The organism is Geitlerinema calcuttense NRMC-F 0142 (assembly GCF_030285425.1).
In genome coordinates, this window is sequence record NZ_JASVEJ010000018.1 from 1 (window position 1) to 57671 (window position 57671).

Consider the following 57671-nt stretch of genomic DNA (forward strand, 5'->3'; position numbering starts at 1 on the left):
GCCCCCCAAAGCGAGGAAAGACGCCCCCCCTAGCGCCACGCGATCCTCGCCAGCGCCCCCAAACGCAATCCCCAAAATGCCCATCCGCCGCGCGCCCCCACTCAACCGGGCAATGGAGCGGCTCGCGATCCCCGACAAAGAGCGGGAATGCGTCCGCTCTCGCCCCCCGGAACGCAAGCCTTTGTCCCCTTTTATGTATGGGACGCGGTTATTGATTTTGGGCGTGGGGATTGGGGCGATCGCCGGAACTTGGCTTTCGGTCTTAGATCCCGCCGGTCGGGATTTGGCGTTGCAGCGTTCTGCCGCTAACTCCGCCCCGGTGGTGCAAACTCAAGCCGCCGAGACGAGTCACAGTTTGGCTCAAAATTCGTGGACCTTAGCGCAATTTGGCGGTACAAACTTGAGCGGCTTCGCGCTGAAATCTGAGTTGAAACCGCTGAAAAATTCCCTAGGCGCGATCGCCCGACAATATGCAAATTTGTCTCCCGGTATTTTCCTGATCGATCTCGATACGGGTGCCTACGTCGATCTCAACGGCACGCAGACTTATGCAGCAGCGAGTACCATTAAACTCCCGATCCTGGTTGCCTTTTTCCAAGATGTGGATGCTGGCAAAATCCGCCTAGAGGAAATGCTGGTCATGAAACCCGAACATATTGCCACGGGTGCTGGCGATTTGCAGTATCAACCGGCGGGAACCCAATACAGCGCCTTAGATGTTGCCACTAAGATGATGACGATCAGCGATAACACGGCGACTAATATGCTGATCGAGCGTTTGGGTGGTGCCGAAGCCCTCAACCAACGCTTCCGCAGTTGGGGATTAAAAATCACCACCTTGAACAATCCGCTCCCGGATATTGAGGGGACAAACCTCACCAGTCCTCAAGAGCTAGCACAAATTATGGCAATTGTCAATCGAGGAGATTGGGTACAAGGGCGATCGCGCGATCGCATTCTCGACATCATGGGACGCACCGAAACCGCTCCGTTACTCAAAAGCGGTCTAGGGCCAGGGGCCAGACTTGCCAATAAAACGGGCACCCTCGGCGTGTTGCTGGCCGATATGGGTTTAGTCGATACCCCGACTGGAAAACATTATGCGATCGCCGTTATGGTTAAACGAGAATTTGGCGACCCCACCGCAGAAGAACTCATTTACCAGGTTTCTCGCGCCGCTTATCAGCACTTTAGCGTTCCCTCTGCCACTCCTCCTACTCCCATCCTCGAACAAGCGCCCCTTCCCTCCCCCAACCGTCCGGAAGGTTTACCCGTAGAACCCGCAGAAGCCACCGCCAATCGACGTTAAACCCATGTTCCGCAAACTTTGGCAATGGATTAAGCAGTGGTGGGGACGACTATTGGGTCGTTCCCCGCAACCTTCCCCTTCAGAGGATGCCTCCACCTCCAGAACCCCCCGCATCTGCACCGACTCGGAATGCGAATCCTTATTTCTGCAACTCCTAGAAGGTGTCAGCCAAGGCTGGGGTCGCGGTAGAATTCAAGGCTACTTCATCGCTAAAAATCTAGAAGAGTCTCAATTTGTCGAATGGTTGCAGCGCTTTGGCGCGCCTCTGCTAGAGAATCCCACCCACCATGTAGAGTTAGCTCAACGCCTGGTGCGCTTTAGCGAAGAAACCACCACAGTCTCCACTATGCAAGCTCTTTCTGCCCTTGCAGGAGACATCGGTCGCCGTATCTTGACCCAAGTTCCTCCCCCTGCACCCCCCTCCCCCGATGACCCCACCTTTTGGGATGAGGTTATTGATGCCCAATTTCATCAATAGCGTGGAGTTGAGGAGGTCAAATAGCGATCGCCAAAGCAGTTAGAACCGCTATGAGTACCCGTGAATAACGTTAATAAAGAGATAGATTCAAGCTAAATCCCTGCAATACATTTTCACCTGATAATTCTGTAGGAAGATTTCGCACTTCCACCTCTTCGCCTGGGCGATAAATTTCTACTTGTTGTTGTTGGGGGTTAATCAACCATCCCAATCGCACCCCGGCATCCATATATTCTCGCATTTTGGAACGCAACGTTTGCAAATCATCTGTTGCTGACCTTAATTCGATGACAAAATCGGGTGCAATCGGAGGGAATTTGCGTCTTTGTTCGGGGGTGAGTGCTGAGTAGCGTTCCCTTTGAATCCAAGCCGCATCGGGGGAACGATCGGCACCATTGGGTAACTTAAATACAGTGGAGGAACTAAAGGTATAACCGAGGTTAGTTTGTCGATTCCAGATGACTAAATCGGCAATCAGGTCAGCTTCTCGACTTCCACTATCGCCTCCTACGGGTGGCATAACAATTAATTCTCCTCTAGTTGTACGTTCAAAGCTTAAATCGCGGTTATTTTGACATAACTGATAAAACTGTTCGTCTGTCAGGTGAACGGTATCTAAATTTAATATCAAAGGACTTGTAACCATACAGCTAGCCTGAATCGTGGTGGGCTACTCTTTTACTTGCCAATATAATTATAATGTGCTAATGAAATGGCAGGAGAGTGAAAAAGAGGAGCGAATTTCTGGATAGGCGATCGCAATTTCAACGCTTGGATAAGTGAAGAAAGCCCTAGTAGAAACCTACCAGGGCTGTTATCGAGAAGGATGAATTCAACGCTCATCCTAAACTTGAGACACTATTGGAGATTTTCCACCTTGGCGATATCCAACAACGTCTTAATCACTGAATCCGGGTTCAAACTAATTGAATCAATCCCCAACTCAACTAAGAACCGGGCAAATTCAGGATAATCGCTGGGTGCTTGGCCGCAAATGCCAATCTTGCGATTCCGGCGTTTGGCTGTTTCAATCACCATCCGCACCATTTGCTTAACCGCTTCATTGCGTTCGTCAAAGATATGGGCCACCAGAGACGAATCGCGGTCTAACCCTAACGTTAGCTGCGTTAAGTCATTAGAACCAATCGAGAAACCATCAAACACATCGCTAAATTGATCCGCCAGAATTACGTTACTGGGAATTTCGCACATAACGTAAACTTCCAGACCATTTTCGCCGCGTTTGAGGCCATTTTGTTCCATCACCTCCAACACCTTGCGGCCTTCTTCTGGCGTGCGACAGAAGGGAATCATCGGAATAACGTTCGTTAATCCCATCTCATCGCGGACCCGTTTCAGCGCCTTGCATTCCAACCCATAGGCGGCCGCATACTTCGGATCGTAATAGCGCGAGGCACCCCGCCAGCCAATCATCGGGTTTTCTTCTTTCGGTTCAAACTGACGACCGCCGAGGAGGTTGGCATATTCATTGCTCTTGAAGTCCGACATCCGCACCACCACCGGGTTTGGATAGAACGCTGCCGCAATCATCCCAATCCCATGCGCCAGTTTATCCACGAAGAAATCAGGTTTGTGGGGATACAAAGCCGTCAGTTCGGCAATTTCTTTCTGAACCGATTTGTCTTCAAGTTGGTCAAAGTGAATCAACGCTAACGGGTGCGCTTTAATGTGGTTGGCAATAATGAACTCAAACCGGGCCAAACCTACACCATCGCACGGCATGGAAGCTAGACCAAAAGCTTCTTCTGGGTTGCCCACGTTCATTAAAATCTTCGTGCGCGTCTGTGGCAAGTTATCGAGTTGGGTTTCTTGCACTTCAAAGGGAACCAAACCTTGATAAACTTTGCCTTCTTCCCCTTCCGAACAGCAAACAGTTACTTCTTGTCCGGTGACGATATCGGTGGTGGCGCTACCGCAACCGACAATAGCAGGAATTCCCATTTCGCGAGCAATAATAGCGGCGTGACAAGTGCGTCCTCCTTGGTTGGTGACAATAGCGCTTGCTTTTTTCATGATGGGTTCCCAGTCGGGGTCTGTCTTGTTGGTGACAAGCACTTCACCCGCTTTGAAGTCATCAATGCGGTGAACGTCGAGGATGACTCGCGCTTTCCCTTGACCAATCATTTCACCGACGGCGCGACCCCGTGCAACGACATCGCCTGTTCCTTGGAGTTTGTAGCTTCTGAGGACGTTAGCAGATTTTTGCGACTGGACGGTTTCAGGACGTGCTTGAACGATGAATAATTCGCCGGTTAGACCATCTTTGGCCCATTCAATGTCCATCGGAGTATATTGGCCGCGAACATTGCTGTAGTGGTCTTCAATGATGCAGGCCCATTTCGCCAGTTGCAGGACTTCATCATCGGTGACGGCAAATTTACCGCGTTCGCTTTCAGTAACGGAGACGTTCTTTGTTAGTTTGGTACCACCCAGGTCATAGACCATTTTAATTTCTTTGCTACCCAGGCGTTTTTCTAAAATCGGGCGGTAGCCTTCTTTGAGGGTGGGTTTAAATACGAAGAATTCGTCGGGGTTGACGGCCCCTTGAACGACGTTTTCTCCAAGGCCGTAAGCGGCGGTAATTAAGGCGGCGTTTTTGAACCCAGTTTCAGTATCGATGGAGAACATGACGCCGGAGGAGGCGAGGTCGGAACGCACCATTTTTTGGACGCCGACGGAGAGTGCAACTTCAAAGTGATCGAATCCTTTGATGGTGCGATAGGAGATGGCGCGGTCTGTAAATAGGGAGGCGAAGCATCGGTGACAGGATTCGAGAACGCCTTTGACGCCGTGAACGTTGAGGTAGGTTTCTTGTTGTCCGGCGAAGCTGGCGTCGGGGAGGTCTTCGGCGGTGGCGCTAGAACGAACGGCTACGTCTGTGTCTTGGCTGTAGTCTTCGCATTGTTGTTGATAGTCGGGGCCAAAGCGGCTGCAAAATTGCGGGTCGTAGCCGTAGCGTTCGCAGAGTTTCTTGTACGCAGAGGCGATCGCACTTTGCAATTCTTCGGGAAATGGCGTGTTGAGAACTAAGGCCCTGGCTTGTTTGCCTCGTTCTCTTAAGTTCAGGACATCTTCTACGTCTAAATCAGAGAATAATTGACGTAGTTTTTCTTCTAAGCCTGCTTTTTTCACAAAGTAGCGATAGGCGTAAGCTGTCGTTGCAAAACCCGTAGGAACACTGACGCCTTGGGGGGTTAGTTGTTGGATCATTTCGCCGAGGGAGGCATTTTTTCCGCCAACTAAAGGAATATCTGCAATTCCAACTTCTTCAAACCAAAGGACAAACGCTTGTTCTTTTGAACCGGATGATTGTTTTTCTTGAGCTGCTTGAATCATGGTTTTTTATCCCTCTCGATCCATCCCTATATTATCAGCCTTATTTGCAGGTTATTCTCTCCTTAAAAATCTGTATTGATCGAGCGATTTTTTCTACTTAAGCGTTGTTTTAATTTAAGTTTATTCAATGGAAAATTGTCACTAAAAAACCTGAATTCAAGCTTTTGTGGTAAAATAAACCCCGAATATTGCTACCTTGTTGGCAAGTGCCTTTTAGATGAAAAAATAGTAAAAAATGCTTTGTTTATCTTTGGGGAGCAGATTATTGAGGTATAATTGACAAATTATGCTTCGTCTTTTTTGAGGTTACAAAAGTTAAGCCAGCTTTCATCAAAATTGGCTAAAACTTTAATATATTAAGAAGCAAAAACTTTTATATTGAAATGTATTAAAGGCTTGTCCTTGTCTAGGAAAGGTGGTAAAAGTGAGCGAACTTTTAGACAACTTGATTTGTCGCCACGCCTTTAATACTCAAGAGCTTGTAGAAACCTATCCGCCAAACCTGTATGACTCTAATAAGCAAGTTGTTTACGATATTGCTTGTCCTCCGGGTTCGGTTCATCGGGGAACGTTATGCTTTTCCCGGTGGCGAGGGATGAAGTTACCCGAAGGTCTTCCGGCTTCTGGTGAAACCGTTTTAGAGGAATATTCCGGCTATTTTGAATACGAACCTTCCCATAACAGTCAAGAGATGGAATGGTATCTCAATTTTGCCGATCTCGATCTATTCTATGCCTATGGCAGTCCCTTATTTGCTCAGGATGAAATGCAAGTGGCCGAACATCCGGCGCTGGCTTCCTTGCGGGAGGCGCTGCTGGCGAATGAGATTAACCTGTTCACGGCAGAAAAAGGGGGGCCTACGCCTGTTTTGGTGCGGGGGGTAGAACGACGATGCGCGATCGCAACTAACCCCGATGCCTCGCAACAGCGACCTTTTGGCTTATATGGGAATCACTTTGCACGCGCAACAACAGAGGCGATCGCGCTAGCCACAAAACCCCTAAATCCGCCTACTGTAACTAATATCCTAGCCATATCAGCGCCTTCATGCCGTTCGGGTTCCTACACGCAAAAGCAAATTGAGCATATTCTTACCACCGCCTTTACTGGCTTCACGGCGGCTCGGTTAGACTCAGAGGATCTTAATATCGCCATCCACACGGGTTTCTGGGGATGCGGCGCTTTTGGCGGAAATCGCGTTTTAATGGCACTCTTGCAGCTACTAGCGGCACATCTGGCGCAAATCAACCGCCTCATCTTCCATACGAGCGATCGCAGTGGCTCCGAAGCCTTTGCAACCGCGCAAAACCTTTTCTACAATGCGATCGCACCTAACTCTACAGTTTCAGAGTTGATAACCCAAATTCACGCAATGGATTTTCAATGGGGAGCGAGCGATGGGAATTAGAGATTGTAGAAACTGGGGATAGTATGGGAATGCGATCGCACTGATGTACTTCCTTTATTACCCTTATCCCTCACTTACCGAGAAGTGACAGTCGAAGCTTCAGGACTACTTGATACGGGTGCAAGCGTCAATGTATTACCTTACAATCTTGGCATTCAATTGGCTGCGGTGTGGGAAGAACAGACAACTGCTGTAACGCTCGCAGGTAACTTAGCAACGGTGGAAGCGCGAGGATTATTAGTTTCTGCGGTAATTGATAACTTTAACCCTGTTCGGTTAGTATTTGCCTGGAGTGCATCCAATGATGCGCCTCTGTTGTTAGGACGAATGAACTTTTTTCTAGAATTTGAGGTTTGTTTCTACCGTTCGCAACTGGCTTTTGAGGTTCGTCCTAAACTGTGAAGTCTAATGGGTATTAGTTTTTAAAAACGGCTAGCCACCCAAAGAGAGGATGGGCTAGCCGTCAAACTGGACTTAGATATCTAAATCGGTAAGATTGAGTTTGGGGCCGTAGGTTTCGATAAACTCGCGACGGGGGGCAACGCGATCGCCCATTAAGATCGTAAAGATACGATCGGCTTCGGCTGCGTCCTCAATTTCCACTTGTTTGAGGGCCCGCGTTTCTGGGTTCATCGTCGTTTCCCAGAGTTGAGTTGGCATCATTTCCCCTAACCCCTTAAACCGCTGGATGGTGTAATTGGCATTATCGGGAAACTCGCGGATGCGTTCTTGCAATTCGCGATCGCTATAACAATAGTAATGACTGCGACCGCGTTCTAACTTGTACAATGGCGGACAAGCAATATAGATAAAGCCTTGATCCACCAAAGACCGCTGATAGCGATAGAAGAACGTTAGCAACAGCGTCCGAATATGCGCCCCATCCACGTCCGCATCAGTCATAATCACAATGCGGTGATAGCGCAGTTGAGAGGAATCAAACTCTTCGCCTTTAATCCCTAACCCCAATGCTGTGATTAAGGCTTGGATTTCATTATTTTTGTAGATTTTGGCATCGTCAGTCTTCTCGATGTTGAGAATCTTACCGCGTAACGGCAGAATTGCTTGAAAACGTCGATCTCTGCCTTGCTTCGCCGAACCGCCAGCCGAGTCCCCTTCTACAATAAAAATCTCTGATTCTGAAGGATCTCGCGAACTACAATCAGCTAGCTTACCCGGTAGCGTTGACGATTCTAACACCGATTTGCGGCGTACCAATTCCCTAGCGCGTCTAGCGGCTTCTGCGGCGTTAAAGGCTTGGATGGCTTTCTCTAGAACCGCATCCGCCACCGCCGGACGAAATTCCAGATACTCAGTCAGCACTTCACCCACCAGGGAATCTACAATACCGCGTACTTCCGTATTCCCTAACTTGGTTTTCGTTTGACCTTCAAATTCTGGATCGGGTACCTTAACAGAAATCACCGCCGTCAAGCCTTCGCGGATATTTTCACCCGCCAGGTTAGGATCGCCATCTTTAAGTTTATTCCGCTTGCGCGCGATCGCATTCATCGTCCGCGTCAAAACAGCCTTCAACCCTTCTAAGTGCGTTCCGCCGTCAATGGTGCGAATATTATTGGCAAACCCCAACACATTATCGTTATAAGCATCGGAACACCATTGCAAGGCCACCTCCACCTGCACGTTATTGCGTTCCCCCTGGATAAAGATAATCTCCTCGTGTAACGCGTCTTTATCCCGGTTCATATAAGAAACGTATTCGCGAATTCCCCCTTCATAGAAATAGATTTCCTCGCGGGGTTCGCTTTGGCGATGATCCGTAAAGGTAATCCTAACGCCAGCATTCAAAAACGCTAACTCGCGCAGGCGACCCGCCACGGTCGCATAATCAAACTCAATCCCAGTCGTGAAAATCTGGATATCTGGCTTAAACTGAATCTGCGTCCCAGTATTGCCTTCTTTGTGGGGTTTATTGGCAATATCGCCAACGGGTTTTCCTTGTTCGTAGCGTTGGGTAAAGACTTTCTTCTCCCGCCAAATGGTCGCTTTCACCCATTCTGATAAAGCATTGACGACAGAAACCCCAACGCCGTGTAAGCCGCCGGAGACTTTATAACCGCCACCGCCAAACTTACCGCCTGCACCCAAAACCGTCATCACCGTTTCTAAGGCAGATTTCCCAGTACGGGGGTGAACGTCTGTGGGAATTCCCCGTCCGTTATCAGTAACAGTGACGGAACCGTCGGCATTGAGATCGATTTCCACATGAGTGCAGTAGCCGGCCAGAGCTTCATCGATCGAGTTATCCACAACCTCGTAAACTAGATGATGGAGTCCTCTTGGCCCGGTTGAGCCAATGTACATCCCTGGTCGCTTGCGAACGTGTTCAATACCTTCCAGAACTTGAATCTGATCGGCGCTGTAGCTACTGGTCATGTATGGGATTCTCCTATTAGGGGCGCTCTTGTGGCCCAAATCTGGTTTTGAGGGAAAAACACTCGAAAATTCTAACACAAATGGGTTGCAGGCGACATTAGGGCAGTTTTAGCTTAATTTTTTCTGGGGGATGCACCTAGGTTAGAATCGAGTTTGAAGAGGGGGGTGTTTGGCTGCCATGTCTCAACAGGGGCTAATTGTAATTTGTGGGGCGACAGCCACGGGGAAGTCTGGGTTAGCATTACAACTGGCACAGCGTCTTGGTAGCGTCATTTTAAGTGCAGATTCGCGCCAGGTGTACCGAGAGTTTAACATTGGGACGGCGAAACCAACAGAGGCGGAGTGCCAGTCCGTTCGCCATGAGTTGATTGATATCTGCGATCCGACGGAAACGCTGACGGTTGCAGATTACCAAGAACAGGCTCAACGGTTGATTGCCAAGTTTCACCAAGACTCCATTTTACCCTTGCTCGTTGGGGGAACAGGACTCTATATTAAGTCGGTTGTGCGGGGGATGAAGATTCCGCGAGTTGCACCCCAGACAGAATTGCGATCGCAACTTGCTTCCCTCGGTCAATCTCAATGTTATGCCATGTTGCAACAAGTAGACCCCCAAGCAACCCAAAAGATTCATGAAAATGACTCTGTAAGAACCTTACGGGCGCTAGAAGTTTTCTATGTCACGGGTTGCCCCATTTCTCAGCAACAAGGTGAAAATCCTCCTCTCTATTCTACCTTACAAATTGGCTTAGATACCGAAGATTTAACCGCCAGAATTGCTCGCCGAACTCAACAAATGATCGCCGACGGATTTGTTGCTGAAGTAGAATATCTTTGTCAGAAATATGGAGTCGATCTCCCTTTACTGAATACGCTAGGCTATCAAGAAATTAAACAATATCTCGCAGGCAAAATTAGCCTAGAGGAAGCCATAGAGTTAACCATTTTACATACGCGCCAATTTGCCAAACGCCAGCGCACTTGGTTTAGAGCCAATCCTCAGATAGAATGGTTTGATGCTGATTGTCCCGATTTAATTGAAAAAGTAGGGCAACGCATCCAAGAATTTCAAGATACCCAGTTGGGTTAAACTGTGGCGAGATGCGATCGCACTTATCCCGATGCGATTTGGTAGACTGACAGTAGCGATCGGGCTAAGTTGACCTATGATTGTTGCGAACAGCCAATCCTTACAACAGAAACCCCTCAGCTTTGACGAGTTTCTTACCCATTATGGAGATGATAACCGCTATGAACTGATTGATGGCGAGGTATTCGACTTGGAACCAACAGGTTTGCATGAAGAGATTGTAGCTTTCATGACTGCAAAAATCTGCGTCCAAATCGATAGAATTGGCTTATCTTGGTTTGTCCTTCAGCGAGGACTATTACGCCCTTCTAATACGGGTATGACCGCATTTAGACCTGATGTTGCAGTCATCGATCGAAATGAACCGATCCAAGAACCCCTATGGTCTGACCAATCAATCCTAACACTAGGCAGTTCGATTAAATTTGTAGCAGAAGTTGTGAGTAGCAACTGGCAAAATGATTATGCCCGTAAGGTCGAAGATTATGCGGTTTTAGAGATTCCTGAATATTGGATTGCAGACTACGCAGGATTGGGCGGTACTCGACACATTGGCAAGCCGAAACAACCCACCCTCTCTATCTGTACGCTTGCCAATGGAGAGTATGAAATTCAGCAGTTTCGGGGAAATCAAACTCTCGTCTCTTTAACCTTTCCAGACTTAAAACTGACGGCTGAACAGGTGTTGAGGGCAGGTCGATAAAATCATTAACTACCCTCAATAGAGGTTGACAGATAACTTTAGAGCGAATCAGGATTAATCCCTAATTCGCGTAACTTCTCGGCTAGCTTTTGGGCGCGTTGTTCAGCATTATTCGCCCGTTCATCGCCCGTCAGCAACAGCGTTCCATCCCGCTGACACCAGCGCAACCAGCTATCTTGTCTTCCTTCAAATTCACCTTGCCAGAGGGTTACACCTAAACCCACTTGTTCTAGCCATTCTGGGGAGATTTCTGCATACCTCATTCCCCGCAATTCGTAGGCTTGTAAAACTCGGTCGCCGATCTGTTGATTGGGGTCATAAACGATATAGTAACTCACTCTAACGCGTTCGTAGATGTTGAGCTTTTTATCCAGTTCGTTCCCTTCGCGGTTAGAGACAATTTCAATCGCGACATCGGGGGGTTTACCCAAGCGCCAAACCATATAGGCGCGATTTTTCTTTTCCCACCAGTTTTCGGGGACGGTGACGTTTAAACTTAACAAAACATCTGGGACAATTGCCGGGTTGTCATCAATATTAAATACGCCGACATTAGCAGCCGCTAAAAAGGTTTGTTCTCGCCAAGAACTGTAGAGGGCGCTAACAAGCAGGCGTTGTTGTTTTTCTGAGGCGAAATTATCCACAGGTGTATCGTCTTCAGTAATCAGATGATCGACTCTGGGCGGTTCAAAGAAATCTTGGCATTCAATTAAACTGGGTTGGTGTCCCATTGGCTTGACCCTCCAATAATGGGGTTCACAAACATTATGGCGCAGAAGTATCTCGCTCTTGGGTCGCGCGATCGCACTTAGCATAGAGATTGTGAAATTTAACTTTCCTCTGGGTGGTGTTGGGTCGCGCTAGGCTTGACCCAACCTACTCACTTTCCCCATGTATAGGGTGGCGATCGCACTTAGCATAGAGATTGTGAAATTTAACCTGCTGGGTGGTGTTGGGTCGCGCTAGGCTTGACCCAACCTCACTCGCTTTCCCCCATCCTCCCATCCCCCCATCCTCCTAGGTATAGAGGTGTGCTACATACTCCCCATAACCGTTATAGGGAAGCGTTGGAACCCGTTTCCAGGAGAGAGAATCTTCTGAACTAATGATTTTTTCCCTGGCTTGCGACCAACGGGGATGGGGTTTATCGGGGTTGACATTGGCTTCAAAGTCGTACTCGCTTTTGACCACCGTATTCCAGAAAGTGGCCGGTTGAGTGTCTACAAACTCAATTTTGACCACAGATTTCGCCCCTTTATAGCCATATTTCCAAGGAATCACTTCCCGGATGGGGGCCCCATGTTGTTTGGGGAGAGTGTGGCCGTAAATTCCGGTGGCGAAAAAGGCGAGATCGTTCGCCATCTCATCGATTCGCAGGCTTTCAGTATAAGGCCAAGGCAAGTGCGGTGGGGCGAGCCAACCCGGCCCAGAGGTGACATCTTTATCAAACCAGGAGGTAAAGCGGACGAATTTGGCTTGGGAGGTGGGTTCAACATCTGCCATCAATAGGCGCATGGGAAATCCAACCCAGGGAACTACCATAGACCAAGCTTCAACGCAACGGAAGCGATAGACGCGTTCTTCAATGGGAAATTTGCGGTTAATCTCATCGAGATCGTAGGTATGGGGATTTTTCACCAAACCGGAGACTTCTACCTTCCAATCTTCTAAGGGTAAGGCTTGGGCAACTCTCCAAATTTCTTTACCGCGACCAAATTCGTAGAAGTTATTATACTTAGCGGCGACATCCTCCGGGGTTAGGGGACGGTCTACTTGAGCAAAGCGGGGATTGCGAACCAAGTTAGAATATTCCTGAAGATAATCGTAGGAAATTTCGGAGTCTCGATCGGACTGACAGCCTGCTAGGGGGAGAATTGATGCACTTAACCCCGCCCCTAATAAGCCTTTCATAAAGCGACGACGGTTGAGAAAAACAGATTCTGGGGTAATTTCTCGGTCTAGAATTTCCCAAGACTTAGGTACGCGGATTAAAGTCATAGCAATTGTAATTGAAACAACGCGAGGGGGTTTATTGGTGCGAAATGCTAGGGCGGTTTTGGTATTGAGTCTGGCTCAATCCCCGATAATATTGTGCCAAAATCCTTGTAATTGACGATGGTGCGAGTTGATATGTTGGGAAAAACGTTACGGGGGCGCTACAACATCATCAAGCAGTTAGGATGCGGTGGGTTTGGTACGACCTTTATTGCAGAGGACTTGGATTTACCGGGAAATCCCTGGTGTGTGGTGAAGCAACTGCAAGCGCAAGGGGTCGATCCGATGCTGTTCCAAACGGCCCGACGTTTATTTGAAACCGAGGCGCAGGTTCTCTATCGTCTGGGGAAACACGATCGCATTCCTCAATTATTTGCTCATTTCGAGGAGCATCAAGAGTTTTACTTGGTGCAGGAGTATATTGAGGGCGAGGATTTGGCGCAACAGTTTGCTTCAGGGGTGTGGGATGAGGTGCAGGTGTTGCAGCTATTGGAGGATTTGTTAGAGATTCTCGCGTTCGTTCACCAACAAAATGTGGTTCACCGGGATATTAAACCCTCGAATATTATTCGCCGCCAAGCTGATGGGCGGTTTGTGTTGATTGATTTTGGGGCGGTGAAGCAGTTAAGCGCGTTAGGGGCGACGACGACGGGACAAACGCGCAGTACGCTATCGATTGGTTCGCCGGGATATATGCCGAACGAGCAACAGGGGGGCAAACCGCGTTACAGTAGCGATATTTATGCGTTGGGGATGACGGCGATTGAGGCGCTAACGGGGATTTGTCCCAATCAATTACCGGACGATCCTCATACGGGGGAGGTGAGTTGGCGATCGCGCGCTCAAGTCCGACCTCAGTTTGCTGCTATTCTCAATCAGATGGTGCGATCGCACTACAAAGATCGCTACACCACGGTTGAGGAGGTTTTGCAGGATTTACACCGCCTGCAACTGGTTCCGGCGACGAAGTTAACCCAACCGATGACGCCTCCCCCTTCCCCGCCGAGTGCTGCCAGCCGTTGGGGACAGGTGGCGTTAATTTTCTGTACGATTGGGGTAACGTTGGGCGTTTCCCAATTATTCGCCTCGGATCGACCGTTACGAGAGGTGCGCGTTGTACCCACCGTTCCGCCGGAAATTGCCTCAATGCCTATTCCCACGATGTCTCCAGGTCCGATGATGGCGGCGAAACCCACTTCCCCGACGAATCGGACGACGGATTTGTTGATTCAGGGGAATGTGTTGATGGAGTTACAGCGCTATGATGAGGCGATCGCAGCTTTCGATCAAGCGGTGAAACTCAAGCCAGACTATCCGGAGGCGTGGGTAGACTTGGGAAACGCGCTGATGCAGGTGAACCGCTATCCCGATGCGCTGAATGCCTATGATGAGGCGCTGAAGTTGCAATTGGACGATCCGCAAACTTGGTACTATCGGGCGGTGGTTCTCAATGCGTTGCAACGCTACGAGGAGGCGCTAGTCGCCCTGACAAAAGCCCGTCAAGCGGGGTATGAGGAGACGGTGGAGGGGTTGGAAGTTCGAGGTGTCGCCCTAACCGCGTTGCAACGCTACGAGGAGGCGCTGCTGGTGTATGTGGAGGCGATGAAGTTTACGCCGCGTTCGGCGCAGTTGTGGTACAAACAAGGGTATTTGCTCAATCAGTTGGGGCGTCATGAGGAGGCGCTATCGGCGTTGAATCAAGCGCTGGAGTTGCAAAGCGATCGCGTTGAGGCGTTGATTGAACGGGGAAAGACGTTAAGCGAACTCCAACGCTATGAGGAGGCGCTGGCGACGATTGATAAGGCGCTACCGCTGGCGACGGATTCGGCGACGGGTTGGGGAGAGAGGGGCGATCTTTTGTTAAAGTTGGGACGCTACGATGAGGCGATCGCAGCCCTGAATAAGGCGGTCCAATTGCAAGCTGATTATGGGAAGGCGTGGTTTTCTCAAGGATTGGCGTTGGAGAAGTTACAGCGCCATGAGGAGGCGCTGAAGGCGTTCGATCAAGCGGTAAAGTTACAGCCAGAGGATTCTCAGGCTTGGTATCGCCGGGGGGTGACGTTGGAAAGGTTGCAAAAGGTTGAAGAGGCGATCGCATCTTACGATAAGGCGATTCAAATTTGGCCGGCTAATGCTGAGGCGATTGAAAGCCGTAAATATCTCTTGCAGAGTTTAGGACGAAATGAGTAATGGACGAGCAACGTTTTATTTCCCAACTGGAGAGTTTTTATCGCACCCCTGATGTTGAGAAGTTTCAGCAGGTGGGCGATCGCGCTTATGCTCGAATTGGACAACTTTTAAATGGGGCGGTTGGCTGTCTGGAGGCGGATGAAATTTTCTGTGAGGTGGGTCAGGGTTCGCCTAAACTGCTAGGAGAGGCTTTGCGCGATCGCCCGGACTGTTTTACCTACAGCGTTCATGATTTTTCGACGATTCCTGATAGCGAGTCGGAGTTAACTCGTTTTTTAGAGTTTTTAGCGAATTTAAACTTAGAGGAACAGGTTTATGTTTGCGACCAAAGTTTTATTGATTTTGCTCTAGAGTTAAGAGAGGTAGAATCGGAAGGTCGGATTGGGGTTCTTTGTCTTAGCGGCGTTAATGATTATCGCTCTTTGTTGATGGGTTTGTTGTTGATTCGCCAGTTTTTAGCAGAACGGGCGCTGATTGTGCTTTTGGATGTTGATTCGGAAGTGGGACAGCAAGCTTGCTGGGATTTTATGGCAACTTGTCCGGAAGGTCAAGTGCTGCTAGAAAATCTGGGATTAAATCATAATTTATTGATGATTAGTTGGAATCAACAGTGCGAAGAATCGCTAAAACTGTTTGATTTACAAGATAAGCAAAACGAACAAGTTATTCGAGATTTAAAGAATTTTACACAAATTTATCAGCAGCTTGAGCAAATCTATCAGCAGGCGTTGATGCTGCATCAACAAGGACAGTTTGAGGCTGCGGAGGAGCGATATAAGGAACTATTGATCTGGCGTCCTAATGATGCCATCATTTGGTCTAATTTGGGATTTCTTTACTACCAAATTGGAGATTATCGAGAGGCGTTGTTGACTTTTTGGAAGGGACTGCAAATTGATGAGTTAAATGGAGTTTCTTATTATTATCTGGGATTAATTTATGAACACTTCAAGCAATTCGATCAAGCCATTGCTGCTTTTCAAAAATCGATTGAATTAACGCCCGATCTTAGTTTGGCATTTGTGGGATTAGCCCAACGATATTTGAGAGAAGGGAAAACTCAAGAAGCTTTAAGCGTTTATGAAGACGGCATTGAGAAGAATTCGGATGATGCTAAACTTTATCATCATTTTGGGCATTTTTGGCTAGAATTAGACCAAATTAACTCTGCTATTCAAGCTTACGAGACGGCTTTAAGTTTAGAACTAAACTCTGCGGAAATTCGGGAGAGTTTGGAACTGGCTATAGCCCTGAATAATCAATCGCCGGATGCCTATTTAACCCTAGCAAGACGATATTATCAGCAACAGCGATACTCCAGCGCGATCGCCCCTTATCAACATTACCTGAGTCTGGCAGAAGGTAGCCCGGAAATTTACTACGAACTCAGCGAAAGTTTTGCGTACGCGCACCAGGGAGAAAGTGCGATCGCTCTTTTAAAAACTGCTGCTCAAAAATTCCCTAAAGATGCCCAAATTCAATTCTCTTTAATCCTTAAACTGCTACGAAATGGAGAAATTCCCCAAGCAATTATTATAGCAGAAAATGCTTCAACCCATTTACCTGAAGACTACACCTTTAAACAACTTAAATATCTCATCATTCCACCCTTTTATAATACTCCCGAAGAGATTGACCTTTATCGCCAGCGCTTTCTCACGGGGTTAGATCGTTTAATTGCCGAAACGCGCTTAGAAACCCATCAACAACAACAAAGCGCCTTAGAAGCTACCCAACGCTTTACTAACTTTTATCTTGGCTATCAAGCTTATAACATTATCGAACCTCAAAAGCGCTACGGACAATTACTGCATCGCATTTTAGCTGCCAACTTTCCCCAATGGACAGTTCCCCTAGAAATGCCTGTCGTCGGGGATAAAATTCGCATTGGTTATGTTTCCCATTACCTGCACGCCTATAGCGGTACCTTGTGGTTAACGGGGTGGTTAAAATACTGCGATCGCGCCGAGTTTTCCATCCATTGTTACTATACCGGAAATGCCCCCGACTCCATTACCCAAGAATTCCGGAGCTATAGCGATAAATTCTATCACTTTCCCCATAACCTCAGCGCCACTTGCCAGCAAATTCGTAACGACAACCTGCATATTCTCGTCTTTCCAGAAGTAGGAATGGACCCGCAAACCATGCAAATTGCTGCGCTACGTTTAGCCCCCATTCAATGCGTCGCGTGGGGACATCCCGTTACCACCGGACTTCCCACCATTGACTACTTCCTATCAAGTCAATTAATGGAACCCGAAAATGCTCAAGACCACTATAGCGAAACCTTAATTCAACTCCCCAATATTGGCGTATCCTATCCCAAACCCCAGGATATTCCCGCCTTAACCAAAACGCGATCGCACTTCGATTTGCCTGAAGACGCCGTTTTGTATTTCTGCTGCCAAGCCCCTTATAAATACTTACCGCAATACGACCGCATTTTCCCGCAAATTGCCCTCAAAGTTCCCCAGGCAAAATTCCTCTTTTTGCGCGGAACCCAACTCAAACCCAGGTTAGCCAAAGCCTTTGCTGAGTTTGGCTTAAATAGCGAAGACTACTGCTTGCATCGCCAGATCCCCGATCGCAGCGATTACTTAATGTTAAATCTGCTGTGCGACATTTTTCTCGATACTTTAACTTGGTCGGGTGGGAACACTAGCTTAGAAGCGATCGCCTGCAATTTACCCATTGTCACCTGTCCGGGGGAATTCATGCGCGGTCGTCATGCCGATAGCTTCTTAAAGATGATTGACATTACCGATACGATTGCTCAAAATGAGGCAGAATACATAGAAATTGCAGTCCGCCTAGGACTCGATCCCCAGTGGCGGCAAGACCTAAGAGAACACCTGAAACAAAACCACGATCTCCTGTTTGAAGATCGCGCCTGTGTCACCGCTTTAGAATCGTTCTTTCAACAAGCGGTACAGCAAAAAACCGCTTCAAACTAGCACCCCCTTCGCCTCAGCGCGATCGCCCAAACTTAACCCGTATAATCAACCTTACTTATCCCCGTTTTCAGGTTGGATGTTCTCTAGCTATGTTGACTCAGCCCAAACCGCAAAACCTCAATTGGAAAGCCATCATCAAAGAATTTGAACGTCACGTCGGTACCAAAGGCGTCGTTCAGCGTAAAGAAGAATTACTAACCTACGAATGCGATGGGTTAACCAGCTATCGCCAACGTCCAAAACTGGTGGTTTTACCGCGAACCACCGCCGAAGTTTCCGAAGTCGTCAAAATTTGCGATCGCTATTCCTTACCCTGGGTAGCCAGAGGCGCAGGAACCGGACTTTCCGGCGGCGCACTCCCCACCGAAGATTGCGTTTTAATCGTCACCGCCTTAATGCGGAAAATCCTCAAAATTGACCTCGAAAATCAGCAAGTCGTCGTTCAAAGCGCCGTCATCAACAACTGGGTAACGCAAGCCGTCAGCGGGGCTGGATTCTATTATGCCCCCGATCCGTCCAGTCAAATTATCTGCTCCATTGGCGGCAACGTCGCCGAAAACTCCGGCGGCGTTCACTGTCTCAAATATGGCGTCACCACCAACCATGTTTTAGGCTTAAAACTGGTTCTCCCCGATGGTGCCATTGTCGATGTCGGCGGCGAAGTTCCCGAAACCCCCGGTTATGACCTCACCGGCTTATTTGTCGGTTCCGAAGGCACCCTGGGAATTGCCACCGAAATCGCCCTGAGAATCCTCAAAACCCCCGAAGCCATTCAAGTCCTCTTGGCCGATTTTACCAGCGTAGAAGCCGCAGGAGCCACCGTTTCTGACATCATTGGCGCGGGTATCGTCCCGGCGGGAATGGAAATGATGGATAACTTCAGCATCAACGCCGTAGAAGATGTTGTCGCAACCCAGTGCTATCCCCGCGACGCCACCGCTATTCTCTTGGTGGAAATTGATGGTCTAGCCGTTGAAGTGGCCAAAAACGCCGAACGGATCGCCACCCTCTGCCGCCAAAACGGGGCGCGTAATATTACCATTGCCACAGAACCCGCCGAACGCCTCAGACTTTGGAAAGGTCGTAAAGCCGCCTTTGCAGCAATGGGCAAACTCAGCCCAGACTACTACGTTCAAGATGGCGTCATTCCCCGCACGCAACTCCCCTACGTCCTCCAAGAGATTGAAAAACTCAGCCAAAAATATGGCTATGCGGTGGCGAATGTGTTCCACGCCGGAGACGGCAACTTGCACCCCCTGATTTTATATAACAACTCGGTTCCCGGTGCCTTAGAAACCGTGGAAACCTTGGGGGGCGAAATTCTTAAACTCTGCGTTCGAGTGGGCGGTAGTATTTCGGGAGAACATGGCATTGGGGCGGATAAGCGCTGTTATATGAGCGAAATGTTCTCTGAAACGGACTTAGAAACCATGCAATGGGTCAGAAAAGCCTTCGATCCGCAAGGTTTGGCGAACCCTGGCAAAATCTTTCCCTCACCGCGAACCTGTGGCGAAGCCGCCAGTCCCAAAACCCTAGAACGCTATCCCGGCGTTGACCAATTCTAGGGGATGAAACCTTCAATTTTCTTCTCCCGTGCCGCCATGTTCAAGCCACAGCAATTGTTTCCTCTTTGGCAGCGTTTTTTGCAACAAGGATGGCGTCCGCGTCATCTGGTGGTGCTACTCACCATTAGCAGTACCACGCTTGCAATTTCGACAGGGGCCTATATTAGCTATCGGGTCGTTCGGGGTTTAATTTTAGATAATCTCAAACAGAATGCTCTGTTAAAGGTGCAGCGCGAACGGGATAATATCGATCGCTGGTTGGCGGTTCGTAAGGCAGAAGTGACGGCCCTCAGTTACAATCCGTTAGTGCGATCGCTCGATTGGGATTTAGCAGAACCCTTCTTATTATCGGAAGCACAACGCCTTTCAGAATTTTTCGTCTTGGCAATGGTGGACGGTAATGGGTTTGTGAGTACCACCAACGGCAGCCGTAATGAAACCAATGTAATCGCCCGCAAGCATTTCCAACGGGCAATGGCAGGGGAAATCTATGTTTCTGACCCCCTGATGGGTAAGGCTTCTAATGTTGCTCAGGTGATTGTTGCGGCCCCTATTTATCCCCTTAATGAGACGAATGGGCGTCCCATTGGCGAGATGTTTGGCGGGTTGCAGGTCAACCGGATCGTACAAGCCGCGCAAAGCTTGGAATATGGCGAGGGGAGTTACGCTTTTGCCCTCAATTCGGAAGGTCGCCCCATTGTCCATCCCGATCCAACGCGGATGGGGACTTTAGAAAAACCCGCCCCTAGTTTTCTGGAAGCGAGAGATTCAACCCTGCGCCAAGTTGCAGTGCAGATGGTCAACCGCCAAACCAATCTTGAATTGGTGAAGCTAGAAGGTAAGTGGGTTTATGTGGCTTATTTGCCCATGCATGAGGCGAACTGGTCGATGGCTTTGGTCATCCCGCGCGGTAATTTGGAACGGGGACTGCACGCTTTAAATATTCTGGCGAGTGGGGTGGGGGTATTTTTGGCGATCGCGATTTTCGCGGTTTTTCGTCAACTGCTGTTTGCTGAAAACCTGCGGGCTAGAGTTGCCCAAGAAGCACTTCTCAATCGCTTGATTCAACGGATTCGCGCCTCTTTGGATCTCGATGAAATTTTGCAGGTGACGGTCGAAGAAATTGGTCGCTTGTTGGATTTGCAGCGGGTGGTTTTTGCCCTTGTGGATGCCCCTTCGCAAACCCTGGCAATCCGTCGCGAATATACTCAAGGAGTACCGTCGGCCGTTGGTCAATTTTATTTCAATGCCCATTTGGCACAACAGCTACAACACCAAGAAACGGTTTACCTGAAAGGGGTTGAGGAAACGCCATTCGATTTAGAATTGTTGGCTGAGTCTTATTTGGCTTTGCCCATTGTTGCCCCTACGGAGTTGCAAGGCGGTTTTTTGATTGGGATTTGCGGCAAACCCTGGCAACCTCTGGCCGCAGAACGAGAACTGCTTCAGGTGTTGGCGGATCAGTTGGCGATCGCGATTAATCAAGCCCATCTTTACAGCCAAACTCGCGAACAGGTACAACTCCTCAATGAAACTCTAGAAGATTTGAAAACCACTCAATCCCAACTCGTCCAAAGCGAGAAAATGTCGAGTGTGGGGCAAATGGTGGCGGGAGTGGCCCACGAAATTAATAATCCGGTTAATTTTATCTATGGGAATTTGCCCCACGCTAGCCAGCACGTTGACGATTTACTGCATTTGATCGATCTGTATAAAGCGGCGTTGGTTTCTCCTACGGCGGAAATTGAGGCGTTTGAAGAGGAGATTGAACTGGAGTTTGTCACCCAAGATTTGGTGCAAATCCTCACCTCGATGCGAATGGGGGCCGAACGCATTCGACAAATTGTCCTCTCGCTTCGCAATTTCTCTCGCTTGGATGAAGGGGAGAAAAAACCCGTCGATCTCCATGAAGGGATTGATAATACGCTGTTGTTATTGCAACATCGCCTGAAAAATCGCATTCAGGTGATTAAGGATTATGGATCGCTACCGCTTGTGGATTGCTTTCCGGGGCAAGTGAATCAGGTGTTTATGAATCTGCTCAGTAATGCGGTGGATGCTCTAGAAGAGAGTTATACCGAGTTAGAGATGGAGAATGGAACAGGCCCAAATTCTTTAGAAAATCCCGCAATTTGGATTCGGACTCAGCAGGTTGACGAACGCCATGTCACGATCGCGATCGCCGATAATGGTCCTGGAATTCCCCTAGCCATTCAAAATAAGATTTTCGATCCCTTCTTCACCACTAAACCCGTCGGAAAAGGAACGGGTTTGGGACTCGCCATTAGCTACCAACTCCTCGTGGAAGGACATGGAGGCAAAATCCAAATTCTCACCCCAGAGACGGGCGGAACTGAATTTTTATTGACGCTTCCGATTAATTCGGGTCAACTCGTGGCGTCTAGCAAGTCTGTTTAATTTCACAAGATAAACACAAGATTAAGAAATATGTAGACTTTGTTAGATCTCCACCAATTCTCAATATTGGCGTTTAAAATCTTGAAAATCATTAATTTAAAAAATTCGCCGAACCAACATTTTTAAGAGGTTGTTATGGCAGCAACATCATTCGTTAAAAATGGAATTGTCTTTTTAATTGATGCTTTGACAATTCCTTTAACACCCTTCGTTGCACTTTTTAGCAAAATTCAATCTCGGATCGGTCCTAAACGTCTCCCAATTAGCTATAAAATTTGGGACTTCTTTGGTGTAATGCCCCTCAGCTATCACTACTACCAACCCGTCTTTAACGCTTCAGAACTGAGCGAAAAAACCTGGACAGAAGAAGACCCCCTTTATGGAATTGACTTAAACACAGAACAACAACTCACCCTTCTAGGTAAGCTCCAATACAATGATGAATTGACTCAATTTCCGATTCAAAAAAAGAGTGAAAATTCTCTAGATTTTTACTATGACAATTGGATGTTTTGCTCTGGCGATGCTGAAATTCTCTACAGCCTCATTCGTCATTACAAACCGAAACGTTTAATTGAAATTGGATCGGGATTTTCGACGCGCATTGCCAAACAAGCCATTGTCCGCAATCAACAGGAGGGATATCGCACCGAGCATACTTGTGTAGAACCCTATGAAGCGCCTTGGTTAGAAAAGTTAGGCGTCGATCGAGTGATTCGCGAACGGGTAGAAACCTTACCCATTGATTTTTTTGAAACCCTAGAAGCCAATGATATTTTATTCATTGATTCTTCCCATGTTTTGCGGACGCGAGGCGATGTTTTTTACGAATATTTGCAAATTCTTCCCAAACTCAAAAGCGGTGTAATTGTTCATATTCACGATATTTTTATCCCCTTTGAATATCCCAAAAGCTGGCTGACTCAGGAACGCTGGTTTTGGACAGAACAATATTTGCTACAAGCTTTTCTCGTTCATAACTCCGCCTTTGAAGTGCTATTAGGACTCAATTATCTGGCTCATCATCATCGAGATGCACTGAATCGTTGTTGTCCTGTCTTTGAACAACAAAAAGATCGAGTGGCTAGTTCTTTTTGGATTCGCCGTAAATAAACTCAATCAGTCCCAGAAACTGGGTTTCTCAGCGAAAAATATAGCGTTTTTTTGATTGGATGAGATCCGGCACGATCTAAATCCCCCTTAGTCAGGGGGACTTTGGAAGAAAGTGATACTTCACGAACCTGAAAAATGCTGTAAGGGTTTCAACTTGAGCGATTTGCAAGAAACCCGGTTTCTCAGGTCTTACGAGAATGGTGCAAGATATGAGTTAACTGACAATGGATTTAAGTAGATGTGCGGATAGGAATTTGAATCTTAAACTCCGTACCTTTTCCGAATTCTGAACGACAAGTTAGGGAACCTTGATGTTTATCAACAATGATTTGATGGCTGATATAGAGTCCTAACCCAGTTCCCTTTCCGACGGGTTTTGTGGTGAAAAAGGGATCGAAAAGACGAGTTTGAAGCGTTGGGGAAATGCCTTTACCATTATCCCTAATTTGAATTGTCGCTAGCTTTCCGCCTTGGGGATCTTTGGCTTTTTGGGTTGTCGTGCGGATCGAGAGAGTGGGCATTCTTTTGGCTTCGCTTCCCGAACGACTCATCCAGTATTCCTCCAAGGCATCAATTGCATTAGAGAGGATATTCATAAACACCTGGTTGATTTGTCCGGGGTGACATTCAACTAGGGGTAAATTAGCAAACTCCTTAATGACTTGAATAGCGGGGCGCTCGATTTGCTCATTTTGCGCTTTGAGGCGATGCTGTAAAATCATCAGGGTGCTTTCAATCCCTTGATGGAGATTAACCGCTTTGAGGTGAGCCTCATCAAGGCGCGAGAAGTTGCGTAGAGAAGCAACAATTTCTGTGATGCGAGTTGCCCCTTCCTGCATGGATTGTAGCAACTGAGGAAAGTCGCTGCTCAAGAATTCAAGATCGTAGCTTTCGATCGCCTGTAGCAGCGTGGCGGGAGGATGGGGGTAGTGCTGCTGGTAGAGTTCAATTACTTTGAGCAGATCGCACGCATAGTTCATCGCCGGGGTAATGTTGCCAGAGATGAAACTTACGGGGTTATTAATTTCATGAGCCACCCCAGCGACTAACTGACCCAAAGAGGCCATTTTCTCGGTTTGGACGAGTTGTGCTTGGGTACTGGTGAGTTTGTGAATGGTTTTTTTCAGTTGTTGAGCTTTTTCGCGTAGCTCCTCTTCTGCCTGTTTGCGATCGCTAATATCGCGAGCGACGGCATAAATTAACCCCTCTTCGGCAAAGGGGGCAGCAACCCAAGATAACCAGCGATAGGAGCCATCTTGAGAGCGATAGCGATTTTCAAATTTAAGGATTTTCACCCCTTGGGTGAGGTTTTGCAAGGCTTGTAAGGTATCTTGGCGATCCTCTGGGTGAACCAACTCGATAAATTGCAAGCTGAGAAGTTCGGTTTCGCTGTACCCCAAAGTTGCAGTCCAGCTTGGGTTTAAGCGTTTAAAGTATCCCTCAAAGCTAGCAATGCACAATAAATCGAGGGATAGGGTAAAAAAGCGATCGCGCTCGTGTTCTGCAAGTTTTTGTTCGGTAATCTCGGTGAGGAGACCATTCCAGATAATATCCCCATTGGCTTGTAAATCGGGGTTGGATGCCCCTTTGAGCCATCTTAAATCACCTGTTGGAGAGAGGGTTCGCCACTCATAGCGCCAGGGTTGCAGCGTTTGGGCGCTGATGGCTATTGACTGTTCCAGCATGGGCAAATCATCGGGATGAACCGTTTGAAACAGAAATTCGGCATTTTGTTTGACTATCTCTGGCTCAACGCCGTATAGCTCTCGACATCCCTCCGAGACGTAGATAAATGACCGACTGCCTCGAGTCAGGCAAAATTGATAAATCATGCCCGGAACGTTAGCCGCAAGTTGAGCAAAGCGCTTTTCGCTGTTGATTAACGCCCGTTCTTGGTGCTTATACTGCGTGAGATCGCGAATCACCCCCACTAAAATTTTCTGTCCGTCGGGCATTTCAAAGACCGATTTTTTGGTAGAAATGACCTGAACCTTGCCTTGGCTATGGGTTAACTCTTCTTCGTTTTCATTGGGTTTGCCGGTTTGCATCGCTAGCTCATCTTTTTCCCAAAACACGGCTGCCTGTTCTGGGGGGAAAAAGTCGTAGTCTGAGCGACCGATAATTTCGGAGAAGGATCTCCCCAGCAACTGACAAAAGGCTTGATTGACGAATAGGAAGCGATGGCATTCATCCTTGATAAAAACGGGATCGGCCAGGACATTTAATGAGGAAACGAGCATTTCTTGCTGTTGGTCTGGAGGTTTAGCCGCTTGCTCTCGAAGCTGACGAAATCTCAGGGCATAGCGTAGAGTCCGTTGGAGGGTTGAACGGTCGAGTTCGGCCCTCAGCAGATAATCTACGGCTCCCCAATCTAGAGCTTGAGTGGCAAGATCGGGATTGTCAGATTCGAGGATGGCGATCGCGGGAATCCCTTGACGCTCGAAAGGCGCGATTAGATCGTCTGATGGCGTTTCGAGGAAAGCTGAACTGATGAAAATTAAGTCAAAATCTTGTTGGTCTAGCTGTTCAAGGGCAACAGACCAACTGGGAGTCAGGTGGAATACCACAGCAGGGTTGAGATTAGCAAAGCCGGGGGCTTGAGCTAAGTTTTTTTCAACCCAAAGTGCATTCAGGGGCTTGGGTAACAAATTGGCAGCGATTTCACTCATCGGTTTGGGCTAGTGGCAATGTGAAAAAGAAATGGCTTCCGCGTCCGACTGTACTGGCAACCCAAATTTCTCCCCCATGTCTGTGAATAATACTTTTACAAATGGCTAGCCCTAGACCGCTTCCGTCTTTTTGATGAGAATCAGCCAGATCGACTTGTTCAAATGGCTCAAAGATAGTGCTGAGTTTTTCTACCGGAATGCCTCGCCCGCGATCGCTAATACAAAACAACATGAAGGGCAAGGAGGCGCTGAGTAAGGAACAGGAGCAAAATGGAGCCAAATCGCAGGCGACCCGGTCGTCGCGCTCGCGCTGGGCAAAATGGCTCTCAACCCGCTGAACGCGAATGGTGATGGTCGTTTGGGGCGGAGAAAACTTGATGGCATTACCGAGTAAGTTGGTCAGGGCTTGAATAATGCGATCGCCATCGACCCAAATTTCCTCTGGCACCGCCGAGACTTCAATCCCAACTTGAGTTTTGCTAAAGAGCGATCGCACGCTTTCAACGGCGCGTGCAATTAACTGCGTGACGCGGTGCGGATTCTTGATGAGGTGAATCTGACCCGATTTCAACCGTTCTAAATCGAGAATATCGTTAACCAAACGCGTCAAACGTTGCGCTTCCGCAACCGCAATATTAAGCAACTCCTGCCCGTCTGGGTTGAGGGTACCCAGTTGTCCAGTGGCCAGCAAACCGAGAGAACCCCGAATAGAACTTAAAGGCGTTCGCAACTCATGACTGACTACTGAAATCATTTGATCCTTGATGCGTTCTACGGTTCGCCGTTCGGTGATGTTTTCGTACATCCCCAATTTATAGAGCGTTCCTTGAATCGGGTCTTGGAGCAAGCCTGCGGTTAGGCTAACCCAAATTGTTTCTCCATTTTGTTTAATGAGGCGCTTTTCTAACCTGTAACTTGAAAGTTCTTGAGCCAATAACTGCTCTGTGCGGTGGCAATCTTGCAACCAATCTTCAGGGGCAACAATATCTTGGAGCGATCGCCCTTGCAAGTCTGACTCTCTACACTCCAGCATTTGGCACAATGATTGGTTTGCTTGCACGATTTGACCCTGGGGCGTGCTGAGAACCATCCCGGTAGGCGCATCGGCAAAAATTGTCCGAAACCGAGTTTCGCTATGACGCAAGGCGGTTTCTACTTGCTTGCGGTCTGTAACATCAAGTCCTACGCTGGTCAGCATCCAGCAATGGGCTGTGGCGTCCCAATTAAAGGTAACGGTTTCTGAAATCCAGTGCCAAGTTTGATCGCGATGTAAAAATCGATATTCCAACTGCAACGTACCGGAGTTAGAGGGATGCTGGCATAATCCTTCTAAGGCAGGCAATACAACTGTTTGCAAATCTTCGGGATGGATGTGCGATGACCAAAGAGTGGGATCTGTGGTGAATTCTTCGGCCGTGTAGCTATAGACTTGCTCGCACCCGACCGAATAATATTCAGCTTGCCAAGATTGAGGGTTCAATAGGCGGATGCGAATAATCGCGGCCTGAACGCTATTGAGGACTTCTTGCAGCCTTAACTGTGAGTTTTGATAGCGTCGCTTGCAGGCTTCCAAGGCTTGTTGAAGGCGATCGCATTGAGCGGTTTTCTCTTCTAAACGCTGTTGCAAGGCTGTTACCGTTTGGTTCAGTTCGGCGGGATTAAGATGGGGAAAAAGCTCGTGTTGGGTGGGGATACCCCGCAGTTCTTGACGATTTTCAAGAATTGGGCAGCGGCGAATCTGGTGCTGTTGCATGAGGTTGCAAGCGGCCCAAAGCGATTCTTCAGGATGCAGAAATCGCGGGGGATGGTCGATCAGGGTTTGGGCGGTGATTTGAGTTAGATCCCACCTCAAGGCTTGAGTCTGGACAATATCGCGTTCGGCGATCATGCCAATGGGATAAACGGTGCCGTCGGTTGCGGTTTGGGCGATCGCAATATAGCTGGTTTGGTGGTGCGCCATCAGTTGAGCAAGCTGTAAGATTGAGGCGGTGGGCGGTGCATAAATGACGCGATCGCTCATTGCATCCCGGACGCGCCGGAGTTTTAACAGGTGAACGATGGGTAATTTGCGGCGCAATGTTTCTAAGGTAATCGCCCCTAAGAGTTGATTGCGATCGTCAACTACGGGCAGATGGCTAATTTGATGCTGTTCAAATAGGTTGAGAATGCTAGAGACATCCTGGTAATCTGTCTCCTTCAGCGCGATCGCCGGGGAACTCATCATTTCTGCAACGGTCATGCCTGCAAGGGGTTTTCCCGTCGCTGCAAGGCATACAAAGTCTCGTTCTGTTACAATCCCCAGCAGTTGCCGCTCTTGGCTAACCAGCGCATAGCTTGAGGGAGACGCGATTTTGCGATCTGGGTGGATCTGGCTCATTAACTGAAGAACCTGAATCACGGGAGTCTCTGGGGAAACCTCCAAAGGATCTCGACCGATCGTTTGATTGAGGGTCAGATTAAGCGGGAAGGGGTGTTGAGACATAAGGGCGATTCAGTCTTAAGCACGAATTGAAAGGCGCTCTAGCAGGACTAGTCTCATTGTTAAGATGAAACTCTGAAATTCTTGTGAATGTGACTTGAGATTGCCGCTTTTTACAGCGAGGCTTCAACGCTTTGATACAGGTGTTGGGAAGTCTGACCATCGGTTGGGTAAGTGGCGATCGCGCTGGTAAATTTGACGATAACAGGCGTTCCCTCAGTCGCGTCAAGGGTTTGCAGCAATTTAGAGAGGTACTGTTGGCGGGTTTGGGTGCCGTTCATTCCATAAAGGGCGATCGCAAAGGTTCGACTTCCCCAACGACCGCAGGTTTGGCTAGCGTCGCCGATGGTGCTGCCTACACGGTACAAAAGGCGATCGCCAAAGGTATAGCCATAGTGATGATTTAGCGATTTGAGATTCTCAATGCTTAACAGCACCAGCGTTAGGGGCTGATGTTGTTGTTGGGCTTTGTGCAGCAACTGCTCGAAGTCGCGGGTAAATTGAACGCGGCTGGCGAGTTGGGTGAGGGAGTCTTTTTCAACCGGGGGTTGGCTCGTACTGACGGGCGATCCCTGAAGCAATTGGCGCAGGTGGAGGACGCATTGCTGCAATTGAGACTTGATGTCCTCGCTTAAAATGGGATGCTGCTGCAACTGGGCTTCAATCTGTTGCGCCTGTTGGGAAGCGGCCATGAAGCCGTAGCTGCCAACCGTACCCGCTAGTTTATGCGCTTGGGCGATCGCGACTTGTCGCAATTTCTCCAGAGGTTGATCTGCTGACATCGCATAAATCGCGATTTCTAAAAGGTGGACTCGCTCTAGGATTTGGGGCTGCATGTCTTGCCAAGCATCCGCTAAGGCTTGTTGCAGTTCGCCTTGGATTTCCGGGGATAAAGATAAAGGGGGGGTCTCTACGTTCGGCGAACGCTGGACAATCGGTCTTAAACGATACCCTAACCCGTAAACCGTTTCGATCGCGTCCTGGGCACCTACGGCTTTGAGTTTCTGGCGCAACCCTTTAATGTGGGCGCGGACTGCATCTTGAGAGGGAACCTGTTCAAACGACCATAAATACTCTAGGATGGCGTCGCAACTTAAAATGCGGTTGGGACTTCGTAAAAATAGCTCTAGTAGCTTGTATTCTTTCGGTCGCAGGGGTAACTTCGTGTTGCCATAGGTGACTTCGCAAGTGAGCGAATTGAGGCTTAAATCTCCCCAGGTGAGCAAAGCGGGAATGAGATCGCTTTTACGCCGCAACAGCGCCCTGATCCGCGCTAGCAGTTCTTGCCAATCAAAGGGTTTGGTTACATAGTCATCTGCACCTGCTTCTAACCCTGCAACTTTGTGGTTCCTGCTTCCGCAAGCCGTGAGTAACAGAATTGGCGTGTCGCATCCGGTTTGACGTAACTTTTGACACAGACTGATACCGCCCAGTTTGGGCAAAATCACATCTAGCACGACCAAATCGTAGGCGCACGACTGGGCAAACTCCCAGCCCATTTGACCATCGGGTGCAGTATCAACCACATAATTTTGATAAGTTAAAAATTTTACTATAGCCTGAGCCAGACTCAGATCATCCTCAACGACTAGAAGTCTCATGGCGATCGCGCTTAACTACTGAGCAATGAATAATCAGCTATATCAGCGTTATGAATGCAGAGGTGAATGTATAGAACATGGGATGGAATCGGATGATGAGATCGTCTTCCCTCGCAGAGGCGGCTGTACGGCGAGTTAGGAAACTTTATGCAAATTTCACAAGTTTTTCACCTTTCATCTCTAGGGTGGGTAAACGGAGACTCACGTTTTGAAAGGGATGAACTCGATCTACAAGCTTTGAGAGTGGCTCGCGTGCCATCGCAATTTTCAATTTCCCGATCGTTTAATTGTCTTCTGCGTGCTTCAGAAGCTTACTAATATTGTTATGACAACTCGCAAAGATTTTCAAGCCGTTTCTGGCAACCCACACCTCTCAACGAGCCACCCCTACCGCCATCCGACTCGGCGAGTTTTATTGATCGATGATGAAGCGCCGCTGAGAAGAGTCACGCAACTGACTTTAAAAATCACTGCTGGATGGGAGGTATGGGGTGCTGCATCTGGCAAAGAAGGCGTTCAACAAGCAGAACTGGAACAACCGGATGTTATTTTACTCGATTTGATGATGCCTGATGTGGATGGATTGTCAACCCTAAAAATGTTGCAGGATAATCCCAAAACTCAACCGATCCCCATTATTTTGTTGACGGCGAAAATTCAAACCAACCCACAACTAAAGCTGCAATATCCTGCCATTAAAGCAGTTTTGGTGAAACCCTTTGACCCGACAACCTTAGCTCAAGAAATCAAAAAAACCTTAAATTGGATTTGAATCTCTAATGATAGATATTAGAAATTATTGATTGTTTAGCGCAGGGTATGCCAGGATTTATTGTCGAGATTGCCTTACAATCTAAGAAACAGTTTTTGTTGAATCTGCCGATTCTGATTTTGGCAAGTCTTGTTCAAGACCTCCGCTATCGTCTTATCTGCGATTTTGACGATTTAGATATATTTACAATTGAATATGAGGCTCTTAGTATTATTATTTTTGATGATGAGCTTCGGTGCGTTTATATAGATAAAAAACTAATGAAGCAAGTAACTGTAGAAATGCCAATTGGCGAACCGCTCCATCAGATTATGTCTAATTTATCAGAGCCATTGGAGTGCCTGGTAGAAAGCGCGATCGCAACAAGAAAATCTATTCAAAACTACGCCATTTCAATCCAAAACAATCAATATTTGAAAATCCAAGAGCGATGGCTCGCATCTTTTTATCCGCTCTTTCTGGGAAAAGCAGAGGTTAATCAAATTATTGGTGTATTGATTAGCTTTCGCGAAAAATAGATGGCTTCATAGACGAGATTTATCCAATTGCTGGGATAAAGACTAAAAATGAGCTTCGGATAGTAGTTAACTTATTTAGCCCCATGCTGAGAACTTTATTCTCAAAATCACGCCAAAAATTACTCATCAATAGTGCAGTGAATTCACCATCAGATCGGGCTTACTATCAAGCGCTTGCCGAAGATTGCGAAGGATGGATTATTCGATATTCATCCAATCTCAAAATTACTTTTGTTAATTCAAGATTTGCTCATTTTTTGGGCAAAAACCCTGAAGATTTATTAGATCAAAATCTTTTCACCGTTTTACCTCAAGACAAAAGAGGAATTTTTATCAGAAAATTGCAAGTCTTAACCCCTAAATTCTCTAAAATCCAAAGCGAAGAAGCATGGATAGATTGCCAGGGTTCAGTTCGACTAGTAAGATGGATTGGTCGCGGTTTTTTTGATAGTCAAGGGCAGCTATTAGAAATTCAGTGTTTGGGAAGTGAAATTGCTGAAGCCTTAGATTTGCAGCCTTCTATTGAGAATCAAACAACCCAATCTCGCTTAGAAAGTGCTTATAGCGATTCCCCTACAATGCCTGATATAGGAGATTTGCAAGGTAATTTCTGTGCCATCGCTTCCCATGAATTACGATTGCCTTTAACAACGATTCAAATGGCAGCAGAACTCTTGCAACTTTATACCCTAACTGCCGAAGAGCAACAGGAATGTTTTGAGAATCTAAATTTGGGAATTCAGAATTTAACCCAACTTTTAGAGAGTATGGTTTTATTAGAAAGGATGAGTATAGCTCAAGAGAATCATTGTCCTGAGCCAATTGATTTATCAAATTTTTGTCGGCAACTCATTCAAGAATTTAGATTTATTGATAGTCGCAAACATATTTTAACTTTAATCTGCCCTCAATCTCCACAAATAACTCAACTTGATTCTCGCTTGCTGAAGCAGGCTTTGAATAATTTGCTGGCGAATGCACTAAAATATTCACCGGAGGGTAGTGAAATTCAGCTTGAATTAATTTATCAGGATAGAAACGCAATTTTCAAGGTTAAAGATAGAGGTAGAGGCATTGCGTTAGCGGATCAAAAGCATCTTTTTAGACCTTTTTATCGAGCGCCAAATGTTGGAGATGCGCCAGGAAGTGGTTTAGGGTTAGCAATTGTCAAAAAGTGCGTCGAGTTACAGGGTGGAAAGATTTTGATCGAAAGCGAAGTGGGTGTAGGGACAACTGCAATTGTGAGCATTCCCCTGTCTCCTTACCAATAACGGGGAAAAAGTTATCTTTAATACAAATAGAGTAAAGGCGATCGCCCTTTTGTCGCTGCGATCGCCTTCACTTATTCAACAAGTATTCTTAAGGAGCAATATCAGTTCCGGTCAGAAACCCTAAGAATCGCAGATAGCCATGACCAGTCATGAGTTCTATCAAAGTTGCTGCTAGAAATCCGATCATTGCAAGGCGTCCGTTCCAGATTTCTGCGCTAGGATTGAAGCCCCACTTCCATTGCGTTCCTTGATAAAAATAAGGTTGTTTAACCTCTTCGCGCATTTCAGCTCTTTCTTTAACTTCCATGATTTCAACTCCGTTCGATTAATTTATTTATCGATATGAGTTCACTGTAACGAAACTTCATGGAGGGTTCCTCTGTCTTTTGGCGCAAATCGATCGCTCCTCAAAAAATGATACTCTCTCTAAAGTTCATCCCCCTTTTTGTATCGCAGGCAAAGCCAGAATTCTCAGCCATTCCCGAGAGCGTTTGATTTATTACAAAGCCGAGGATTCTAATTAAAATAGGTCAGCAATGGAGACGACCGATCTACTGTCAGTCTAGGGGTTCGCGTTGCTCTAAAGGCAGAGTAACAGTAAATACTGTACCGATACCGAGTTGAGATTCTAGCGAGATTGCGCCCCCATGTAAATCCACGCATTTTTTGACGATTGTTAAGCCTAACCCCGTCCCCGCGATATGATTGGCGTTGCTGCAACGGTGAAACGCGGTAAACAGCATGGGGATATCCTCTGGGGGAATCCCAATCCCGCGATCGCGCACGCAAAACACCACCTCACCCTGCGGCGAGTCTGGACAAATTAGCTCAAACTCGATTAAACTCCCCACCACCGAGTATTTAATGGCGTTGGAGAGCAAATTGCTAAAAATATGGTGCAATAACTTCTCATCAGCGATCGCCCGATCGTACTGTCCGGAGGAGCAAAACACCAACGTATGAGCGCTGCTCAACAACTGCATTTCCTCAACCAACTGCACCGCAAACTGCCTTAAATCCAGCGGTTTGGGCTGAAATTCCAACTTACCCGCCTCGGCGCGACCAATCGTTAAAATATCTTCTAACAACTGCGTCATGCGATGGACTGAGGTTTGCATCCGGTGGAGATGAATGCGTTTTTTCTCTTCGCTCCATTGGGGGCCATAATGTTCGAGCAATTCCGCCGATGACTGAATAGTGGTGAGGGGCGTGCGAAAATCGTGAGACACCATTGATACAAAGCGCGATTTTAACTCATTGAGTTCCTTTTCCTTAGACAAACTGGTTCGCAATTCCACCTCTAAGCGCTGTCGTTCGTGAATTTCTGCCTGAAGTTGCTCTAGGGTTTGCACCAACTCCGCCGTGCGTTCGACAACGCGCAACTCTAGCGCCTCGTTTGCCAGTTGCAAGGCTTGTTCGGCTTGCTTGCGCTCGGTAATATCTAACGCGAGGGAGGCTACTCCAATAATCTGACCTTTGCGATCCACCAGGGGGGTATTGTACCACTCGCAAATAATCAGGCGTCCATCTTTGGTAAGGTTTTCGTGGGCGACCTTGATTTTGGTCGAGTCTGCGACTTCAAGTTCAAAATGCTCTAGGGAAATCCCCTCTTCAATCGTTTTTCCAGACAACAGGCAGCTTAACAAATGCCGCAACGTCGGTCTTAACTCTTTGGGCACTAAAAAGTTGACAGCGCAACGCCCCAAAACCTCAGCCTTGCTATAGCCAAAAATCTCTTCGGCGGCGGGGTTCCATTCTGTAACTTCCCCTCGCAAGTTCCATTCAATCACGGCGAGGGGGGTTTGTTGAACGTGTAGCGTCAGCTTTTGCTGAGATTTTAACAGAGCATCTTGGGCCCATTTGCGCTCGGTGACATCGCGAGCTACGCCATAGATCGCCCGTTGAGCCATTACGGGTACGGCAGTCCACGCCATCCACCGATAGGAGCCATCGGCTGCACAAAAGCGGTTTTCAAAGTAAACAGTCGCTTGTCCTTGACAGAGCTTTTGTAACTCGGCTTGGGTGTTGGCGCGATCGCTCTTGTGGACAAACTCCAGCCACGGCACTTCTAGCAACTGTTCGGTACGATAGCCGAGGGTTTTGCTCACCGCCGGATTAATCCGCTGAAAGTAACCGTTAAAATCGGACACAAACAGCCAGTCTAGGGAAAGTTCAAAAAACCGATCGAGTTCCTGTTGTGCGGTTTCGCGTTCTGTACGCGTTCGCAAGGCTTTGATGCCATAGGCTAAGTCGGCTGCCAGTTTAGAGAGCAGTTGCACCTCAGCGCTATCGAAGGCATCCAGAGGGGTTGCATAAATATTGAGGGTGCCAAAGCAGGGAGCGGCCGGGGCATTGGAGGCATAATAATCTTTTAAAGGGAGGGATAAAACGGCTCCGTACCCGTAGGTGGATGGGGTATCGTAACGAATTACGCAAGGTTTACCCGTTCGCAGAGCAATGGCGATCGCATCGGCTTCTTCCCCCGTGGCGTCATTGATGCTGAAATAGTCGCCTAAATCTTCCATTTCGCCTGCGAACGCTCCAGCACCCGTTTCAGGCGTTGCAAAGCCAATCCAAGCCAGCCGATAGCCTCCAGTTTCCAGGATCACTTGGCAGATGTCGTGCAGGAGTTCGGCTTCTGCTGTGGCTCTGACTAAGATTTGGTTGCACTCGCTGAGGGTTTTGAGGGCGCGGTTGGCTTGATGCAGTTGGGTGGTGCGCTTGCGAACGAGTTGTTCGAGTTGGTGATGGCGTTGTTGTTCGGTGACGAGTTGCTGGAGTTGTTCGAGGTGTTGATAGAGCGATCGCGGATCGATCTGTTGGAAGACCTGGCTTAATGAGAGCATTCCCTGCAAGTTCCCTTGCTCGTCAACGACAGGGAGATATTGAATCGGGTATTGTTGAAATAGGTCTAGGGCAGTCAAAAGCGTCGCGCGTTCTCCTAGCTTCAACGTTAAGGGCGCTCTCTCCATTACTTCCCCAGCCGTAACATCAGGATGCAATTCGCCTGCAACCATTGCCCTCACTAGCTCCCGTTCTGTTAACAAACCGACAAGTTGACCTGTTGGTGTCACAATTGCAATGCAATTTTTTGCAACGGAGGGACTGACCTCTGTTGCTATCGGGAATACTGAGTGAGTGAGAGGAGAAGGCATTTTAGGCTGACGCATCAATTGGAGTATCTCTGTCACCCGAATATTGGGAGTCGCCGTGAGGGGATACCAATCGATTACATCTTTGAGGGAGGGTACATCCACGAGTCATTCCGCTCAGAACAAGGCTCTCTAAAGGTCAATTAAAGTTAAAGTTTGCCAAATTTATTGAAGGAGACATTACGAGTGGCACTGATCCTAATCATAGAGGATGCGGCATTGAGTCGTAAGCTACTGGCTAAAATCTTAAAGCCGGAAGGTCATACCCTCCTGGAAGCACGAAATGGTCGGGAAGGGCTAGAAATGATGCAAAAATATAAGCCAGATTGCATTATCTTAGATTTATTAATGCCCGAAGTTGGTGGCATTGAAGTGCTACAGATCATGCGTCAGAAAAATTTGACAATTCCTACCATTGTGTTAACGGCTGATGTCCAACAAACTACGCAACAAGCTTGTCTAGAACTCGGCGCGGCAACGGTTCTTAACAAAATTCCCAAGATTGAAGAATTACGCCATTGGCTGCAAATTACGATTGGGGTGTCTCGCCAAGGAGTCAATTGTGAGCCTGACGCTTGAGCAAATTGATATCCTGCAAGAGTTAGTCAACATCGGAGTTGGTCAAGCCGCTAGTATTTTAAATGAAATGCTGGGTTCGCCCATTTGCTTGAATATTCCCGATTTGCAATCTCTCTCCCTAACACAGTTACAGACTGAATTGGAGTCCCGTTTTGAGAGCGATTTGATCTCAACTGTTCAGTTAGGGTTTGAAGGTTTTTTTTCGGGTAGTGCTGAATTGATTTTTCCGACGGAAAGTGCCTCAACGTTAGTCTCTTTACTCACGGGAGAAAAGCCCGGAACTCCCGATCTAGAGGCCGTGAAAATTGGAACCTTACTAGAGGTGGGGAATATTGTTCTCAATGGCGTTGTGGGAACGGTGAGCAATCTTTTTTCCCGCCGCCTAGATTATTCCCTGCCCACCTATGCTGAAGACCGAGTTTCCCAGCTTCTGAAGGCGCGAAACCTAAAGCAAGATGTTAACATTATTCTAGCTCATACGCACTTTATCATTGAAAAGCTTCAGATTAACGGTGAAGTCCTTTTAATCTTCAAAGTCGGTTCTTTTGATGCGCTACTAGATGCGCTCGCTTTGGAATTGGAATCCGAGTAAGTTCAGATGACTAAGCACGACAAGCCCCAAGAATTCTTTAAGATTTTTAACCAATTTCCAGAAGGGGTTTGTATTCTCAGTCCTGAGTATACCGTTATCTTTTGGAATCGCAGTTTAGAACACTGGACGGGGATTGTTAGCGAGCAGATCGTTGGCACGGATATCCGCGATCGCTTTCCTCATTTTAACCAAGCAAAGTATCAACAGCGCCTCCAACCGATCTTTGCTGGGGGTCCGCCGACAATTTTTTCTTCGCAACTCCATACCTCGATTATCCCGTGTCAGTTACCTGATGGTCGATGGCGCGTGCAGCAAACCACGGCGACAGCGATCCAAATGTCTAACCAATCCGATTTTTACGCGCTATTGGTGATTGAGGATGTCACCGATCTGACCTACCGAATGCAAATGTATCGTTTAATGCGCGATCAGGCTTGGGAAGAAATTCGCGAACGCAAGCGCATTGAAGCAGCCTTAAGGGAAAGTCAGCATTTTGTCCAAAAAATTACGGATGCAGCCCCTTATATTCTTTACATTTATGACTGGCAAAAATGGCAAATTCTGTATATTAACCAACAAATTGAAATCAGGTTAGGTTATAGCGTTGCTGAAGCTCAGGCGCTAGAAGATCGCGACTTTTTGGCACTGATCCACCCCGAAGATGTGGTGCAAGTTGAACAGCATCGCGAACGCTTGGCCAATGCAACCGAAGGCGAGATTCTGGAATGGGAATTTCGATTCAAAAATCGTTCTGGAGACTGGCGATGGTTGCACTGTCGAGAAGTGATTTTCCAAAAAAATGAAGGCGGCAAGATTCAGCAAATTCTGGGAACCATAGAAGATATTAGCGAACGTCAAGCGGCGCTGTGGGAACGCAAACAAGCCACCGAAGCGATCCGCCGACAAATTGAACAACAACGTCTTATGAGTGTTGTGGTGCAACATATTCGCCGTTCCTTGGATCTCCAAGAAGTGCTGACGACGGCAGTGACGGAAATTCGCACGTTTTTGCAAGCCGATCGCGTCGCCATTTGCGCGTTGAATTTGTTGAGTGACGATCGGTTGGTGATGAGTACCGGGGAAGTTAAAGTCGAGTCTGTCAACCCGGAGTGGCGTTCGATTTTAAGAACGCAATTAACTTGCAGTCATTGGGATGCGTGCGATTTTTCTTATGTCCTGCAACGGGAAATTCTGCGCGATGCGATCGCCATTGCGGATCTGTCAACGGCCCCCCTGTCTCCGAGTTTTAAGCAACTTTTAGCAAGCTGGCAGGTACAAGCCTTGATGGAGGTGCCGATTTTTCAAGGCGATCGCCTGTGGGGTTTGTTGATGGTGCATCAATGTGGCAGCAAGCGGGAGTGGCAGCCGTTAGAAATTGAGTTGATCCGACAGTTAGCCGATCAATTGGCGATCGCCATTCAGCAAGCCGAACTCTACGAACGCTTGCAGCAAGCCAACCAAGAACTGCAACGCCTCGCCATTTCTGATAGTCTGACGCAACTGGCCAACCGCCGCCGCTTCGACCAATACTTCACCGAACAGTGGCACCGCTTAACCCGCGAACAACAACCCCTGTCCCTGATTTTGTGCGATATTGACTGCTTTAAAATTTATAACGATACCTACGGTCATGTGAAAGGAGACTGGTGCTTGCAACAAGTAGCTGTGGCGATCGCGGCGGGTGCAAAACGTCCGGCGGACTTGGTGGCGCGTTATGGGGGAGAAGAGTTTGCGATCGTTTTACCCAATACCAGTCTTGCAGGGGCCATTCAAGTCGCAACCGAGATTCAAACTCACATTCAGCAGTTGCACATTCCCCATGTGAAATCCCCCGTCAGCGATTATATTACCTTAAGTTTGGGGGTGGCCAGCATCATTCCCCAACAAAGCTTACAGGCCATGTCTCTGATTCAACAAGCCGATCAAGCCTTATACGAAGCTAAAGATCGAGGCCGCGATCGCATTTGTTCTTTTGGCAACCGCGAAACCTTTCCTACCCTAAGCTAGCGGTAAACAGAAGCGGAAGGTACTGCCTTTGCCGAACTGACTCTCAGCAAAAATTTCGCCGCCTTGCAGTTCCACCAACCGCTTCGAGATTGCCAAACCCACCCCCGATCCGCCAGAATGACGAGAACGAGAGCGATCGCCGCGCCAAAATCGTTCAAACACATGGGGTAAATCTTCGGCTGAAATTCCTTGGCCGGTATCCATCACCGCGATCCAGAGTTTACCTTTTTCTGTCCAAGCGCGGACTTTAATAAAGCCGGTTTGAGTATAGCGCATGGCATTGCCAATTAAGTTCACCAAAACTTGTTCGGTTCGGTCTACATCGGCTAAGACGGCGGGTAAATCGGGAGAACCCTCTAATTGTAAAGCAGGGCCATCTTCCATCAACTGATCGGCAAATTTATGCACCAGAGACTTCAAAATGGGATAAAGCTGGATAGGTTGTACGTGGATGGGTAAGTACCCCGCCTCCGCCTGGGAAAGTTCTTGCAAGTCGTTCACCAAACGTTCTAACCGCTTCGTTTCTTTGGTAAGTTGCACGTATATATCCGGCGAGGCTTCAATTCTACCTTCAGCTAACTCTTCAAGATAGCCGCGCACAATGGTTAAAGGCGTCCGCAACTCGTGGGTTAAGTCGCCAATTAACTCGCGGCGGCGCTGTTCGACCCCTTCTAACCCCGCCGCCATTCGGTTAAAACTGACCCCCAGTTGGTTGAGTTCGGGAATTTCGCTGATAGGAAGGCGTTGATCCAGTTGGCCGGCGGCAAATTCTTTAGTAATTTGTTCCATTAAGGTGAGGGGTTTGGTGATCCGCCGCGCCACCCAGTAGCTTAACCCTCCGGCGGCGGTGGTTCCGACGATAGCGGCCCAAAAGGTGCTGCGGTTCCAGGAGGTTTCAAAGCCTTTAACCAGATAAGTCCGCACGTAACGCAGGCGAAACCCGCTTCCTTCGAGTTGTTCGAGGTGTTGAACGAAGTAGGGACGCGAAGAGACTTTACTGATAATCACCAGCGAACTGATTCCCACCATCAAGACTAGCAGGTGAGAGAAAAATAAGCGCGATCGCAAATCTATCTTACTCACGGGTTATTTCTCGCTGGGGGGGTCTTCAAACTTGTAGCCCACACCAATCACCGTTTTAATAAAGGTAGGATTGGCAGGATCGGGTTCGATCTTCTTTCGCAACCGCGCCACATGGGTATCGACAACGCGTTCGTCGCCAAAGAAGTCATCTCCCCACAGTTTATCGATCAATTGGCTGCGATTCCACACCCGACCGGGATAGCTGACAAAGGTAGACAGCAAACTAAACTCTAGGGAAGTTAAGTCTAAGGTTTCGGTTTCTGTCGCGGTTAGCTGGCGATAAGCCAAATGCCGATCTATATCTACGGTAAAATTCAACGTGCGATAGACTTGGCTGGCGGCTTGTCCCCCCTGGCGCAAACTCCGACGCAATAAGGCGCGAACCCTAGCAACCAATTCGCGCGGACTAAAGGGTTTGACCATATAATCATCGGCACCCGTAGATAAGCCGATAATTCGGTCAATTTCTTCCCCTTTCGCCGTCAGCATCAGGATAAAGGGGTCTTTGGTTCCGGGTTTCTGACGGATGCGCGCGCACACTTCCAAACCGTCCAACCCAGGAATCATTAGATCGAGGACAATTAAATCGGGTTGTTGTTCGCTAAACACCTGTAGCGCGTTAATGCCATCGCGACAACTCCGACAGGAAAACCCTTCTGATTCTAGTGTTTGTTGGATGAGTCGGGCGATTTCGGGTTCGTCCTCAACGATCAATATGTCCATTCCAACCTCCACGCGATCGCATTCTCCCCTGTCCACTCTATCAAAACACTAGGGTTCTCACCCCTTCCCTACGCTAGCGCATGGAGTGAGGCGCAACCCAGTTACTCATTAACCGCAACACCTTACCCGAAGTCAGCAACTTGTGTTGACTTTCCACAACCCCAGTAACCCATACTTTATTCAATGTTAGAAAACCAATCCTGCAACCTAGATTTCAAGCAGAAATTGAATACTCAACGGAACGAGGATTAGCCATTTTCTTAGAAGCATCTAATATTTCTAACCCTACTACATTGCCTTCTCGGTCATGATCTAGGATTAATGCTGGCTTTTCTTCGTCACCTCCTTCTACAGGAGTATCATTAAAAACAATGCTTAAAATGTCCACATCAGGACCGTAATTAATTTTCATTGTTGTACCCAATATTCTTATTTATTGATAAAACACGAAAGTTTTAGTGATTTATTGAATCCTGAACCTTTTTAATCTGCTGAGGAGCATTAATGCAATTCCAGAGAGCAATTGCTTTATCAAAATATTCTTGGCTTTTTTGGATGTCTTCTATTAGCTTATACGTTAAACCACATTGATAATAAGCTTCTGCTAAATCACATTTAGCTCCAATTTTCTCAAGAATTTCTATAGACTCTATATGATTATCAAATGCGGTATGAAAGTTATTGTCTAGTCGGTAAAGTTCCGCAAGACCCGTTAGGGCTTTTGCCTTAACTTGTGGATAATGTATTTCTCTAGAAAAATGTATAGCCTCCTGATATGATTTAAAAGATTCTTTATACTCTTTTAGCTCTTTATACGTTAATGCAATAAATAACAGTCCATAACCATGAATCCATGTATTAGATGTTATTGAAGATAGCAATGCCTTAGATAAATAGTTTCTAGACTCAGCAAAGTTTGCTGCTTTCGCCTCAATAAAAGCAAGCAATATTAAACAGTCATTTCCGGTAGATTGATTTCGTGCAGATAATTTTCTGAAAAATTCTGTTTTGCCATACTGTTTAATATGAGACATATATAATTGATAAGAGTCAATCAAGATTTCTTTTGCTATGTCAAGATTTAGTCTATCTATTTCGCAAAGGGCAACATTAAATTTAGAATTACAGATTATGCGACTACATTTTATAGTGTCTTCTCTATTATTTTTTTCTAAATAGAGATACTCTTGAGCGAGATGTCCGCTTTTTAAATGAAAAGAAATTGATTTGCAAAGATTTCCTCTTAACCATTCAATGTCACCCCATATGTTATGTAACTTAACCAAGGAGTATCCTGCACTAATCTTGTTTAATATTTTTTCAATAAAATTCGTCATTTGATTTAACAATCCTAAACGAGAAAATGAGTCTCCTAATGTTTCACCACGCTCACCTCTATTGTCACGTTCTTGTAAAATAATTTGACTTGCTGAATCAAAGTCTTCATTTGCTACATAGTGATGATAAGCTTCTATCGCTTTAACTGCTTGTTCAACTATTTCAATACTTTTAGTATTTTCCGTCCAAAAACTAGCTGCTTCATTATTTGTTGTTTTCCAATCTTCACTTACTCTAAGTCTACCAATCGCCTCTTCTCGAATAACTGGATGTAGCCAGTATTCGTCTTTGCTAAAATCGATTAGGGAGCGGTCTTTTAGAGACTTTAGCACTCGCATCCGTTGAGATTCTGTTACATCCCAAAGTAAACACAAGATGCCTTCAAGTGGTACAGAAGGAACGTCTTGATAGCGATAGCAACCTAAACGACACAGAAGCTTATAGGTATCGGGACAATTTTGCTGTAAACGATTGAATTGGCTAATTACTAAATCTCGCAGTTCTGCCTCAACCAATAAATCTCCCTGAGCAACCTTCCAGTAGTCTTCAGCATCCCCTTCATAATCAATGTGGATAGCACTGCTGAGGAGTTCCATCGCCTTAGCATTGCCTCCATAGGCTTTATTCATCTTCTCAGTTAGAGGTAAATTAGATTGAATATTGCGGCTGATAAAAAAGGTTTGCCAAGCTTCTATACTTAATCCTTTCAACTGATAAGGGGAAACAGGAATAGCCGATTCATGCAAGCGCTCACGACTGGTAATAAGAGTTACAGATTTAACCCCTGAATCGGCAAAAATGCTAAATAAGTCTACATACTGACGATGAGCCTTAATAAATTTACCATTGACTAAAGCAGGCTCTAGATTATCAACCAGAATACCAATTCTTTTCTTAGAATCTCGCAATTTCTGTCTGAGTCGCTCTTTCGCAACCCCAAATTCTCGCCCAGGTTCCTCATTAAAATATTTCCGCAGCCATTCTTCAACTACGCTGGCGGCTGAAGTGATGCTTTGAGTTTCTTTCCCCATCCACAGTTCTAATACAATATCGAAGTTCGTTTTGAGATATTCCCAAGCTAGTTTAGTTTTGCCAACCCCTCCAGGTGCATAAATTAGAATAATTTTGCGTCCTTCATCAATCAGGGTATCCAGTTCTCTGAAATCGCCTTCTCTCCCCAAAAAGTTAGCCGATGTCTGATCGGGGGATACAGAAACCTCATCCTCTATAAGTGTTTCTTGCTCTTGTACTTCTTCTAGAGTATCGCTTACTGACACTAAATCCGGTCTATACTGACGGAAAACTTGAATCAATTCAGGGCGCTTTGAACGTTCTCCATATTGAGACGTTAGGCGAAATCCTGTACAGATTTTTTCAATATGCTTTCTGACGGTTGATTCTGCAATATTTAGAGATTTTGCTATTTCTCCATCCGCTTCTCCCGTCAAAACCCTCAGCAAAACCTCTCGTTGTCTGTCCGTTAGCTTGGTAAACCGTTCTTCAAACTGCTGTTGATTCATGCTTCTCAACACACTGCTAGATGCTTACACGAGCTTGAATACTCTATCTAAGGGTGAGTCATGATACACAACCTCTTCCCTGTGTATCTGTGTACTGCTTTCATAAAAATTAGGTGGTCAATACCACCTGTGCCACAACTTTGGAGGCTAGGCATATGAGCCGTTTTGAGCGTGTGTCCCTCATTCTAATCTCAATCGGGTTAACCATCCAGGCTGGTGCATTCTGCTTGCAGGTTGACCAATATATGTATCATAAATCTCAAACTTCCCTTCTGCCCACTGTAGAAGCCGATCTCGGCAATCAGCAATTTTGCCCGATCGCCTCTTCTTCCAATTAAGCGCGATCGCACTTTTGCATAAAACCCTACCTCTTTCCCTGATAAGAGATTAAGGGTTGAGGGTGCATCTTTTTCCAACTGTTAAAAAATGCTTACGAGGTTGAAAGCTATGTTTATCCTCAGCGATGATTGGGATAGAGAAGCGATTATCGAAGAAGAAATTCAACCATTAAGATCCGGACGAGCTAAATTTAGAGGGTCTTGGTGGCCTGCTCGGTGCGATCGCCCTATCTCTCTTCAACCCGGTGAATTCGTGCGAGTTGTGGATATTCGCAATATTACCCTAATTGTAGAACCGATTTTGAAGCCTTAGTCTTTAGGGGATACTGAAGGGAAGCGCGATCGCCTATTATAGCGATGTTAGTATCCCCCTCAAGCGCGATCGCTCTTTTTCATGAATTCTCGAACTCGCTCAACTTGCTTAACCGCTTGCATCCGAGTAAAGAGTTCAATGGCTTGCTCAAAATGACCATAGCTCTCTCCCCATTCTCCTTGCTTTTGTTTTGTGAGTGCCAACTGAAGATAAGCTTCTGCTAAATCTGAATTTGCACCCATTTTTTCGAGTAACGCAATTGATTCTTGATGGTAATTCAGCGCGTCTTCTAGTTTTTCTTGACGGGAATAAAGCATCGCCAGTCCAGTTAAAGCCTTTGCTTTGATTTGTAAATAGTTGCTAGCTTCAGCAAAGGCGATCGCGCGTCTTAACATTTGCTCAGACTCCTCTAGATAGTGGAGATTTGCATAGGTTAAACCTAGCAGCACTAAAGCATATCCTTGGCTCCAAGAACTCCATTGAGTTACAATTAGCTGGCTATCGACTTGTTGGGCAAGTTGAAAAGCTCGATCGGGCAATCCTTGAAGGGAATAGAGATAAGCTAAATGATACCAACAAGCTAATACATATCGATGTAGTTCTGGACGCTCGAAGCTTGCTTGACAATTTTGAAAAATCTCTATAGCCTGTTCAATTTCTCCTAAGTCGATAAAAGCACAGCCAAGGTCAATTAGAGAAGCTGCTTTAACGCTTTTAAGTCTAATCTCTTGGTTGATATTCAAAGATTGTAAAGGATGCTTTTGTAAAACTCGATCGGCTAACTGATAAGCACTTTTGTAATATTCAATGGCGGGTAGAATATCTCCAATTAAGCTATTGAGATAGCCAAAGATGATATTGAGTTCGCTGAGTATCGCTTCATTCTCAACCTTGTCAATAATTTGCGCGATCGCTCTGAACATTGGGTGCAATAATCCAACGCGCCAAAAAGAAATTCCTAGGGGTTCGGCAATATGCCATTTATTTTTTCTCCGGTGAAGGATGACTTGAGCTGCATTCTCAAAATCTTTAATTTCAAGTGCATGATAGTAAGCTTCAAAGGCTTGTATTGCTTCTTCAATCTTTTCGACCGATTGAATGCTATCTGTCCAAAAATCAGCAGCTATAGAATGAGCTTGTTTCCAGTCATCGCTAGTCTTTAATCGATTAATAGCTTCGGTTTTGATGGCTGGATGTAACCAGTATTCATTTTTGTTAAATTCAATCAAACAACGGTCTTTCAAGGCATTAAGGATGCGAAGCTTCTGGCTTTTAGGAACATCCCAAAGCAAAGACAAAACGCCAGACAAAGGAATCTGAGGATTATCTTGATAGCGATAACACCCCAAGCGGCATAATAACTGATAAGCTTCTAAATTAATTCTTTTTAATCGCTCAAACTGACTAACGATCAAATCTTGCAAATCGGCTTCGCTTAATAAATCTAATTGGGCGGATTGCCAATAAGTATTTAGATCGTTTTGATAATCGAGTTGGACGGTACTGCTTATGATTTCCATTGCTTTAGCATTTCCGCCATAGGCTTTATTCATCGCAAACAACAGCGGATAATGCTCTTCATTAATAATATTTTTACGAGTAAAGAATGTTTGCCAAGCGCTCGCACTCAACCCTTCAAGACGATAATTTCCTAAAGAGATTGTTGCTTCTCGCAGTCGTTCGCGACTGGTGATTAGCGTAACCGAGTTAACCGCCGGATCGGTTAAAATTCGGAACAATTCTAAGTATTCTGAACGATGGCGATCGCAAAATTTACCATTCCCATCTAAAACGGTTTCTAAGTTATCGATTAAAACTCCAACCGTCGATTGAGAATTGCGTAACTTTTGCCTGAGTCTTTCCTTCGCAATTCCAAATTCTCGACCCGGTTCTTCATTAAAATGTCTTCTCAACCATTCTTCCACTACGCTAGCGGCTGAAGTCAAGTTTTCCACCTCTTGAGCCATCCACAACTCAAGCAAAGGCTGATATTTCTGGACATATTCCCAGGCTAAAGTCGTTTTACCCACTCCGCCAGGTGCATAAATCAAAATTGCCTTAGAGCCTTGTACAACGAGTTGATTTAAGTCGTCAATGGCTTGCTCTCGACCGACAAAATAATTGAAATAAGAAGGATTGCTAACTTGCTTTTCTGAATTAGATTGTGTTGTCCGTGCAGGCTTCTTGCTAACTACATTTTGCTCGCAGACTAATTCGGGTTGATAGTGTAAAAAAAGTTGAATTAACTCAGTTCGCTTAGATCGTTCGCCGGGTTGGGGTTGAATTTTCCAGGCTTTGCAAATTTTCTCAATATGCTTTCTAACTGTTGATTCTGTGATGTGTAAAGCTACAGCAATCTCTGCATCAGTTTCTCCTGAGAGCATCCGTAACAGCACTTCCCGTTGTCTATCAGGTAGTTGAGCAAATTTTTCTTGAAATAGCTGTTGATTCATGATCTGATGCAACCCGTGAATAGAGTACACAAACTCAGCTTGTGACTTGTGGTACACATCTCTTTTCTTGTGTACTTGTGTACTGCTTTGATGAGAAACAGTTAAGCAATCAGCCTGACATCAGGAAGCCAAACAGCCTGCATCCTTAAGACTTCCCGATGGTAGATAGCTTTTCAAACCAGTATTTAATCCAGAGTCTAACCATGCTGAGAAAAATTACCAGGGTAACAATTCTACAAAGCGCGATCGCTGCTCTTACTATAGCAACATCACTTCCTCTAGCGGCTCAAGCCAGTAATTGGTGGGCGGGACCGGAAAGGTCAGGTGAGTGTTATATCCCCAACATGCAAACTAGCTTCAGATGTCAGTTTGGTCCTTATAGACGGGTACAAGGAGCTAGGCAAATAGGAGGGTTTTATATTAATCCCACTAACAGGGTTGGGCAGACTGGCAGAATTCCTTTGGAATATCGAGTTAATGGAGGAAATTGGGTACCTGCATTCATTACTATGAATGCGACTAGAGGAAATTATATCGATTTTGGCAATGGCGTGCATAGCTTTGAATATCGATTTCCCCGTCCCCAGAATGGACCTCTCAGAGCAGGAGGAGGAACAATTTACTTTAGAATGAACTATGACTTGGATAGATAATTGAAGCTCAATATTGCTCTCTCATCAGTTACTATCGGCGGCTCTATAGCGTTCAGGCTCTACAAAAAACGAACTTTTGCATAAATTCTTGAATTTCCGCCGATAGAACATTAAGGGAATGACCTTTACAACCGGATTCTATCTCAGGGTGCATTATTTCTCACACACTAGCGCTGAAGAGGATTCAATGATGTTGTTTTTCAGCGATGAATGGGATCGAGAAGCCATTGTTGACGAAGAAATTCCTCCCCGACGACCTGGACGCGCTCAGTTTAGGGGGTCTTACTGGATGGCTCGATGCCAGCAACCCATTTTACTTAAACCGGGTACGTTAGTGCGCGTTATCGAAATTCGCAATACCACCTTAATTGTAGAGCCTGTTCCCAATTACGACTCTCAATAAGCCTTCTGGAGAGAGTGTTATTTCTGATTGTCCTGTTTAGTCTCTCTCCTGTTTTGAGTTAACTCAGTCATTTCTTGAATTTATCTTTTCTGCTCCGTTGCTTGTCGCATTCGGGTTCATTTACCATGCAAAAAATCATCTTTTTCCTACTCGTCTTCACTGCTGCTATCGTTGCGCTGCAACTTCCGACTCAAGCCTTTTTTACAGTTAAAATTGTGGCTCAAAGTTCCGAGCGGTGTTTTGAAAATTCCGGCGACATTATTTGTCCTCCTTAAAAAGCAGTTGCTTTCTATCTGTTGAACCTTACTTCTCTAAGAGCCATGATTAATCAACTTCTGGGGAACGAAGCCGACAAACTAAAGGAAATCAAGACCTCAGTGCTAAAACTACGTGGAAAAACCTTGATTTTTGAAAATTCCATCTACCAAATACCCAATATTTCGTCTTTGGAACTCGTCGATTTGTCAAGTGTTAAGCCAATGCCTAAATATTTCTTATGGCTATTACTCGTTGGCGTTGTACTACTGTTTTTACCTCATTCTGGTATGAAAATTTTAGGGCTTGTAATTCTTGGCGTCCTGACTTGGTTATTCGATCAATATCAACAAGCAAAGAATACAACCCGCTATGGCTTGAGCATCCAATTAAATTCGGGTGAAAATCCTGTACTGGTAAGTCCGGATGTAGAATTCCTCAAACGAATCATGTTGGTTTTTTACAACATTATGAATAGTGACGAGCTAAAAGCATTTAACTTTAATTTTGACCAACGACAAATTGACAATAAGTCCATTCACGTTGGCACTATGAACGGTTCTAATCTCATTAGTGGAACCGTAACGGGTAATGTTGTCAGTAATGTTTAGAGTTTATTGTTCTTGAGGGTATTTTACTATGAGTGGCGATCGCATTAACGTTGGATCGATGACGGGTTCTAACCTAGTAACGGGTCAAGTGACTGGCAATGTCAGTAGTTCAAGTCATTCATCGGAATCTGCGCCTAAGCAAACGCTAGCAGAAGCGGCGACTGAAATTCAACAGCTTTTAGTTCAACTGGACAAAACTAACCCAACAGCAACGGAATCTGAACAAATTTCTTATGTTAATATTGCAACTCAACCCAGTTTCAAGCAACGGACTGTAGCTGCCTTGAAAGCAGGAGGAGAAACTGCACTAGACCAGTTAATCCTAGAAAATAAATACTTAAAGATTGTGAAGGCAGTCATTAAAGGCTGGTTCAATTCCCAGGCTTAAAAGGTGTGGAGTACAGGGAGACACAAAAAAGGGGGATATTTCACCCCCTTTCTTGATTGTTCAAATTATCTGATAATGCCTAGGGCGCTAAAGCATTGCCGCGCAGTAAGCTACCGATGGTTTTGGCTGTAATCTTCATTTGAATCAGAGGATTTGCCGGAACAACGGTTTTGTAGAGGTAGCTGTCAAAGGTGAGCTTTTGCACGTCCTTATCGGCACACATTTCTACAAACGCTTCCCGCGTGGCATCGGAACGGTAGAAGACGCGTTGCAGGATATCCAGAACCTTGTAGGTCATGCCGTATTTCTTATCCCAGCGCTTGAGATAAACCTTGAGGTCATCTTCGGTGGGGATGCGAGTTCCGCCATTGGAGAACTCGACGATGGTTTCAGCACACATCCGCGCAGACTTAGCGGCGAAGTAGATGCCTTCACCGGAAGACTTGGTAACGGTTCCCGCAGCATCGCCAACTAAGGCAACCCGGCCGACGACGCGGCGCGGACGGGGATGTTCGGGGATGGGGTGAGCTTCAACTTTGATGATTTCGCCGCCTTCAAGCCGTTTGGCTGCGCGAGCGCGAATTCCAGCTTGTAAGTTCTTGATGTCAGCTTTGTTCACCTTCATGGTGCCGGTACCGACGGCTACGTGGTCGTATTTGGGGAAGACCCAGGCGTAGAAGTCGGTGGAAACATCGTTACCCACGTACATTTCGGCGAGGTCTTCGTAATAGGCCATTTTGTCTTGGGGAAGACGAATGCGCTCTTGGAAGGCGATCGCATAATTGTAATCCCCCGCGTCAATTGCTTTAGCAACGCGAGAGTTTGCTCCATCTGCTCCAATCACCACATCCGCCTGAAGTGTCTTCATCACCCCTTCTGCACTGCCATCGGAATGATCGGCGTAATGCAAAGTATAGGGACGATTTGCACTGGTAGGAATATCGAGTTTATAAACGGTTCCATTAATCAGTTTGGCACCTAATTTGGCTGCCCGGTCGCGCATGAAGCCGTCGAGAACTTCCCGGCGGCACATGCCGATATATTCATCTTCTTTTTCAATATTGATATCGACCTCAACGTTCGAGGGCGAGATCATTTTCATCTTTCTCACCCGACGGTCAATAATTTCGGGGGGTAGATCGAACTCGCTGACCATGCACAAGGGAATCGCACCGCCACAAGGCTTGGCATTGTCTAACTTGCGCTCGAATAGATAAGTTTCGATTCCAGCTTTTGCTAGGGTTTCGGCAGCGCTCGATCCTGCCGGGCCCGATCCAACAACAGCAACCCTTAGTGCCAAGGCTTTTCTCCCAATCTTTAACGATCGCTACGGTAGTGAATCGTATCACGGACTTTTACCTCCTCGGACGGAGTGAGTGCCAAATTCCCCGAAGTTGAAATACTGCTTAACATTTGTCGCGCCTTGGGTGTTCGCCTTCCACAGAACGGAATGGGATTGGGAAAGGTTGAATCTTTAACTTAAGAATCTGGGTGAAATCAACAATGAATGGAACTTGGCTGGATTTCGCGGTTCGCCATACGGCAGCGTCTTCAATTGGGAGTTATCAACGCTATATTTCCCCTCGGAAGGGATTTGCTTGTGCGTATCGAATTTTACACCGAGATTTGTCTTGTTCTGAGTATGCCAAACGCGCGATCGCCAAACATGGCATAGGAGACGCTATCCCTCTGATTCGTCAGCGTTTCCAAGCCTGCAAGCAAGCCAACCAAATGCTGAAAGCTAGATTTTCTCAAGTTAGCGATCGCCCCGAAGACGAAGAAAATCAAACCCGTCCGAAAAAACAACCCGATCGAGGCGTCTGCGCTTTCGGTTCCAATGACTGCCAAGAGGCTCTGTGCTGCGAGCCAACTGGCAGTATTCTAGAGTGTGGTGCTGAGAGCTGTAGTAACGACTCCAGTTGCCTAAATGATGGCTGTGGCGATTGCACGCCAGACTTAGACTGCTCTGGAGTAGATTGCTGTAGCTGCGGTTAGGAGATGCTGACGCAAATTTGGTCAGAATGCAACAAATTGTGATATAAATCTACAGTAACCCTATGGGTAATTCGGAAATTACACCCAACTGTTGGTAGACCAGGGCGATTGGTTACAAAACCGCGTTTTACTACCTGCATTTCCACCGAGGGATGAAGACTAGCCTAAAAATCTCTGGGATTAACGTGCCGTTCCGTCTTTCATCCTTCACTGTTACATTTTCCCAGATTTAGAGGTTTTTGAGCGTGGGCATTGTTGTTGAAAACGTATCTAAGCGGTTTGGTAGTTTTATTGCCGTTAACCAAGTCAGCTTAGAAGTCAAATCCGGCTCTTTGGTTGCTTTACTCGGTCCCTCTGGATCGGGTAAATCCACCCTATTGCGGCTCATTGCAGGGTTAGAATCCCCAGATGAAGGTAAGATTTTGCTGACGGGCAAAGATGCCACCTACCAAAGCGTGCAAGACCGGAATATTGGCTTCGTCTTCCAACACTATGCCCTATTCAAGCATATGACTGTGCGCCAGAATATCTCCTTTGGGTTAGATATTCGCAAAGTCCCCAAAACCCGACGTAAAGACCGGGTGGAAGAACTGCTAGAGTTAGTGCAATTGCAAGGATTAGGCGATCGCTATCCCTCGCAACTTTCCGGAGGACAGCGCCAGCGGGTGGCCTTAGCGAGAGCCTTAGCCGTCCAACCGCAAGTGCTACTCTTAGACGAACCCTTTGGCGCGTTGGATGCAAAAGTCCGCAAAGATTTACGCGCTTGGTTGCGACGGTTGCACGATGAAGTCCATGTTACAACCGTTTTCGTCACCCACGACCAAGAAGAAGCAATGGAAGTCTCGGACGAAATTGTGGTGATGAACCAGGGGAAAGTGGAACAAGTGGGAACCCCGGCTGATATTTACGACAACCCGGCTTCAGCATTTGTGATGAGCTTTATTGGCCCGGTGAATATTTTACCGAGTACCTCGCGGATCTTCGAGGGGAACGGGTTTGAGTCAGCGCATCCCGAAATCTTCTTGCGTCCTCACGATGTCGCGATTGAAACGACTGCTACAGAGAGTAGCGTACCCGCCAGAGTCGGACGGCTGATTAACTTGGGGTGGGAAGTTCAAGTTGAGTTATTGTTGGATGATGGACAGGTTTTAAACGCTCACTTGAATCGCGATCGCTTTAAAGAACTCCAACTACAACCCAACCAGCGCGTTTACGTTAAACCCAAGGAAGCCAAAACCTTTCCCCTCTACTACTCTATTTAACCTATTTCACGTCTCCCAACGCCTGTAAATTGTACAAGCTGGCATACAGCCCATTTTGAGTTAACAATTCCTCATGGGAACCCGACTCAATCAACTCACCCCGTTTTAACACCAAAATTCGGTCAACATTACGAATAGTCGAGAGGCGGTGAGCAATAATAATCGCCGTTCTCTCTTCCAAAAGCTGGTCTAAAGCAGTTTGAATGAGAACCTCTGTTCCCACATCCAAGTTCGCCGTTGCTTCATCCAAAACGAGAATTTTAGGTTCTCGAATCGCCACGCGAGCAAACGCTAATAGCTGCTTTTGTCCGCTGGACAGATTCGTTCCCCGTTCCCGCAATTGGGTATCATAGCCTTGGGGTAAATCTTCAATAAAGCTGGCAACATTAGTGGATTGAGCCGCTTTTTGAATTTGCTCTAGGCTATAGCGTTCTCCCAGAGAAATGTTACTTTTCACATCCCCAGCGAATAGAAACCCATCTTGTAAAATCACCCCAATATGGCGGCGAAGTTCGGATTGAGGAAGATCGCGAATATCAATCCCATCTACCAAAATTCGTCCCTTCGTGGGTTCGTAGAGGCGACACAGCAGGCGAATAATTGAGCTTTTTCCCGCACCTGTAGGGCCCACAAGCGCCACCTTTTCGCCCGGACGGATGGTAAAGTCTAAATTCTTGAGGACGTACTCATCCCCCTTGTAGGCGAACCACACTTGCTCAAAGCGAATTTCACCCGATTGGGCGCTAGATTCTGCCAGTTGTCCTTTAGAATCTACAGCATCGCGAATTTCAATCGGTTCGTTGAGGACATCGCTAATGCGTTCGATGGCGGTAAACCCGGCTTGTAGCATGGTGAATTTTTCAGCAAAGCGGCGCAAAGGGTCAAATAAACGCGGCGCAAATAAGATAAATTCTGCCAGTATCCCAAAACTCAGTTCCTCGCGCATCACCAGCACGCCACCCGCCCAGAGGACTACTGCGATCGCAAATAGCGCAATCCACTCTAGCGTGGCAGAAACCGCCGAATCGTGAAAGATGGTTTTATCCACCTCATGGATATATTTGTTATTGGTATTGCGAAACAGTTCGCTATTAAACCGTTCGCGCCGGAACAGTTGAACCACACCAATCCCGACAATATTTTCCTGTAACTGAGCGTTGAGAACTGAGAGTTCTTCCCGCGCTTTATAGTTCGCTTTACGATATTGCTGCTGAAAATAGATAATGACTGCCGTTACTGGCAATAACATTAAAACTAATAAACTGGCTAATTGCCATTGCCGCAAAAAGATAATGACGATAATAACAGCAATGGTAAAAATATCGTTGAGAATGCCAATAGCCCCGGTAGAAAATACTTCTCCCAAGGCTTCAACATCGCTCGTTAAGCGGGTAATTAATTTACCCACGGGCGTTCGGTCGAAAAAACGAACCGCCAGAGATGTGACATGATCGAAGAGATCGTTACGGATTTCTGCGGTCATTTGTTGACCGACTTTTTGCACTAAATATCCCTGCCACCCGACAAATAATAGGCGAATAATAACAGTAACTAACAATAAGCCGGAGAGAATATTTAAACCATTAGCCACGCTGAAATTGGCAAGAAGCGGCCAAACTTCCTCCTGGCGAATTAACGATACCGCTTGACCGACAATTAAGGGTTGAACGGCCCCTGCTAGGGACAATGGGATCAACAGGACAAAGCAGAGAATCAGCAAACCCTGATTCCGACGCGCATAGGGTACTAACCTCAAAAAGAGTTTCCAGTCACTCTCTGGGCGTCGCTGTTTTACCGAAGAAGTGCTAGGGTTCATACCAACTGAGAAAGAGTCATGCTTTCCCACTGTAGCGTAAGCTCAGGGCGATACCGCTGAGGTGGGGCCATCTCCTGCGATTCCCACAGCACGTCCTTGGGTTCAGTTCGCAAGTCCTGAAATATCACAATACAATTGGGATTGATGGCCAAACTGTATTATCGAGGTATGGTTGAGCAAGATGGCAAACCCAAAATGGGGCGAAGTGCTAGATTGCTAGGTGTTAGACCCGGAATTGATATTAATATTGAGCAATGGCCTGCTGGCTGTTTGGATGAGGAGGGTTATTTGCTGGCGGAATCAGATCGTCAACTGCAAGGGGAAGCGATCGCAGTGGCAATCAAGGATACTAAAGGGATGTCTGTCTCTTTATCGATTGAAGGATTACCCCCTTTCCGTAAACCTTCAAAGTTTGGAGGAACTAGCAAAGATGCTCTATGGCAACTTGATGACAGCAAAATTACGGGAGACTTGCAAGCAGTCCAAGATAGCTCAACCCATGTTAGCATCCAGCCAAGCGCTACTATGTCTCTAGCCCGGTATGAAGCAGCATTAGCCAGCACTCAAAATGATTGGGAAAGAGTCGAGTGAAGCAATATTTGTAGATGATTGCGGATGGATTAATTAATGGTATGGGTCTTTAGTTTATCGGCAGAGTGTGGCACACAAGAAGGCAACGCCAAGCAATTTGCTCAACATTTTCAACAAACCCAAGGGGTACTCTCTAACAATCATCAATATCAGGTTCGCGCTGATGTCTTTCAGGATCTTGAGGAGAACTGGTGGTGTAGAGTTTGCCCTCAAAGCTTGACAGAAGCGGGAGTCACTACTCCAGAAGATGCTTATTTATTGACAGAATTGGGAATTTTATTCTATCAGCATTTACAATCAGCCCCCCCCTTTCGTTATGCTTTGGTGGGTGTTGAAGTCGATGAGTTTAGAACCTATAGTGAATTGCTATTAGAATCTTCCAATCTAGAGTTTCCCGGCTTAGTATTAGCGATCGCAATTGCCAATCAGCTAGGTATCACTTCAACGTTTCGCCCGTTCAGTTCCGGCTATGTCTGGCAGCCTTACCAAGGTGAAACGTACAATCCCTTATTGGTTTCTCCAGAATTAAAAAGTAAGCTGAATCTTTTATTAGCGGTCGGTTGAGTGAGGTTGAGGGGCATTTCAAACTCCGTTTAGCGCATCATGGAATAGGACTGTTTTGCTAAATGGGTATGAGTGAGATTTACGATCGACTGTTTGAAACGATTGAAGAATTGGTATTGCAGCATTCGCCGAGTGGGGTGGAAGGAGAAATCGATCGGTTCTTGCTGAGTCGCTTGGCGAGTATGCAGGTAGAAGCCAACTTAGATGCGGCGGGCAATCTGATTATTAGGATACCGGGAAAAGACTCCCAAAGAGCGATCGCCATTACCGCCCACAAAGATGAAATTGGCGCAATTGTCAAAACCATTGGAGACGCGGGAAAAGTCGAAGTCCGCAAACTCGGCGGCGCGTTTCCCTGGGTGTATGGGGAAGGCGTTGTCGATTTATTAGGCGATCGCGCTACCTTAAGCGGTATCCTCAGTTTTGGTTCTCGCCATGTCTCCCACGAATCGCCCCAGAAAGCCCAACAGACCGATATGCCGCTAGCGTGGGAAGATGCTTGGGTAGAAACCAAATGCAGCGCCGAGGAATTAGAAGCGGCGGGAATTCGTCCGGGAACCCGCGTGGTAATTGGCAAACATCGCAAGCGCCCGATCCGCCTGAAAGATTATATTGCCAGCTATACCTTAGATAATAAGGCCTCAGTCGCCATTCTTTTAGCCTTAGCAGAACGGGTGAAACAGCCAGCCATTGATATTTACCTAGTCGCCTCCGCTAAAGAGGAAGTTGGGGCGATTGGGGCGCTATACTTTGCCCAACGCCAGCGCTTAGAAGCGTTAATTGCCTTAGAAATTTGTCCCCTAGCGCCAGAATACCCCATTGAAGACGGCGAGGCCCCAGTTTTACTCTCTCAAGATGGCTACGGCATCTACGATGAGGGGTTGAATCAGCAATTGCAACTGGCGGCGCAAATGGCAGAGATTCCCGTTCAACTAGCGGTTATTAGCGGGTTTGGTAGCGATGGATCGATCGCCATGAAATTTGGTTGCGTTCCCAAAGCCGCCTGTTTAGCCTTCCCCACCCAGAACACCCACGGTTATGAAATTGCCCATTTAGGCGCGATCGCCAACTGCATTACGATTCTAGAAACCTTTTGTCAACTGCCGATGTAGCTTCGGTTGTCCCCCACAATCTCTTAAAATTGAAGCGTTGACTGCTATTTTGAGAGTGATAAGCACGTATGCCCAAACTTGTTGCTGATGTGATGACCCGCGATCCGGTGGTGGTGAACCCCAAAGCCACCCTCCAGCAAGCCATTAACACCCTCGCCGAACATCGCATTAGCGGGCTTCCGGTGGTCGAAGAAGGCAAGTTAATCGGCGTAATCTCCGAAAGTGACCTGCTCTGGCAAGAAACGGGAGTGACGCCACCGCCTTATATTATGCTGCTCGATAGCGTAATTTTTCTGCAAAATCCCGCCACCTATGAAAAAGACTTGCACAAAGCAATGGGGTTAACCGTAGCAGAGGTGATGAGCGATCGCCCCATTACGATTGAAGCCGATCGACCTTTAAAAGACGCAGCCAAGCTGATGCACGAACGGAATATTCGCCGCCTTCCGGTACTCGATGAAGCGGGAACTTTAGTCGGAATTCTCACCCGTGGCGATATTATTCGCTCAATGGTTAAAGCTTAGTCAGCATTTTGTTTAAGCAACCTCTTTAAGGGAAACATCATAAAAAAAGCATGAGCGTTACACCTGAGTCAGTTCAACAATTATTAAGTTCGGATGATTATGGCGATCGCTTGCGGGGAGTGAACCAACTGCGCGAACTCGATCCGGCGATCGCGTTTGAGATGATTCAACCTGCAACAAACGATCCTAATGTCAGAGTCCGCTATGCGGCTGTCAGTCAGGTTTCTAGCCTAGGCGAACAAGATCGACAAGTGGCTTTAGAACTGTTGCGCGATCGCCTCCTCAACGATCCTGAAGCCGATGTCAAAGCCGCCGCCGCCGACTCCCTCGGCGCACTCCACTTAACCGAAGCCTATCCCGAACTCGAACAAATCTATCAAGAGAGTTCCGAGTGGTTGGTGAAATTTAGCATCCTCGCCGCATTAGGCGAACTGGGAGACTTGCGGGCGTTCGATCTGCTTAAACAAGGCTTAAGCGCTTCAACCGAACTCGAACAAACCGCCGCTATTAGCGCATTAGGCGAACTTGGAGATCCCCGCGCCGTCTCCCTACTCATCCCCTTTGCAACCAACCCAGACTGGCAAATTCGCTATCGGGTGGTGCAAGCACTGCATCGCTTAGGCACCTCAGAAGCACAGACAACTTTAGAACAACTCACCCGCGATGAGGTGGTACAAGTCGCCCAAGAAGCCAAAAATAGCTTAAGCACGATGTAAAAAATCGCTTAATTACTTTTTCCCTAGAGGCGTTCCCTCAAGAACGTCTCTTCCTTCTGCGAGAGGAGTGTCAACTACCTCTTTTGTGCGTGCGAGGGGATCTGGAGAAGGTTCAGGGAAAAGCCAGTTCAGTTAATTTTTTCAGCAGTGGGTAGTATCCTAAGTTTCGGTATAGTCCAGATCGTGAGGAGAAGCAATGCAAGAGCAGCCGGATTTGATCGCTAAAGCGTATACTGCCCTAGAGCAATCTGTTTTTTACTTTCAAAATCGCCCCATTGGTACCGTAGCCGCTTGCGATCCGGATGTGGAGTCGCTGAATTACGATCAATGTTTTATTCGCGATTTTGTCTCTTCTGCCCTCGTATTTTTAATTCGCGGACAAAATGAGATCGT

General features: G+C 46.9%; 48 protein-coding genes (1 of these 48 running past the window's edge). 31 read left to right on the forward strand and 17 right to left on the reverse strand.

All coding sequences use genetic code 11. The annotated features are described in order from the left end of the window. Together QQ055_RS04690 and QQ055_RS04695 are read left to right on the forward strand one after the other, a co-directional pair. Window positions 1-1309 (forward strand): serine hydrolase (locus QQ055_RS04690; RefSeq protein WP_286004285.1); only part of this gene is annotated, 1309 nt, incomplete at its 5' end. Between the two features lie 4 nt (window positions 1310-1313). Further along, on the forward strand, window positions 1314-1787 hold the full coding sequence (locus QQ055_RS04695) for a hypothetical protein (protein ID WP_284474308.1): 474 nt from the start codon (window positions 1314-1316) through the stop codon (window positions 1785-1787). Window positions 1788-1857: 70 nt separating this feature from the next. Here the strand turns inward: QQ055_RS04695 and QQ055_RS04700 are convergent, their stop codons facing one another. Together QQ055_RS04700 and ppsA are read right to left on the reverse strand one after the other, a co-directional pair. Next, the gene (locus QQ055_RS04700) at window positions 1858-2433 is read right to left on the reverse strand and encodes a Uma2 family endonuclease (protein ID WP_284474309.1); all 576 of its coding nucleotides are present in this window, start codon (window positions 2431-2433) and stop codon (window positions 1858-1860) included. Between the two features lie 212 nt (window positions 2434-2645). Next, window positions 2646-5144: a phosphoenolpyruvate synthase gene (ppsA, locus tag QQ055_RS04705; protein WP_284474310.1), complete on the reverse strand. Its 2499-nt coding sequence runs from the start codon at window positions 5142-5144 to the stop codon at window positions 2646-2648. Between the two features lie 424 nt (window positions 5145-5568). Here ppsA and QQ055_RS04710 point away from each other — a divergent pair, with 424 nt between their 5' ends. Both QQ055_RS04710 and QQ055_RS04715 read left to right on the forward strand, forming a co-directional pair. After that, window positions 5569-6552 (forward strand): hypothetical protein, encoded by a 984-nt coding sequence (locus QQ055_RS04710; protein WP_284474311.1) that lies wholly within the window; start codon window positions 5569-5571, stop codon window positions 6550-6552. 12 nt (window positions 6553-6564) lie between these two features. After that, window positions 6565-6954 carry a retroviral-like aspartic protease gene (locus tag QQ055_RS04715; RefSeq protein ID WP_349775318.1) on the forward strand — a complete coding sequence of 130 codons (390 nt, stop codon included), beginning with the start codon at window positions 6565-6567 and terminating at the stop codon, window positions 6952-6954. Between the two features lie 72 nt (window positions 6955-7026). Here QQ055_RS04715 and gyrB read toward each other — a convergent pair whose 3' ends face one another. Continuing rightward, window positions 7027-8949, reverse strand: a complete 1923-nt coding sequence (gyrB, locus tag QQ055_RS04720; protein ID WP_283360419.1) for a DNA topoisomerase (ATP-hydrolyzing) subunit B — start codon at window positions 8947-8949, stop codon at window positions 7027-7029. A gap of 178 nt (window positions 8950-9127) precedes the next feature. On the opposite strand from gyrB, the gene miaA reads away from it, so the two are divergent. Continuing rightward, window positions 9128-10039 carry a tRNA (adenosine(37)-N6)-dimethylallyltransferase MiaA gene (miaA, locus tag QQ055_RS04725; protein ID WP_284474345.1) on the forward strand — a complete coding sequence of 304 codons (912 nt, stop codon included), beginning with the start codon at window positions 9128-9130 and terminating at the stop codon, window positions 10037-10039. 76 nt (window positions 10040-10115) lie between these two features. Then, window positions 10116-10742: a Uma2 family endonuclease gene (locus QQ055_RS04730; protein ID WP_283360420.1), complete on the forward strand. Its 627-nt coding sequence runs from the start codon at window positions 10116-10118 to the stop codon at window positions 10740-10742. A 38-nt stretch (window positions 10743-10780) separates the two neighbouring features. On the opposite strand, the gene QQ055_RS04735 is transcribed toward QQ055_RS04730, so the two are convergent. Both QQ055_RS04735 and msrP read right to left on the reverse strand, forming a co-directional pair. After that, window positions 10781-11473, reverse strand: coding sequence for a Uma2 family endonuclease (locus QQ055_RS04735; RefSeq protein ID WP_284474312.1), 693 nt, complete (start codon window positions 11471-11473; stop codon window positions 10781-10783). A 286-nt stretch (window positions 11474-11759) separates the two neighbouring features. After that, window positions 11760-12740, reverse strand: coding sequence for a protein-methionine-sulfoxide reductase catalytic subunit MsrP (gene msrP, locus QQ055_RS04740; RefSeq protein ID WP_283360422.1), 981 nt, complete (start codon window positions 12738-12740; stop codon window positions 11760-11762). Between the two features lie 117 nt (window positions 12741-12857). Here msrP and QQ055_RS04745 point away from each other — a divergent pair, with 117 nt between their 5' ends. From QQ055_RS04745 to QQ055_RS04765, 5 genes are all read left to right on the forward strand, one after another. Continuing rightward, window positions 12858-14927, forward strand: a complete 2070-nt coding sequence (locus QQ055_RS04745; RefSeq protein WP_284474313.1) for a tetratricopeptide repeat protein — start codon at window positions 12858-12860, stop codon at window positions 14925-14927. Next, window positions 14927-17884, forward strand: coding sequence for a tetratricopeptide repeat protein (locus QQ055_RS04750; protein ID WP_286004286.1), 2958 nt, complete (start codon window positions 14927-14929; stop codon window positions 17882-17884). Before QQ055_RS04745 ends, QQ055_RS04750 begins: the two co-directional genes overlap by 1 nt. Window positions 17885-17973: 89 nt before the next feature. Further along, a complete protein-coding gene (glcD, locus tag QQ055_RS04755; protein ID WP_283360426.1) occupies window positions 17974-19449 on the forward strand; it encodes a glycolate oxidase subunit GlcD in 1476 nt (491 codons plus the stop codon). Window positions 19450-19452: 3 nt separating this feature from the next. Then, a complete protein-coding gene (locus tag QQ055_RS04760) occupies window positions 19453-21867 on the forward strand; it encodes a sensor histidine kinase (protein ID WP_284474316.1) in 2415 nt (804 codons plus the stop codon). Between the two features lie 135 nt (window positions 21868-22002). Continuing rightward, on the forward strand, window positions 22003-22980 hold the full coding sequence (locus QQ055_RS04765; protein ID WP_284474317.1) for a class I SAM-dependent methyltransferase: 978 nt from the start codon (window positions 22003-22005) through the stop codon (window positions 22978-22980). A 230-nt stretch (window positions 22981-23210) separates the two neighbouring features. On the opposite strand, the gene QQ055_RS04770 is transcribed toward QQ055_RS04765, so the two are convergent. The 3 genes from QQ055_RS04770 to QQ055_RS04780 form a co-directional block, all read right to left on the reverse strand. Next, entirely contained in the window at window positions 23211-25649 is a 2439-nt protein-coding gene (locus QQ055_RS04770) for a PAS domain S-box protein (protein WP_284474318.1), read from the reverse strand. After that, the gene (locus tag QQ055_RS04775; protein ID WP_284474319.1) at window positions 25642-28131 is read right to left on the reverse strand and encodes a CBS domain-containing protein; all 2490 of its coding nucleotides are present in this window, start codon (window positions 28129-28131) and stop codon (window positions 25642-25644) included. Before QQ055_RS04775 ends, QQ055_RS04770 begins: the two co-directional genes overlap by 8 nt. Before the next feature lie 110 nt (window positions 28132-28241). Then, window positions 28242-29729 (reverse strand): GGDEF domain-containing response regulator, encoded by a 1488-nt coding sequence (locus tag QQ055_RS04780; protein ID WP_284474320.1) that lies wholly within the window; start codon window positions 29727-29729, stop codon window positions 28242-28244. A 325-nt stretch (window positions 29730-30054) separates the two neighbouring features. Here QQ055_RS04780 and QQ055_RS04785 point away from each other — a divergent pair, with 325 nt between their 5' ends. From QQ055_RS04785 to QQ055_RS04795, 3 genes are all read left to right on the forward strand, one after another. After that, entirely contained in the window at window positions 30055-30501 is a 447-nt protein-coding gene (locus tag QQ055_RS04785) for a response regulator (protein ID WP_283360432.1), read from the forward strand. Between the two features lie 47 nt (window positions 30502-30548). Further along, the gene (locus QQ055_RS04790; protein WP_284474322.1) at window positions 30549-31019 is read left to right on the forward strand and encodes a PAS domain-containing protein; all 471 of its coding nucleotides are present in this window, start codon (window positions 30549-30551) and stop codon (window positions 31017-31019) included. Window positions 31020-31102: 83 nt separating this feature from the next. After that, the gene (locus QQ055_RS04795; RefSeq protein ID WP_283360434.1) at window positions 31103-32290 is read left to right on the forward strand and encodes a PAS domain-containing sensor histidine kinase; all 1188 of its coding nucleotides are present in this window, start codon (window positions 31103-31105) and stop codon (window positions 32288-32290) included. An 88-nt stretch (window positions 32291-32378) separates the two neighbouring features. On the opposite strand, the gene QQ055_RS04800 is transcribed toward QQ055_RS04795, so the two are convergent. Together QQ055_RS04800 and QQ055_RS04805 are read right to left on the reverse strand one after the other, a co-directional pair. Beyond that, window positions 32379-32573: a chlorophyll a/b-binding protein gene (locus QQ055_RS04800; RefSeq protein WP_069969341.1), complete on the reverse strand. Its 195-nt coding sequence runs from the start codon at window positions 32571-32573 to the stop codon at window positions 32379-32381. A gap of 274 nt (window positions 32574-32847) precedes the next feature. Further along, entirely contained in the window at window positions 32848-35547 is a 2700-nt protein-coding gene (locus QQ055_RS04805) for a PAS domain S-box protein (RefSeq protein WP_284474323.1), read from the reverse strand. 81 nt (window positions 35548-35628) lie between these two features. On the opposite strand from QQ055_RS04805, the gene QQ055_RS04810 reads away from it, so the two are divergent. Genes QQ055_RS04810 through QQ055_RS04820 form a run of 3 tightly spaced genes read left to right on the forward strand, consistent with a single transcriptional unit; the run spans window position 35629 to window position 38620 of the window. Beyond that, window positions 35629-36021: a response regulator gene (locus QQ055_RS04810; RefSeq protein WP_069969322.1), complete on the forward strand. Its 393-nt coding sequence runs from the start codon at window positions 35629-35631 to the stop codon at window positions 36019-36021. After that, entirely contained in the window at window positions 36005-36613 is a 609-nt protein-coding gene (locus QQ055_RS04815; RefSeq protein ID WP_069969321.1) for a chemotaxis protein CheC, read from the forward strand. The genes QQ055_RS04810 and QQ055_RS04815 overlap by 17 nt, the downstream gene beginning before the upstream one ends. 6 nt (window positions 36614-36619) lie before the next feature. Continuing rightward, window positions 36620-38620 carry a sensor domain-containing diguanylate cyclase gene (locus QQ055_RS04820; RefSeq protein ID WP_283360437.1) on the forward strand — a complete coding sequence of 667 codons (2001 nt, stop codon included), beginning with the start codon at window positions 36620-36622 and terminating at the stop codon, window positions 38618-38620. Here QQ055_RS04820 and QQ055_RS04825 read toward each other — a convergent pair. The 4 genes from QQ055_RS04825 to QQ055_RS04840 form a co-directional block, all read right to left on the reverse strand. After that, window positions 38612-39649, reverse strand: coding sequence for a sensor histidine kinase (locus tag QQ055_RS04825; protein ID WP_349775319.1), 1038 nt, complete (start codon window positions 39647-39649; stop codon window positions 38612-38614). The two genes, QQ055_RS04820 and QQ055_RS04825, sit on opposite strands and share 9 nt — an antisense overlap. 57 nt (window positions 39650-39706) lie before the next feature. Then, the gene (locus QQ055_RS04830) at window positions 39707-40426 is read right to left on the reverse strand and encodes a response regulator transcription factor (protein WP_069969318.1); all 720 of its coding nucleotides are present in this window, start codon (window positions 40424-40426) and stop codon (window positions 39707-39709) included. Between the two features lie 214 nt (window positions 40427-40640). Beyond that, the gene (locus QQ055_RS04835; RefSeq protein WP_284474327.1) at window positions 40641-40838 is read right to left on the reverse strand and encodes a DUF2283 domain-containing protein; all 198 of its coding nucleotides are present in this window, start codon (window positions 40836-40838) and stop codon (window positions 40641-40643) included. Window positions 40839-40881: 43 nt separating this feature from the next. Then, the gene (locus QQ055_RS04840; protein WP_284474328.1) at window positions 40882-43284 is read right to left on the reverse strand and encodes a tetratricopeptide repeat protein; all 2403 of its coding nucleotides are present in this window, start codon (window positions 43282-43284) and stop codon (window positions 40882-40884) included. Window positions 43285-43439: 155 nt separating this feature from the next. Between QQ055_RS04840 and QQ055_RS04845 the strand changes: the two genes are divergently transcribed. Then, on the forward strand, window positions 43440-43622 hold the full coding sequence (locus QQ055_RS04845) for a hypothetical protein (protein WP_284474329.1): 183 nt from the start codon (window positions 43440-43442) through the stop codon (window positions 43620-43622). A gap of 109 nt (window positions 43623-43731) precedes the next feature. Then, window positions 43732-43935, forward strand: coding sequence for an NfeD family protein (locus QQ055_RS04850; RefSeq protein ID WP_284474330.1), 204 nt, complete (start codon window positions 43732-43734; stop codon window positions 43933-43935). 59 nt (window positions 43936-43994) lie between these two features. Here the strand turns inward: QQ055_RS04850 and QQ055_RS04855 are convergent, their stop codons facing one another. Continuing rightward, window positions 43995-46388: a tetratricopeptide repeat protein gene (locus tag QQ055_RS04855; RefSeq protein WP_286004287.1), complete on the reverse strand. Its 2394-nt coding sequence runs from the start codon at window positions 46386-46388 to the stop codon at window positions 43995-43997. Window positions 46389-47228: 840 nt separating this feature from the next. Between QQ055_RS04855 and QQ055_RS04860 the strand changes: the two genes are divergently transcribed. From QQ055_RS04860 to QQ055_RS04875, 4 genes are all read left to right on the forward strand, one after another. After that, a complete protein-coding gene (locus QQ055_RS04860) occupies window positions 47229-47444 on the forward strand; it encodes an NfeD family protein (protein WP_241829414.1) in 216 nt (71 codons plus the stop codon). A gap of 125 nt (window positions 47445-47569) precedes the next feature. Further along, window positions 47570-47719, forward strand: coding sequence for a hypothetical protein (locus QQ055_RS04865; RefSeq protein ID WP_284474333.1), 150 nt, complete (start codon window positions 47570-47572; stop codon window positions 47717-47719). Between the two features lie 45 nt (window positions 47720-47764). Next, window positions 47765-48310, forward strand: a complete 546-nt coding sequence (locus tag QQ055_RS04870) for a DUF6232 family protein (RefSeq protein ID WP_284474334.1) — start codon at window positions 47765-47767, stop codon at window positions 48308-48310. Window positions 48311-48338: 28 nt separating this feature from the next. Continuing rightward, on the forward strand, window positions 48339-48698 hold the full coding sequence (locus QQ055_RS04875; RefSeq protein WP_284474335.1) for a hypothetical protein: 360 nt from the start codon (window positions 48339-48341) through the stop codon (window positions 48696-48698). A 79-nt stretch (window positions 48699-48777) separates the two neighbouring features. Here the strand turns inward: QQ055_RS04875 and chlP are convergent, their stop codons facing one another. Next, entirely contained in the window at window positions 48778-49998 is a 1221-nt protein-coding gene (gene chlP, locus QQ055_RS04880) for a geranylgeranyl reductase (protein ID WP_069969312.1), read from the reverse strand. A 203-nt stretch (window positions 49999-50201) separates the two neighbouring features. Here chlP and yidD point away from each other — a divergent pair, with 203 nt between their 5' ends. Continuing rightward, on the forward strand, window positions 50202-50693 hold the full coding sequence (gene yidD / locus QQ055_RS04885; RefSeq protein WP_286004288.1) for a membrane protein insertion efficiency factor YidD: 492 nt from the start codon (window positions 50202-50204) through the stop codon (window positions 50691-50693). 245 nt (window positions 50694-50938) lie between these two features. Continuing rightward, entirely contained in the window at window positions 50939-51955 is a 1017-nt protein-coding gene (locus QQ055_RS04890) for a sulfate/molybdate ABC transporter ATP-binding protein (protein ID WP_284474337.1), read from the forward strand. A 1-nt stretch (window position 51956) separates the two neighbouring features. Here the strand turns inward: QQ055_RS04890 and QQ055_RS04895 are convergent, their stop codons facing one another. Next, window positions 51957-53771, reverse strand: a complete 1815-nt coding sequence (locus QQ055_RS04895) for an ABC transporter ATP-binding protein (RefSeq protein WP_283360445.1) — start codon at window positions 53769-53771, stop codon at window positions 51957-51959. A gap of 144 nt (window positions 53772-53915) precedes the next feature. On the opposite strand from QQ055_RS04895, the gene QQ055_RS04900 reads away from it, so the two are divergent. The 6 genes from QQ055_RS04900 to QQ055_RS04925 form a co-directional block, all read left to right on the forward strand. Then, window positions 53916-54362 (forward strand): Tse2 family ADP-ribosyltransferase toxin, encoded by a 447-nt coding sequence (locus tag QQ055_RS04900; protein WP_284474338.1) that lies wholly within the window; start codon window positions 53916-53918, stop codon window positions 54360-54362. A 36-nt stretch (window positions 54363-54398) separates the two neighbouring features. Continuing rightward, window positions 54399-54926: a hypothetical protein gene (locus QQ055_RS04905; protein ID WP_286004289.1), complete on the forward strand. Its 528-nt coding sequence runs from the start codon at window positions 54399-54401 to the stop codon at window positions 54924-54926. Between the two features lie 68 nt (window positions 54927-54994). Continuing rightward, the gene (locus QQ055_RS04910) at window positions 54995-56038 is read left to right on the forward strand and encodes a M42 family metallopeptidase (protein WP_284474341.1); all 1044 of its coding nucleotides are present in this window, start codon (window positions 54995-54997) and stop codon (window positions 56036-56038) included. 68 nt (window positions 56039-56106) lie between these two features. Then, window positions 56107-56562 carry a CBS domain-containing protein gene (locus tag QQ055_RS04915; protein WP_283360449.1) on the forward strand — a complete coding sequence of 152 codons (456 nt, stop codon included), beginning with the start codon at window positions 56107-56109 and terminating at the stop codon, window positions 56560-56562. A gap of 50 nt (window positions 56563-56612) precedes the next feature. Next, the gene (nblB, locus tag QQ055_RS04920; RefSeq protein WP_284474342.1) at window positions 56613-57278 is read left to right on the forward strand and encodes a phycobilisome degradation protein NblB; all 666 of its coding nucleotides are present in this window, start codon (window positions 56613-56615) and stop codon (window positions 57276-57278) included. Between the two features lie 196 nt (window positions 57279-57474). Next, window positions 57475-57671: the start of a glycoside hydrolase 100 family protein gene (locus tag QQ055_RS04925; RefSeq protein ID WP_069969304.1), read on the forward strand. Its footprint extends 1171 nt past the window's final position; the window shows 197 of its 1368 coding nt (coding positions 1-197); its start codon is at window positions 57475-57477; the stop codon falls past the right edge of the window.

Excerpts from the sequence above, each read along its gene's own strand:
- QQ055_RS04695 (WP_284474308.1), top strand. The coding sequence starts at position 1,314 with ATGTTCCGCAAACTTTGGCAATGGATTAAGCAGTGGTGGGGACGACTA.
- QQ055_RS04700 (WP_284474309.1), bottom strand. The coding sequence starts at position 2,433 with ATGGTTACAAGTCCTTTGATATTAAATTTAGATACCGTTCACCTGACA.
- ppsA (WP_284474310.1), bottom strand. The coding sequence starts at position 5,144 with ATGATTCAAGCAGCTCAAGAAAAACAATCATCCGGTTCAAAAGAACAA.
- gyrB (WP_283360419.1), bottom strand. The coding sequence starts at position 8,949 with ATGACCAGTAGCTACAGCGCCGATCAGATTCAAGTTCTGGAAGGTATT.
- miaA (WP_284474345.1), top strand. The coding sequence starts at position 9,128 with ATGTCTCAACAGGGGCTAATTGTAATTTGTGGGGCGACAGCCACGGGG.
- QQ055_RS04730 (WP_283360420.1), top strand. The coding sequence starts at position 10,116 with ATGATTGTTGCGAACAGCCAATCCTTACAACAGAAACCCCTCAGCTTT.
- QQ055_RS04735 (WP_284474312.1), bottom strand. The coding sequence starts at position 11,473 with ATGGGACACCAACCCAGTTTAATTGAATGCCAAGATTTCTTTGAACCG.
- msrP (WP_283360422.1), bottom strand. The coding sequence starts at position 12,740 with ATGACTTTAATCCGCGTACCTAAGTCTTGGGAAATTCTAGACCGAGAA.
- QQ055_RS04745 (WP_284474313.1), top strand. The coding sequence starts at position 12,858 with ATGGTGCGAGTTGATATGTTGGGAAAAACGTTACGGGGGCGCTACAAC.
- QQ055_RS04750 (WP_286004286.1), top strand. The coding sequence starts at position 14,927 with ATGGACGAGCAACGTTTTATTTCCCAACTGGAGAGTTTTTATCGCACC.
- glcD (WP_283360426.1), top strand. The coding sequence starts at position 17,974 with ATGTTGACTCAGCCCAAACCGCAAAACCTCAATTGGAAAGCCATCATC.
- QQ055_RS04760 (WP_284474316.1), top strand. The coding sequence starts at position 19,453 with ATGAAACCTTCAATTTTCTTCTCCCGTGCCGCCATGTTCAAGCCACAG.
- QQ055_RS04765 (WP_284474317.1), top strand. The coding sequence starts at position 22,003 with ATGGCAGCAACATCATTCGTTAAAAATGGAATTGTCTTTTTAATTGAT.
- QQ055_RS04770 (WP_284474318.1), bottom strand. The coding sequence starts at position 25,649 with ATGAGTGAAATCGCTGCCAATTTGTTACCCAAGCCCCTGAATGCACTT.
- QQ055_RS04775 (WP_284474319.1), bottom strand. The coding sequence starts at position 28,131 with ATGTCTCAACACCCCTTCCCGCTTAATCTGACCCTCAATCAAACGATC.
- QQ055_RS04780 (WP_284474320.1), bottom strand. The coding sequence starts at position 29,729 with ATGAGACTTCTAGTCGTTGAGGATGATCTGAGTCTGGCTCAGGCTATA.
- QQ055_RS04785 (WP_283360432.1), top strand. The coding sequence starts at position 30,055 with ATGACAACTCGCAAAGATTTTCAAGCCGTTTCTGGCAACCCACACCTC.
- QQ055_RS04790 (WP_284474322.1), top strand. The coding sequence starts at position 30,549 with ATGCCAGGATTTATTGTCGAGATTGCCTTACAATCTAAGAAACAGTTT.
- QQ055_RS04795 (WP_283360434.1), top strand. The coding sequence starts at position 31,103 with ATGCTGAGAACTTTATTCTCAAAATCACGCCAAAAATTACTCATCAAT.
- QQ055_RS04800 (WP_069969341.1), bottom strand. The coding sequence starts at position 32,573 with ATGCGCGAAGAGGTTAAACAACCTTATTTTTATCAAGGAACGCAATGG.
- QQ055_RS04820 (WP_283360437.1), top strand. The coding sequence starts at position 36,620 with ATGACTAAGCACGACAAGCCCCAAGAATTCTTTAAGATTTTTAACCAA.
- QQ055_RS04825 (WP_349775319.1), bottom strand. The coding sequence starts at position 39,649 with ATGGTGGGAATCAGTTCGCTGGTGATTATCAGTAAAGTCTCTTCGCGT.
- QQ055_RS04830 (WP_069969318.1), bottom strand. The coding sequence starts at position 40,426 with ATGGACATATTGATCGTTGAGGACGAACCCGAAATCGCCCGACTCATC.
- QQ055_RS04835 (WP_284474327.1), bottom strand. The coding sequence starts at position 40,838 with ATGAAAATTAATTACGGTCCTGATGTGGACATTTTAAGCATTGTTTTT.
- QQ055_RS04840 (WP_284474328.1), bottom strand. The coding sequence starts at position 43,284 with ATGAATCAACAGCAGTTTGAAGAACGGTTTACCAAGCTAACGGACAGA.
- QQ055_RS04845 (WP_284474329.1), top strand. The coding sequence starts at position 43,440 with ATGAGCCGTTTTGAGCGTGTGTCCCTCATTCTAATCTCAATCGGGTTA.
- QQ055_RS04850 (WP_284474330.1), top strand. The coding sequence starts at position 43,732 with ATGTTTATCCTCAGCGATGATTGGGATAGAGAAGCGATTATCGAAGAA.
- QQ055_RS04855 (WP_286004287.1), bottom strand. The coding sequence starts at position 46,388 with ATGAATCAACAGCTATTTCAAGAAAAATTTGCTCAACTACCTGATAGA.
- QQ055_RS04860 (WP_241829414.1), top strand. The coding sequence starts at position 47,229 with ATGATGTTGTTTTTCAGCGATGAATGGGATCGAGAAGCCATTGTTGAC.
- QQ055_RS04865 (WP_284474333.1), top strand. The coding sequence starts at position 47,570 with ATGCAAAAAATCATCTTTTTCCTACTCGTCTTCACTGCTGCTATCGTT.
- QQ055_RS04870 (WP_284474334.1), top strand. The coding sequence starts at position 47,765 with ATGATTAATCAACTTCTGGGGAACGAAGCCGACAAACTAAAGGAAATC.
- QQ055_RS04875 (WP_284474335.1), top strand. The coding sequence starts at position 48,339 with ATGAGTGGCGATCGCATTAACGTTGGATCGATGACGGGTTCTAACCTA.
- yidD (WP_286004288.1), top strand. The coding sequence starts at position 50,202 with ATGAATGGAACTTGGCTGGATTTCGCGGTTCGCCATACGGCAGCGTCT.
- QQ055_RS04895 (WP_283360445.1), bottom strand. The coding sequence starts at position 53,771 with ATGAACCCTAGCACTTCTTCGGTAAAACAGCGACGCCCAGAGAGTGAC.
- QQ055_RS04900 (WP_284474338.1), top strand. The coding sequence starts at position 53,916 with ATGGCCAAACTGTATTATCGAGGTATGGTTGAGCAAGATGGCAAACCC.
- QQ055_RS04905 (WP_286004289.1), top strand. The coding sequence starts at position 54,399 with ATGGTATGGGTCTTTAGTTTATCGGCAGAGTGTGGCACACAAGAAGGC.
- QQ055_RS04910 (WP_284474341.1), top strand. The coding sequence starts at position 54,995 with ATGAGTGAGATTTACGATCGACTGTTTGAAACGATTGAAGAATTGGTA.
- QQ055_RS04915 (WP_283360449.1), top strand. The coding sequence starts at position 56,107 with ATGCCCAAACTTGTTGCTGATGTGATGACCCGCGATCCGGTGGTGGTG.
- nblB (WP_284474342.1), top strand. The coding sequence starts at position 56,613 with ATGAGCGTTACACCTGAGTCAGTTCAACAATTATTAAGTTCGGATGAT.